This is a genomic window from Nocardia sp. NPDC006982, from assembly GCF_042869435.1.
Lineage (GTDB): Bacteria > Actinomycetota > Actinomycetes > Mycobacteriales > Mycobacteriaceae > Nocardia.
The window spans coordinates 1-55,278 of the sequence record NZ_JBIAFV010000018.1 but is presented as its reverse complement, the minus strand read 5'-3'; the positions used below and the strand labels follow the sequence as shown (position 1 = coordinate 55,278).

The 55,278-nt window shown below is 65.3% G+C and carries 57 protein-coding genes (1 of these 57 only partly in view); 34 read left to right on the top strand and 23 right to left on the bottom strand.

Annotated elements, in window-relative coordinates; translation table 11 throughout:
• Both ACFYOW_RS41110 and ACFYOW_RS41105 read right to left on the bottom strand, forming a co-directional pair.
• Positions 1 to 518, bottom strand: the 5' portion of a protein-coding gene (locus tag ACFYOW_RS41110; protein WP_387296053.1) for a helix-turn-helix domain-containing protein. 211 nt of this gene lie to the left of the window's left edge; 518 of the gene's 729 nt are visible here — the first part of the coding sequence; the start codon lies at positions 516 to 518; the stop codon falls past the left edge of the window.
• A gap of 105 nt (positions 519 to 623) precedes the next feature.
• Positions 624 to 1,595, bottom strand: a complete 972-nt coding sequence (locus tag ACFYOW_RS41105) for a helix-turn-helix transcriptional regulator (protein ID WP_387296051.1) — start codon at positions 1,593 to 1,595, stop codon at positions 624 to 626.
• Between the two features lie 109 nt (positions 1,596 to 1,704).
• On the opposite strand from ACFYOW_RS41105, the gene ACFYOW_RS41100 reads away from it, so the two are divergent.
• On the top strand, positions 1,705 to 2,358 hold the full coding sequence (locus ACFYOW_RS41100; protein WP_387296049.1) for a TIGR03086 family metal-binding protein: 654 nt from the start codon (positions 1,705 to 1,707) through the stop codon (positions 2,356 to 2,358).
• Positions 2,359 to 2,398: 40 nt separating this feature from the next.
• On the opposite strand, the gene ACFYOW_RS41095 is transcribed toward ACFYOW_RS41100, so the two are convergent.
• From ACFYOW_RS41095 to ACFYOW_RS41080, 4 genes are read right to left on the bottom strand one after another with little or no spacing between them, the layout of a single operon-like run.
• Entirely contained in the window at positions 2,399 to 3,364 is a 966-nt protein-coding gene (locus tag ACFYOW_RS41095; protein WP_387296047.1) for a glycine betaine ABC transporter substrate-binding protein, read from the bottom strand.
• Complete coding sequence (locus ACFYOW_RS41090; protein ID WP_387296045.1) at positions 3,361 to 4,140, bottom strand: ABC transporter permease; 780 nt, start codon at positions 4,138 to 4,140, stop codon at positions 3,361 to 3,363. The genes ACFYOW_RS41095 and ACFYOW_RS41090 overlap by 4 nt, the downstream gene beginning before the upstream one ends.
• A complete protein-coding gene (locus ACFYOW_RS41085; RefSeq protein WP_387296043.1) occupies positions 4,137 to 5,330 on the bottom strand; it encodes an ABC transporter ATP-binding protein in 1,194 nt (397 codons plus the stop codon). Before ACFYOW_RS41085 ends, ACFYOW_RS41090 begins: the two co-directional genes overlap by 4 nt.
• A complete protein-coding gene (locus ACFYOW_RS41080) occupies positions 5,323 to 5,973 on the bottom strand; it encodes an ABC transporter permease (protein ID WP_387296269.1) in 651 nt (216 codons plus the stop codon). Before ACFYOW_RS41080 ends, ACFYOW_RS41085 begins: the two co-directional genes overlap by 8 nt.
• A gap of 376 nt (positions 5,974 to 6,349) precedes the next feature.
• Between ACFYOW_RS41080 and ACFYOW_RS41075 the strand changes: the two genes are divergently transcribed.
• The 3 genes from ACFYOW_RS41075 (at position 6,350) to ACFYOW_RS41065 (ending at position 9,205) form a co-directional block, all read left to right on the top strand.
• Positions 6,350 to 6,955, top strand: coding sequence for a CHAP domain-containing protein (locus ACFYOW_RS41075; RefSeq protein WP_387296041.1), 606 nt, complete (start codon positions 6,350 to 6,352; stop codon positions 6,953 to 6,955).
• 235 nt (positions 6,956 to 7,190) lie between these two features.
• Complete coding sequence (locus ACFYOW_RS41070) at positions 7,191 to 8,318, top strand: hypothetical protein (RefSeq protein ID WP_387296039.1); 1,128 nt, start codon at positions 7,191 to 7,193, stop codon at positions 8,316 to 8,318.
• Positions 8,319 to 8,497: 179 nt separating this feature from the next.
• Positions 8,498 to 9,205, top strand: coding sequence for a DUF1906 domain-containing protein (locus tag ACFYOW_RS41065; protein ID WP_387296037.1), 708 nt, complete (start codon positions 8,498 to 8,500; stop codon positions 9,203 to 9,205).
• 80 nt (positions 9,206 to 9,285) lie between these two features.
• Here ACFYOW_RS41065 and ACFYOW_RS41060 read toward each other — a convergent pair whose 3' ends face one another.
• The gene (locus ACFYOW_RS41060; RefSeq protein ID WP_357470745.1) at positions 9,286 to 9,663 is read right to left on the bottom strand and encodes a hypothetical protein; all 378 of its coding nucleotides are present in this window, start codon (positions 9,661 to 9,663) and stop codon (positions 9,286 to 9,288) included.
• A gap of 117 nt (positions 9,664 to 9,780) precedes the next feature.
• The gene (locus ACFYOW_RS41055; RefSeq protein WP_387296035.1) at positions 9,781 to 10,575 is read right to left on the bottom strand and encodes a hypothetical protein; all 795 of its coding nucleotides are present in this window, start codon (positions 10,573 to 10,575) and stop codon (positions 9,781 to 9,783) included.
• Between the two features lie 338 nt (positions 10,576 to 10,913).
• Here ACFYOW_RS41055 and ACFYOW_RS41050 point away from each other — a divergent pair, with 338 nt between their 5' ends.
• Entirely contained in the window at positions 10,914 to 12,140 is a 1,227-nt protein-coding gene (locus tag ACFYOW_RS41050) for a mannosyltransferase (RefSeq protein ID WP_387296033.1), read from the top strand.
• Here the strand turns inward: ACFYOW_RS41050 and ACFYOW_RS41045 are convergent.
• Complete coding sequence (locus ACFYOW_RS41045; RefSeq protein WP_387296031.1) at positions 12,079 to 12,375, bottom strand: 4a-hydroxytetrahydrobiopterin dehydratase; 297 nt, start codon at positions 12,373 to 12,375, stop codon at positions 12,079 to 12,081. The two genes, ACFYOW_RS41050 and ACFYOW_RS41045, sit on opposite strands and share 62 nt — an antisense overlap.
• Before the next feature lie 134 nt (positions 12,376 to 12,509).
• Entirely contained in the window at positions 12,510 to 12,686 is a 177-nt protein-coding gene (locus tag ACFYOW_RS41040) for a hypothetical protein (protein WP_085998628.1), read from the bottom strand.
• A 154-nt stretch (positions 12,687 to 12,840) separates the two neighbouring features.
• On the opposite strand from ACFYOW_RS41040, the gene typA reads away from it, so the two are divergent.
• The 6 genes from typA (at position 12,841) to ACFYOW_RS41010 (ending at position 19,547) form a co-directional block, all read left to right on the top strand.
• On the top strand, positions 12,841 to 14,739 hold the full coding sequence (typA, locus tag ACFYOW_RS41035) for a translational GTPase TypA (protein ID WP_387296029.1): 1,899 nt from the start codon (positions 12,841 to 12,843) through the stop codon (positions 14,737 to 14,739).
• Between the two features lie 55 nt (positions 14,740 to 14,794).
• Positions 14,795 to 16,519, top strand: a complete 1,725-nt coding sequence (locus ACFYOW_RS41030) for an ABC transporter family substrate-binding protein (RefSeq protein ID WP_387296267.1) — start codon at positions 14,795 to 14,797, stop codon at positions 16,517 to 16,519.
• Positions 16,516 to 17,388 carry an N-acetyl-1-D-myo-inositol-2-amino-2-deoxy-alpha-D-glucopyranoside deacetylase gene (gene mshB / locus ACFYOW_RS41025; protein ID WP_387296027.1) on the top strand — a complete coding sequence of 291 codons (873 nt, stop codon included), beginning with the start codon at positions 16,516 to 16,518 and terminating at the stop codon, positions 17,386 to 17,388. The genes ACFYOW_RS41030 and mshB overlap by 4 nt, the downstream gene beginning before the upstream one ends.
• 97 nt (positions 17,389 to 17,485) lie before the next feature.
• Complete coding sequence (locus ACFYOW_RS41020; RefSeq protein ID WP_387296026.1) at positions 17,486 to 18,952, top strand: amino acid permease; 1,467 nt, start codon at positions 17,486 to 17,488, stop codon at positions 18,950 to 18,952.
• A 20-nt stretch (positions 18,953 to 18,972) separates the two neighbouring features.
• Positions 18,973 to 19,131 (top strand): hypothetical protein, encoded by a 159-nt coding sequence (locus ACFYOW_RS41015; protein WP_169338103.1) that lies wholly within the window; start codon positions 18,973 to 18,975, stop codon positions 19,129 to 19,131.
• Positions 19,128 to 19,547, top strand: a complete 420-nt coding sequence (locus tag ACFYOW_RS41010; protein WP_387296023.1) for a hypothetical protein — start codon at positions 19,128 to 19,130, stop codon at positions 19,545 to 19,547. Before ACFYOW_RS41015 ends, ACFYOW_RS41010 begins: the two co-directional genes overlap by 4 nt.
• A 45-nt stretch (positions 19,548 to 19,592) precedes the next feature.
• Here the strand turns inward: ACFYOW_RS41010 and ACFYOW_RS41005 are convergent, their stop codons facing one another.
• A complete protein-coding gene (locus tag ACFYOW_RS41005; RefSeq protein WP_387296021.1) occupies positions 19,593 to 21,431 on the bottom strand; it encodes an APC family permease in 1,839 nt (612 codons plus the stop codon).
• Positions 21,432 to 21,549: 118 nt separating this feature from the next.
• Here ACFYOW_RS41005 and ACFYOW_RS41000 point away from each other — a divergent pair, with 118 nt between their 5' ends.
• A complete protein-coding gene (locus ACFYOW_RS41000) occupies positions 21,550 to 21,729 on the top strand; it encodes a hypothetical protein (protein ID WP_387296019.1) in 180 nt (59 codons plus the stop codon).
• Positions 21,730 to 21,754: 25 nt separating this feature from the next.
• Here ACFYOW_RS41000 and ACFYOW_RS40995 read toward each other — a convergent pair whose 3' ends face one another.
• Together ACFYOW_RS40995 and ACFYOW_RS40990 are read right to left on the bottom strand one after the other, a co-directional pair.
• The gene (locus tag ACFYOW_RS40995) at positions 21,755 to 23,302 is read right to left on the bottom strand and encodes a PH domain-containing protein (protein WP_387296265.1); all 1,548 of its coding nucleotides are present in this window, start codon (positions 23,300 to 23,302) and stop codon (positions 21,755 to 21,757) included.
• Between the two features lie 62 nt (positions 23,303 to 23,364).
• Positions 23,365 to 23,862, bottom strand: coding sequence for a PH domain-containing protein (locus tag ACFYOW_RS40990; RefSeq protein ID WP_387296017.1), 498 nt, complete (start codon positions 23,860 to 23,862; stop codon positions 23,365 to 23,367).
• 164 nt (positions 23,863 to 24,026) lie between these two features.
• On the opposite strand from ACFYOW_RS40990, the gene ACFYOW_RS40985 reads away from it, so the two are divergent.
• From ACFYOW_RS40985 to ACFYOW_RS40965, 5 genes are all read left to right on the top strand, one after another.
• The gene (locus ACFYOW_RS40985; RefSeq protein ID WP_387296015.1) at positions 24,027 to 26,630 is read left to right on the top strand and encodes a bifunctional FO biosynthesis protein CofGH; all 2,604 of its coding nucleotides are present in this window, start codon (positions 24,027 to 24,029) and stop codon (positions 26,628 to 26,630) included.
• Between the two features lie 190 nt (positions 26,631 to 26,820).
• A complete protein-coding gene (fdxA, locus tag ACFYOW_RS40980) occupies positions 26,821 to 27,144 on the top strand; it encodes a ferredoxin (protein WP_040695137.1) in 324 nt (107 codons plus the stop codon).
• Between the two features lie 24 nt (positions 27,145 to 27,168).
• On the top strand, positions 27,169 to 28,272 hold the full coding sequence (dapC, locus tag ACFYOW_RS40975) for a succinyldiaminopimelate transaminase (RefSeq protein WP_387296263.1): 1,104 nt from the start codon (positions 27,169 to 27,171) through the stop codon (positions 28,270 to 28,272).
• A gap of 51 nt (positions 28,273 to 28,323) precedes the next feature.
• Entirely contained in the window at positions 28,324 to 29,961 is a 1,638-nt protein-coding gene (gene pruA / locus ACFYOW_RS40970; RefSeq protein WP_387296013.1) for an L-glutamate gamma-semialdehyde dehydrogenase, read from the top strand.
• A complete protein-coding gene (locus ACFYOW_RS40965; protein ID WP_387296011.1) occupies positions 29,958 to 30,899 on the top strand; it encodes a proline dehydrogenase family protein in 942 nt (313 codons plus the stop codon). The genes pruA and ACFYOW_RS40965 overlap by 4 nt, the downstream gene beginning before the upstream one ends.
• Before the next feature lie 29 nt (positions 30,900 to 30,928).
• On the opposite strand, the gene ACFYOW_RS40960 is transcribed toward ACFYOW_RS40965, so the two are convergent.
• Positions 30,929 to 31,801 (bottom strand): oxygenase MpaB family protein, encoded by an 873-nt coding sequence (locus tag ACFYOW_RS40960; protein ID WP_387296009.1) that lies wholly within the window; start codon positions 31,799 to 31,801, stop codon positions 30,929 to 30,931.
• 104 nt (positions 31,802 to 31,905) lie between these two features.
• Positions 31,906 to 32,790, bottom strand: coding sequence for an oxygenase MpaB family protein (locus ACFYOW_RS40955; RefSeq protein WP_387296007.1), 885 nt, complete (start codon positions 32,788 to 32,790; stop codon positions 31,906 to 31,908).
• A 189-nt stretch (positions 32,791 to 32,979) separates the two neighbouring features.
• Between ACFYOW_RS40955 and ACFYOW_RS40950 the strand changes: the two genes are divergently transcribed.
• Positions 32,980 to 33,609: a TetR/AcrR family transcriptional regulator gene (locus tag ACFYOW_RS40950; RefSeq protein WP_387296005.1), complete on the top strand. Its 630-nt coding sequence runs from the start codon at positions 32,980 to 32,982 to the stop codon at positions 33,607 to 33,609.
• A 42-nt stretch (positions 33,610 to 33,651) separates the two neighbouring features.
• Here the strand turns inward: ACFYOW_RS40950 and ACFYOW_RS40945 are convergent, their stop codons facing one another.
• A complete protein-coding gene (locus tag ACFYOW_RS40945; RefSeq protein WP_387296003.1) occupies positions 33,652 to 34,503 on the bottom strand; it encodes an oxygenase MpaB family protein in 852 nt (283 codons plus the stop codon).
• Positions 34,504 to 34,633: 130 nt separating this feature from the next.
• On the opposite strand from ACFYOW_RS40945, the gene ACFYOW_RS40940 reads away from it, so the two are divergent.
• Positions 34,634 to 36,061 carry an acyl-CoA synthetase gene (locus ACFYOW_RS40940; RefSeq protein WP_387296001.1) on the top strand — a complete coding sequence of 476 codons (1,428 nt, stop codon included), beginning with the start codon at positions 34,634 to 34,636 and terminating at the stop codon, positions 36,059 to 36,061.
• Between the two features lie 43 nt (positions 36,062 to 36,104).
• Positions 36,105 to 36,494 (top strand): PPOX class F420-dependent oxidoreductase, encoded by a 390-nt coding sequence (locus ACFYOW_RS40935; protein ID WP_387295999.1) that lies wholly within the window; start codon positions 36,105 to 36,107, stop codon positions 36,492 to 36,494.
• 272 nt (positions 36,495 to 36,766) lie between these two features.
• Here the strand turns inward: ACFYOW_RS40935 and ACFYOW_RS40930 are convergent, their stop codons facing one another.
• Complete coding sequence (locus ACFYOW_RS40930; protein WP_387295997.1) at positions 36,767 to 37,318, bottom strand: TetR/AcrR family transcriptional regulator; 552 nt, start codon at positions 37,316 to 37,318, stop codon at positions 36,767 to 36,769.
• 263 nt (positions 37,319 to 37,581) lie between these two features.
• Here ACFYOW_RS40930 and ACFYOW_RS40925 point away from each other — a divergent pair, with 263 nt between their 5' ends.
• The 4 genes from ACFYOW_RS40925 to ACFYOW_RS40910 are packed head-to-tail and all read left to right on the top strand — an operon-like array spanning position 37,582 to position 40,006.
• Positions 37,582 to 38,322, top strand: a complete 741-nt coding sequence (locus ACFYOW_RS40925) for a hypothetical protein (protein ID WP_387295995.1) — start codon at positions 37,582 to 37,584, stop codon at positions 38,320 to 38,322.
• On the top strand, positions 38,319 to 39,092 hold the full coding sequence (locus ACFYOW_RS40920; protein ID WP_387295993.1) for a hypothetical protein: 774 nt from the start codon (positions 38,319 to 38,321) through the stop codon (positions 39,090 to 39,092). The genes ACFYOW_RS40925 and ACFYOW_RS40920 overlap by 4 nt, the downstream gene beginning before the upstream one ends.
• On the top strand, positions 39,089 to 39,694 hold the full coding sequence (locus ACFYOW_RS40915) for a cytochrome c oxidase subunit 3 (protein ID WP_387295991.1): 606 nt from the start codon (positions 39,089 to 39,091) through the stop codon (positions 39,692 to 39,694). The genes ACFYOW_RS40920 and ACFYOW_RS40915 overlap by 4 nt, the downstream gene beginning before the upstream one ends.
• A 3-nt stretch (positions 39,695 to 39,697) precedes the next feature.
• Positions 39,698 to 40,006 carry a cytochrome C oxidase subunit IV family protein gene (locus ACFYOW_RS40910; protein WP_387295989.1) on the top strand — a complete coding sequence of 103 codons (309 nt, stop codon included), beginning with the start codon at positions 39,698 to 39,700 and terminating at the stop codon, positions 40,004 to 40,006.
• 279 nt (positions 40,007 to 40,285) lie between these two features.
• On the opposite strand, the gene dapD is transcribed toward ACFYOW_RS40910, so the two are convergent.
• Positions 40,286 to 41,233, bottom strand: coding sequence for a 2,3,4,5-tetrahydropyridine-2,6-dicarboxylate N-succinyltransferase (gene dapD, locus ACFYOW_RS40905; RefSeq protein WP_387295987.1), 948 nt, complete (start codon positions 41,231 to 41,233; stop codon positions 40,286 to 40,288).
• Positions 41,234 to 41,323: 90 nt separating this feature from the next.
• On the opposite strand from dapD, the gene dapE reads away from it, so the two are divergent.
• The 6 genes from dapE (at position 41,324) to ACFYOW_RS40875 (ending at position 47,616) form a co-directional block, all read left to right on the top strand.
• On the top strand, positions 41,324 to 42,466 hold the full coding sequence (gene dapE, locus ACFYOW_RS40900; protein ID WP_387295985.1) for a succinyl-diaminopimelate desuccinylase: 1,143 nt from the start codon (positions 41,324 to 41,326) through the stop codon (positions 42,464 to 42,466).
• 10 nt (positions 42,467 to 42,476) lie between these two features.
• Positions 42,477 to 43,283, top strand: coding sequence for a TIGR00730 family Rossman fold protein (locus tag ACFYOW_RS40895; RefSeq protein WP_387295983.1), 807 nt, complete (start codon positions 42,477 to 42,479; stop codon positions 43,281 to 43,283).
• Complete coding sequence (locus ACFYOW_RS40890; RefSeq protein ID WP_387295981.1) at positions 43,277 to 43,879, top strand: TIGR00730 family Rossman fold protein; 603 nt, start codon at positions 43,277 to 43,279, stop codon at positions 43,877 to 43,879. Before ACFYOW_RS40895 ends, ACFYOW_RS40890 begins: the two co-directional genes overlap by 7 nt.
• A gap of 4 nt (positions 43,880 to 43,883) precedes the next feature.
• The gene (locus ACFYOW_RS40885; RefSeq protein ID WP_387295979.1) at positions 43,884 to 45,653 is read left to right on the top strand and encodes a long-chain-acyl-CoA synthetase; all 1,770 of its coding nucleotides are present in this window, start codon (positions 43,884 to 43,886) and stop codon (positions 45,651 to 45,653) included.
• Positions 45,654 to 45,793: 140 nt separating this feature from the next.
• Positions 45,794 to 46,678: a dihydropteroate synthase gene (gene folP / locus ACFYOW_RS40880; protein WP_387295977.1), complete on the top strand. Its 885-nt coding sequence runs from the start codon at positions 45,794 to 45,796 to the stop codon at positions 46,676 to 46,678.
• Positions 46,675 to 47,616 carry a glucosyl-3-phosphoglycerate synthase gene (locus ACFYOW_RS40875; RefSeq protein ID WP_387295975.1) on the top strand — a complete coding sequence of 314 codons (942 nt, stop codon included), beginning with the start codon at positions 46,675 to 46,677 and terminating at the stop codon, positions 47,614 to 47,616. Before folP ends, ACFYOW_RS40875 begins: the two co-directional genes overlap by 4 nt.
• A gap of 321 nt (positions 47,617 to 47,937) precedes the next feature.
• On the opposite strand, the gene ACFYOW_RS40870 is transcribed toward ACFYOW_RS40875, so the two are convergent.
• Positions 47,938 to 48,813: an NmrA/HSCARG family protein gene (locus tag ACFYOW_RS40870; RefSeq protein WP_387295973.1), complete on the bottom strand. Its 876-nt coding sequence runs from the start codon at positions 48,811 to 48,813 to the stop codon at positions 47,938 to 47,940.
• A gap of 123 nt (positions 48,814 to 48,936) precedes the next feature.
• Here ACFYOW_RS40870 and ACFYOW_RS40865 point away from each other — a divergent pair, with 123 nt between their 5' ends.
• Positions 48,937 to 49,512 carry a TetR/AcrR family transcriptional regulator gene (locus ACFYOW_RS40865; RefSeq protein WP_387295971.1) on the top strand — a complete coding sequence of 192 codons (576 nt, stop codon included), beginning with the start codon at positions 48,937 to 48,939 and terminating at the stop codon, positions 49,510 to 49,512.
• A gap of 215 nt (positions 49,513 to 49,727) precedes the next feature.
• Here the strand turns inward: ACFYOW_RS40865 and ACFYOW_RS40860 are convergent, their stop codons facing one another.
• Entirely contained in the window at positions 49,728 to 50,639 is a 912-nt protein-coding gene (locus ACFYOW_RS40860) for an alpha/beta hydrolase (protein WP_387295969.1), read from the bottom strand.
• A gap of 41 nt (positions 50,640 to 50,680) precedes the next feature.
• Between ACFYOW_RS40860 and ACFYOW_RS40855 the strand changes: the two genes are divergently transcribed.
• Both ACFYOW_RS40855 and ACFYOW_RS40850 read left to right on the top strand, forming a co-directional pair.
• Positions 50,681 to 51,157 (top strand): MarR family winged helix-turn-helix transcriptional regulator, encoded by a 477-nt coding sequence (locus ACFYOW_RS40855; RefSeq protein WP_387295967.1) that lies wholly within the window; start codon positions 50,681 to 50,683, stop codon positions 51,155 to 51,157.
• A gap of 304 nt (positions 51,158 to 51,461) precedes the next feature.
• Positions 51,462 to 52,265 (top strand): inositol monophosphatase family protein, encoded by an 804-nt coding sequence (locus tag ACFYOW_RS40850; protein ID WP_387296261.1) that lies wholly within the window; start codon positions 51,462 to 51,464, stop codon positions 52,263 to 52,265.
• Between the two features lie 181 nt (positions 52,266 to 52,446).
• Here ACFYOW_RS40850 and ACFYOW_RS40845 read toward each other — a convergent pair whose 3' ends face one another.
• Genes ACFYOW_RS40845 through ACFYOW_RS40835 form a run of 3 tightly spaced genes read right to left on the bottom strand, consistent with a single transcriptional unit; the run spans position 52,447 to position 53,734 of the window.
• Entirely contained in the window at positions 52,447 to 52,659 is a 213-nt protein-coding gene (locus ACFYOW_RS40845) for a DUF397 domain-containing protein (RefSeq protein ID WP_387295965.1), read from the bottom strand.
• Positions 52,656 to 52,862 (bottom strand): DUF397 domain-containing protein, encoded by a 207-nt coding sequence (locus ACFYOW_RS40840; RefSeq protein WP_387295963.1) that lies wholly within the window; start codon positions 52,860 to 52,862, stop codon positions 52,656 to 52,658. The genes ACFYOW_RS40845 and ACFYOW_RS40840 overlap by 4 nt, the downstream gene beginning before the upstream one ends.
• Positions 52,862 to 53,734, bottom strand: coding sequence for a helix-turn-helix domain-containing protein (locus ACFYOW_RS40835; protein WP_387295961.1), 873 nt, complete (start codon positions 53,732 to 53,734; stop codon positions 52,862 to 52,864). The genes ACFYOW_RS40840 and ACFYOW_RS40835 overlap by 1 nt, the downstream gene beginning before the upstream one ends.
• 426 nt (positions 53,735 to 54,160) lie before the next feature.
• On the opposite strand from ACFYOW_RS40835, the gene ACFYOW_RS40830 reads away from it, so the two are divergent.
• Positions 54,161 to 54,493 (top strand): hypothetical protein, encoded by a 333-nt coding sequence (locus ACFYOW_RS40830; protein ID WP_387295959.1) that lies wholly within the window; start codon positions 54,161 to 54,163, stop codon positions 54,491 to 54,493.
• Positions 54,494 to 55,278: the final 785 nt, after the last annotated feature.

Below are 55,278 nucleotides of genomic sequence, written 5' to 3'. Positions count from 1 at the left end.
TCCTGCGGCACCAGGCCCGGCGCCATCATCCGCAGCGCGTAGACCATCAGATGCGCTTCCTTGTGCCACTCGTGCACGGCCTGTTTGGCCGCCGGATTCAGCATCGTCCACTCGAGGATATTGTCGCCGGGCTCGAGCCCGGGAAATAGCCGCAGGTAAGCGGAGTTCGCGGCGACCAGATCGAAGGTGGGCACGATCTGGAACCAGGCTGGCTGGGCAAGGCTGCGCAAAGTGCGCAGATCGGTGGGCAGCGGCACGCTCGGCACCGGGCCGAAGGTCTCCGGAAACTGGCTCGCCTGGGTGAGACTCACGATGTGGTCGCGGAAGAACACCGGTACACCCAGCGCATCGAACAACCGGCCCAGCGTCGCCGAGGTCGGCGCGACCACGCCCTGTTCGAAATCCTCGATCACCCTCTGCGGGAATCCGGTCGCCACGGCCATCGCGGCCTGGGTGAGTCCGGCCGCCTCACGGCGCTCGCGCAGGTAGCGGGCGATCGAAGGGCGGGTCTCCGCCATGGTGATATGCCTCCTGATCCCTCGGGATCAAGAGTTGATCCCCCCGTTCATATACCCACTCCAACCTAACTTCGACCGAAAGCCTTGCCGCGACGTTGGATAACGCTACGGTGCCAGTTCGACGGACTCGGTATAACGCCGCGCGAGGGTGCGCAGATGCGCAACCAGTTCCGGTGGGCCGTCGACCCGGAAGTCCATCATCAGCATGCTCAGGTAAATGGCAATGGTCTCCAGGGCATCCGCGCCGGTCAGCAGGATGCAGGTATCGGCGTCGATGGCCTCGACCACGCCGACGGCCGGGTTGATGCGGGCGATCACCGTCTCGGCGGGCGCCAGGACCGTCACCCGGGCATGCACCTTCCAGCCCGTGCTGGCGATATGGCGCATCACGAAGGCCACCAGGTCGTCGTCGGGCAGTGACCGTGCGGCGAAGCGGCGCGACCCCGCGACGGCGCGCTGTACCTGGGCGACGGGAATCGCACGCCAGGAATGGGTTTCGAGGTCATAGGCGACCAGATACCAGCGGCGCTGCCAGTTGATCAGTCGGTAGGGCTCGATTTCGTTGTTCGCGTCGGGATCCAGTCCGATGTGCACGGTGGCGCCATCGCGAATGGCGCTCGCGACCGTCGTCAGTATCGCGGCCGGGACCGGGGCATCCGGTTCGCGTGAACCGGTGGTCGCCGGTCCGATGGCGGTTGCGTTGCGCAGCGCGGTCACCTTGCGCTGCAAGCGTTTCGGCAGGATCTGTTCGAGCTTCGCCAGTGCGCGTGCGGCGTTCTCGGTGATATCGGCGATGCCGGTGGAACCGTCCTCGGCCAGGCCGATGGCCACTGCCACCGCGACAGTCTCATCGTCGTCGAGCAGCAGCGGCGGCATGGTGCTACCGCGGCCGAGTCGGTAACCGCCGATCGCGCCCCGCTCGGCGTGCACCGGATAGCCGAGTTCGCGCAGTCGCTGGATGTCGTTGCGCAGCGTCCGGTCCGTGATGTCGAGCCGTTCGGCCAGCTCACGGCCGGTATGCGCGCGGTCTTGCAGCAGCGAGAGCAGGCGCAGAACGCGCGTTGTGGTGGCCGCCACCGTCGCCTCCGGAAATCTTTTTGGATGAAGCCGATGTATTAGGAACGAAACTAGCCTAATGGCCTCATAGGCTTGGTGACATCAGCAAGAAGGAAAAGAAAGGCCAGCCATGAACATCACCACCGCCGCCGACGCCACCGCGACCCTGCGACCCGTCTGGCGTGATGTCCTCGCCACCTCCTACCGCGCACTGACCGATGTGGTCGCGGGTATCGGCGACGACCAGTGGCAGCTGGCGACCCCGTGCTCGGAATGGGATGTCACGCAGGTGATTCAGCACGCCGCGGGCGATCAGCTCGCATTCGCCAAGGCGCTCGGTATCGGAATCGGCCCCACCTACAACCCCTTCGGACCGTCCGGCGCCATCGACGGCACGGCCGCCGAGCTGGTCCGCGATGCGGTCGAGCAGACCGCGACCGCCTGGGCCACCGTCACCGACGAGACCGAGACCGTACCCACTCCACTGCCCCACGGCGCGCTGCCGACCCCGGTCGCCGCGGTCATGTGCGCCTTGGACGCGGCCGTGCACGCCTGGGATATCGCGATCGCGACCGGACAGCCGTCCCCGCTGAACGACGAACTCGCCGGTCACCTGCTCACTGCCGCACGGACCATCACCCCGGCGCCCGGCGGCGGTCCAGAGGCGGAAATCGTTGAGCCGCTGCGTCAGTGGGGTGCCTACGCGGCGATCGTCGACGGCGCGGCGGACGACACGGTGGTCGCCGAGTTGCTGCGCTACCTGGGTCGCGATCCGCAAGCCTGATTCGACCGGGTCTGAGCGCGCACAGCGCAGCTCAGACCCGTCAGCGGGCCGTGACGAACCCTTCCGCCACCATCCAATCCCGCGCTACCTCAGCGGGTTCGCGTCCATCCACGTCGACCTGGCGATTCAATTCGGTGATCGCCTCATTGGTCAGCTTCTTCGATATCGGCGCCATGATGTCGGCGACCTGTGGATGCGCGTCGGCGAAGGACTTCCGCATCACCAGTGCCGCATTGTATTTCGGAAAGAAGCCCAGATCATCCTTCAGCAGGACCAGCCCGAGCGCCGGTATCCGGCCGTCGGTGGCGGCGACCGAGCCGAACCGGCACTGCTTGGCATCGGCGGTGGCCTGATAGACCACCGCATCCTGCACGATCTGCTTGTGCACCTTCCCGACATCGATCCCGTACTTGCGCGCCATTCCGGGATAACCGTCTTGGCGCACATTGAATTCGGTGCCGACGCACGTCGCGGCGGCGGCCGGATCGGTGGCGATCAGCCGGGCATAGTCCGACAGTGTGACGACACCCGTCTCCTTCGCGGTGCCGGCGCTCATCACCAGCGCGTAGGTGTTGTTCATGGGGGCCATATCCGTCCACACGATGCCGTGCGCGGCCAGATCCGCGTCGCGCACCGCCTCGAACTGTCCGACCTCATCCGGAACCGGTGTCTCGTTGCCGAGATAGTTGATCCACCCGGTGCCGGTGTATTCGTAGGAGATATCGATCTGACCGTGCAGCTGGGCATCGCGAACACTGTTGGAGCCCTGGATATTCGTCAGATCCCGGACCTGCGCACCCGCTGCGGACAGGGCGAATTCGATGAGATATCCCAGGATGTTCTGCTCGGTGAAGTCCTTGGAACCCACCGTAATCGAGACACCGTCGAGCTCGGGCACGGGACGTATACTGCCGGGGCCCACCCGCAGCGGCACCGCGCTCCCGGACTGTAATCCGCAGGCGCTCAATACGAATACGGCCGCAAGGCCCAGCACCCACGCCCTCACTTCAACCCCCTCGGCCCCAGGTACTGTTCGGCCAACGCACCGAGCCAGTCGACGAGCAGCGCCAGCGCGACCGCGAGGACGGCTCCGACCACCAGCGTGACGTTATCGCGCAACTTGTACCCGGTATCGATCAGGATGCCGAGACCACCCGCGCTCACCAGGAACGACAGTGTCGCGGTGCCGACGGCCAGCACCAGCGAGGTACGCAGCCCGGCAAGGATATACGGGATGGCGAGCGGAAATTCGATGCGGCGCAATACCGTCAGCGCCGACATGCCCTGGCCGCGTCCGGCATCGATGACCGCGGGATCCACCTGCTGGTAGCCCAGGATCGTATTGCGCAGCACCGGAAGCAGCGAATAGAAGGCGATCGGCGCGACGCCGATCCAGAACCCGGTGGTGCGGGTGGCGAGGTAGAACAGCACGATCAGGCCGATCGCGGGTGCGGCGGCGCCGATATTGGCGATACCGACGAAAAGCGGTGCCAGACGGCGATATCCGGGGCGCGTAAGCAATGTGCCCAGCGGTACCGCCACCGCGACGACGATCACCACGACCGTCGCGGTGATCAGCACATGCTGCCAGGTGACGGTCGCGATATTGGAAACGCTGATACTGGCCTGCTGGGTGACGGTGAGATCGCGCCGGAATGCCCACACCAGCACACCCGCGGCGAGCACCAGCACGAGCGCCGGTTGGACCAGCAGCCGAATGCGTTCGGCCCGACGCAGTGTCGTCGGCGATGCCGTGGCCGGTGCGGTGGTCGCCGTGGTCATGTCGTCGCATCCGTCTCCGCGCCCGCATGCGTGGCGCGCATGGCCGACAGATGGCCGACGAGCGTATCGATCGTGATCAATCCGGCGTATTCACCGCGCCGACCGGTGACGACCGCGGTGGCGGTCTGCTCGGCGAGCAAGGCCTCCAACGCATCCTGCAGCGTCGATTGCAGTGACAGCTGCTCACCGACCGAAGAGCCGACATCACGCAACGAATTCGCCTGTGCCAGTTGCTCACTCGACACCCACCGCAATGGCCGCTGCTGCGCGTCGAGAATCAGCGCCCATGGCCAATCCAGTCCGGCCAGCGCGGCGCGGAGGCTGTCGACTGAATCGGACTCCGGGGCCGTCGGGCAGCTGCCGAGCTCGACATCGCGGACCCGGGTGAGGGTGAGCTGCTTGAGCGAGGCATCCGCGCCGACGAAACCGGCCACCGTCTCATCCGCGGGATCGGCCAGGATCGCCGCCGGGGTGTCGTACTGCAGAATCCGGGATTGATTGCCCAGCACCGCGATTCGATCGCCCAGCTTCACCGCCTCGTTGAAATCGTGGGTGACGAACACGATGGTTTTACCCAGTTCGGATTGCAGCCGCAGCAACTCGTCCTGCAGCAGGCCGCGGGTGATCGGATCGACCGCGCCGAACGGCTCGTCCATCAGCAGTACCGGCGGATCGGCCGCCAATGCGCGGGCGACTCCGACGCGCTGCTGCTGGCCGCCCGAGAGCTGCCTGGGATAGCGATGGCGGTAGGTATCGGGATCGAGGCCGACCAGCTCGAGCATTTCGTCGGTCCGTGCGGCGACCTTCTTGCGGTCCCAGCCGATCAGACCCGGCACTGTCGCAACGTTTTTCGCGACCGTTAGATGCGGGAACAACCCGGCCTGCTGGATGGAATAGCCGATGCCCCTGCGCAATTGGTCCGGGTTCACGCCGGTGACATCGCGTCCGCCGATCGTGATGGTGCCCGAGGTCGGCTCGATGAGGCGGTTGATCATCCGCATGGTGGTGGTCTTACCGCAGCCGGACGGCCCGACGAGGACGACGATTTCGCCCGCCGGGATGGTCAGCGAAACTCGATCGACGGCCGGATCACGTTGGCCCGGATAGTGTTTGGTGACCTCGTCGAGCACGATCTCGACGCCGGATACCGCCGATGCCGTACTGTCGCCGCGGATTTCGGTATCAGTCACGTAGTCCCCTCGAGGTGGTGAGTCGCCCGACGATGACGAAGATCCCATCGAGGATCAGCGCGAGTACGACGATCAGGATCGTCCCGACCAGCGCCTGCGGCACCGCATTCGGACTACCGAGCCGAGCCAGGCCGGAGAAGATCAGATTGCCGAGTCCGGGTCCCTTGGCATAGGCGGCAATGGCCAGAATGCCCATGATCATCTGGGTGCTGACCCGCATCCCGGTCAGGATCGACGGCCAGGCCAGCGGCAATTCGATGCGCGCGAGTACGCGGAGCCGGTCCATGCCGACCCCGCGTGCGGCGTCCACGATCGCCGGGTCCACCGAGGCCAAACCGATGATGGTGTTGCGCAGAATCGGCAGCAGGGCGTAGAGCACCAGCGCCGTAATGGTCGGTCCGACACCGAGTCCGAGGAACGGAATCAGCAGCCCGAGCAGCGCGAACGACGGAACGGTGAGTATGGCGCTTGCCAGCGCCGTCGCCACCGAGGATCCGAACGGGCTGCGGTAGACCAGGATGCCGATCAGCACGGCCACGATTGTCGCGAGCAGCATCGACTGCACTACCGCCGAGACATGCAAATACGAATCGGTGACCAGCTGTGCGCGCCGATGCACCACGAACGTCCACAGTGTGTCCAGGGCCTTACCTCCGTTCGTGAAACGTGTCAGAATGCGTGGCACGCTTGCACGACCTGACGAATTACTCCACCAGGGTTGGCCTGCAACCGAAGTCGCAGGTCTGCTCGTGGCAGTACCGCCGCCCGGCAACGCCGGGTCTTACATGGTTTCCAGCGAGCTTTTAACGTCCGACGCAACTCGCCTAGACGACCTACAAAACGACTTGCCGACATACGGTTTGGTTTTCGCCGCATCCCAAGACCACCGCAGGCTATCACTGAATGTCATGCGCTGACAGGAGATTCGGAACAGTCGCTAACCTCGTCCACATTCGCGGGAACCACGGGGCGGGTCCGTTCGTCCTAATGATCAGGAGTTGAACGCTTGGAGGGGGAGTATGTCGGAGCACGACGTGGCCCAGCGGCAAAGGTATTGGTGGCCGGTGCTCGGCCTGGTCGTGGTTGCACTGGTCGCGGCGGGGGTGGTCGGGGTGCGCTGGTGGCAGGATCGCGCACAACCGGCAATCGCTGGAGACCGCGTGACCATATTTCCCGCGATCGACAGGTCTGGGCTGGACCCCACGCAGGGACGGATCGTCGCGGTTCTCGAACGCGAATTCAAGGCGCAGGGCGGCGGTCCGAAGTACGCCGAAGGTTCCGACGAACCGTGGTGCGCCGACTTCGTCAGCTGGGTGCTGCGCGAGGCGGGGGCACCGCTGGCCAATCCGAATTCCGGATCGTGGCGGATTCCCGGTGTGTACACGCTGCAGGAGTACTACCAGGGTGCGGACCGCTTCGCCCCGACCGGTTCGAGATATCAGCCGCGCACCGGTGACGTGCTGCTCTATGCCGAGGGGAGCCCCTTCAACCAGCACACGAATTTCGTGCTCACGGCCGCGAACGGGACCGTGACGACCATCGGCGGCAACGAATTCGGCGAGGTCGCGATCCATCGTTTCGCACTGGTGGAGGTGCCGGGGGTGGTGGGATTCGGTCGTTTGTGAATAGTGTTGTAACTCAGCCGGTCTTTCCAGTGGCTATGCATTGTCGGCGGGTCCTCCGCTAGCACTTACCATTGACTAGGCGGCGCCCGGCAGCGCCGTCTTTCGGTCCCTGTCCTGCTACCCCCTCATCAGCAGGACAGGGACCTCTGGGTGGGGATGTCGGCCCGACCTCGCCGAATCTGCGTCGCGTACCGTGTCGGTTGTCCGTTGAGAGGTGAGGGTTTCGGAAACTCTGATGCTGCCAATCGAGGAACAGACCGACGATCCCGTGTGGATCGACTACGCCGAGTTCGGGGAACGATTCGTCACCCACGCGGTGACGGCCGAACGGATCGACGCCGCCGTCTCCGCGATGACCGATCACGGCATCGCAATCGGCCCGTTCTCCCTCGGACCAGTGGGTTTGGCCGGATTCATGGCCGAGGGCAAGGTAGGCAAGCCGGTCATTCTGCGCAACGGCCCGCACGTCACCTTCGAGGTGACCGTACCGCTGACGATGTCGGTGAAGGTGCTGCTCGGCGGTCGGAAAATGCGGCTGGAGGCGGTCGCCGAAATCGATCTCACGCTGCATGCGCGCACCGCGGATCCGCTGCTCATCGTCATCGATATCCCGCCGATCGCCTCGCGTGATGTCAGCTTCGTGCTGCGCGCCCAGGCCATCGATTCGGCCTGGGAGTGGTTGCTCGATCCGATCGCCGGGGTGGTGCAGCGCGAGGTCGCCAATCGGGTGAATGCGATGCTGGCCGAACCGCAGGCGCGGCGCAGCCGGGTCTTCGACGTCGAGGCCATCATCAACGGCGTCCGTTCCGAGCACGTCGACCAAGCCGAATTCGACTGGATCGGCTACGACGAATTCGGGCAGCAGTTCTTCTCCCGCATCGTGACCCGGGATCGGGTCTTCGAATTCGTCGAGCGGATGGCGGGCCGTCCCATCGAGGTCGGGCCGCTGCGCGCCGGACCGCGTGACTCCGCCACCGTCACGGTGCAGGGCAATGTTCTGACGCCGCAGCTGACGGATCGCTCGGACGAGCCGGTCTCCTTCGATCTGACACTGCCGGTGAGCCTGGACATCACCGTCGATGTGCTCAAGGCCAACCAGTATCGCGCCGACGTCGAGATTCCACTGGTGCTGACCGCGCGGGCGGCCGATCCGCTGCTCATCGTCGTCGATGTGCCGCCGCCCGCGGCCGATGACCTGCGGCTGGAGTTCAAGGCGCGCGGTATGCGGGCGGCGACGCTCGGTGTGTTGGCCGGTATCAAGAAGCAGGTCGTCGCGCAGGTTGCCGGGGTGGTGCGTGACGAACTCAGCGACAGTTCGGGCCGCACCATCGATGTCGCGGCGCGCCTGGACAGCATCGCCTAGAACCAGCCGTTGACCAGTGTGGCAAGTGTGAATTCGTGTTTCCAGTGGGTCTGGCGGTTCCAATGTGAATATGGTGAAATGAGTGCACGTTCGAGGCTCCCGGCGCGCGAGTGAACCTTGGGGAAGGTGCGCCGGGCACGCTACCTGTCCATGTCGGGTTTGCGCGAAGGAGTCCTGCGATGCGTTCCATCTCTGTGTCTCGCCGCCAGTTGTTCGCCTACACCGCCGCGGCCGCCGCCGTCGGAGTCGCCGCGCCCCGCGCTTCGGCGGCCGGTGTGCTCGGCACCCTCGTCGACTACGCGGGCGGTGTTCCCTCCGCCGGCGCAATCCTGGATGACGGTCACCTCGGCGTCATCCGTTACGTCTCAGATCGCCGTCCGGGCGCCGAATGGATGGAGGGGAAACCATTGCGCGCCAAGGAGGTCGATCAACTGCACGCCGCCGGGCTGACGATCGTGTCGAACTACCAGTTCGGCAAGGGCGCGACCGCCGACTGGCGCGGTGGCATGGAGGCGGGCAAGAAGCATGCCGATCGCGGCCTGGAACTGCATCTGGCCGCGGGCGGTCCGGAGAACCGGCCGATCTACGCCTCCATCGACGACAACCCGACACCGGCCGATTTCGCGACCATGATCGCGCCGTACATCCTCGGCTGGGAGTCGGTGCTCGGCAAACAGAACGTCGGTATCTACGCCAATGCGCCGACCATCGAACTGGCACGCGCCGCGGGCCTGGGTTCCTGGTACTGGCAGCACAATTGGGGCACGCCCAAGGGGTTCGTACACCCGTCCGCGCATCTGCACCAGATCGAGATCGACAAACGCGCCATCGACGGCATCGGCGTCGACGTCAACAACATCCTCGCCGCCGAATACGGCCAATGGTGACTAAGGGATCAAGATCAGGTGGCACTGGTGGCGGGTGCTTCTCGGCCGATGCCGCCATGGATTCCACCTGATCTGATCCGTCAGGTTTGGCAGTGGCAGGTGGGGGCCAAGCGGAGTTCGGGTTCGTCGTCGGGGACGACGCGGAGCGTGGGTCGGTTGTCGGGTGCTTCGTGGTCGCCGCGCCAAGAGAACAGGGACCAGCGAGAGATGCCGGAGAAGGCGGAGCCGAGGCTGCCGATGGAGAAGGACGAGATCACCGAGCCGAAGGATCCGACGGCCCCGATGGACAGCACCGAGCCCACGCTGCCGATCGAGAGGATCGAGTAGGCCGAGCCGATGGACAGAATCGAGCCTTCCGAGCGGAAGGACAGGATCGATCGACGCGAACGCCTGCTCCGGATCGAATGACCCGGATGGATCGAGGGACCGGACCGAAGCGAATCATCGACAGTCGCCATGACTTCGGTCTACCACAGTCCCTTCATGACGGCGCGCTATCGCGGCGATTCGCACCATGTGTGTCGAAAAGACGAAGCCCGGTCCCCCTCAGGGGCACCGGGCTTCGAAAGCATCAGCTAGGCGACGGTGAAGAAGCCGAGCGTCGGCAGGAACGAGCAGGTCCGCGGGTCGGCGTCATCGGCCTTGGTGGTCAGCGAACCGCCGACGACCGCGACGACCCGGCCCGAGCCGGTGTTGACGATCGCCGAAAGCGTGGCCGGGCCGTCCGGGTTGATATGCGCCTCGTCGGTCAACGGCTGGACGCCGGACTGACGGGTGTCGAGATTCAGCCACTGGACCGTCATCGGCGGATTCTGCTCCGGCGTCGGCGACTTGGTGCCGAGTGCGGTGAATACGAATCCGGTCTGACCGGCCTGCGGTCCCGGCGGCGGCAGCTCGGCCGGGCCGGGGACAGCCAGTGCGGTGCCGATCGAATCGGCACCGGGGCCGATGCAGCCCTTGCCGATGGTCGGGTAGAGGAACTGGGCGATGGCCGGGCCACCCTGCGGGACTTCCGGGCCGCCGCCGCCGCTGCCGTCCAGGAAGGTGATGATCCGTTCCAGCGTGGACTTGATCTGCGGCGGCAGGTTCAGCGCATTGAGCAGCGCCCGGACCTGGTCGAGGATGGCGTTCTTCGGGGCATCCGCGATGGGCTTGGCATCGGCAGGTCCGGCGATGGCGCCGACGATGGCCGGGGCCAGCGAGGCGAGCGTATCGATCGGGACGCCCTCGGGAACCATCGGAATGGTGTTCCTCGGTGCAACGGGCGCGGGGGCCGGTGCCGCGACTGCCGTCGACGGCGCAACGAGCGACGCGCTCGCTGCGATGGCGAGCGCGGACAAGGCGATCCGCGATCCTCGGGTGCGAAGCACTGGTCTAGCCGTCCTTAACCTCGGGTACATCACAGGAGCGATGCAAAAAGCCATCGTTTCGGGGTCACTCTAGGGACATGACCGCCGTGTTGTACAGCCGCCGTGCCCCTACTTCTGTTGTGGACGATCAGTGTTATCAGACGCTAGCGCTTTTTCCCTGTTACCAGAGTTAAAGGTGATGCAAATGTTATCAGTGATAATCGTCGGTTGCGGTACGCAAGTTACCGTCTCCGGGCTCGATCCGCACGCCGGGGTCGGTCCAGGGGATTGATGGGATCTGTCACGGCGCCGGTTAGGCTAGTCGCAGCCTTCCCGGAACCGACTCGAAAGCCTGCGAATTGAACCGAAGTCTCCGATTGGCTGTGCCGGTGCTCGGTCTGTCCGTGTTGGCCAGGCTGCTGTGGATGCTGCTGACGAAGAACGGGATGAATCTCGTCGATCTGCACGTCTATGTCGATGGTTCGGCGGCCCTGCTCACCGACGGTCTCTACGACTTCACCTACGCCGAGAAGACCCCGGACTTCCCGCTGCCGTTCACCTATCCGCCGTTCGCGGCGCTGGTCTTCTTCCCGCTGCACTATTTTCCGTTCACCGTGATCGCGGTGCTCTGGCTGCTGGCCATTGTCGCCGCGCTGTATGTGGTGGTGTGGATCGCCTTCGAATTGATCCTCGGCGCGGAGCGGATGCGCGAGTCGCGGTGGCGCACCGCCGCGGTCTGGTGGACCGCGATCGGCATCTGGATGGAGCCGGTGCGGACCACCATCGACTACGGCCAGGTCAATGTGTTCCTGGTACTCGGGGCCATGCTCGCGGTGCGCAGTTCGCGATGGTGGCTGTCCGGCGGCCTGATCGGTGTGATCGCGGGAATCAAACTGACACCGGCGATTTCGGGCCTGTACTTCGTGGCGCGGCGGCGGTGGGGGACCGCGGTGTGGTCGGCGGTGGTTTTCGGTGCGACGGTCGGGGTCAGCTTCCTGATCAACCACAAAGAGGCCAAGCGCTACTTCGGCACGCTGCTCGGTGACGCGGATCGGATCGGTCCGGTGGGCTCGGTCTGGAATCAGTCCCTACGCGGTGCGCTGAGTCGTCTGCTCGGCCATGACGTCCAATCCGGGCCGTGGTGGCTGGCGGCTGTTGTAGTTGTCGCCGTCCTGGCCTTCTTCGCTTGGCGCGCACTGGTTCCCGACGATCGGTTGGGCACCCTGATCATCGTGCAACTTTTCGGGCTGATGGTTTCGCCCATCTCGTGGTCGCATCACTTCGTGTGGCTGCTGCCCACGGTGATGTGGTTGGTGTACGGACCGCTGCGACAGGCGCCCGGCGCTCGGATGCTCGCCGGATATTGGTTGGTTACCACCCTCGTGGGCGTGCCGTGGGTGCTTTCGTTCGCCCAGCCGTCGATCTGGACCATCTCGCGGCCGGGGGTGCTGTCCTGGCTCGGCGCCGTGGACGTGCTCGGTGTGCTGGTGCTCTACGGCTGGGTGATCTGGTCCGGGCGCATGGTCAATCGGATTGCGCCGCAAGCCGATCTATCTCGCGAGCCAGCGACACGTCCAGCGCGGTGAGTCCGCCCGAGTCGTGAGTCGAGAGGGCGAAGGTCACCCGGCGCCAGCGGATATCGATATCCGGATGATGGTTCGCTTTCTCGGCGACTTCGGCGACCTGACCCACGAGTTCGATGCCCGCCGGAAAGCTCGCGGCCTCGATCGTGCGGGTGATGGTGTCGCCGGACCGGGTCCAGTCCGACAGTTCGGTCAAAGCTTCGGTGAGTTCTGCCTCAGTTAGTTTCGGAGCGCTCATGCCTGCACCTCGCCGGCGCTCGGCTCCGGCATGACCGCTCGGGCGGCTGTGTTGTCTGTTCGCTCACTGCGTTCGCTCATATCCGAGTTGTACCCCGATGGCCGCGAAGGCATCAGCGAATCCGAATTCGTCGCTCAGGCGGCGCGGGCCTTCTTGAGGCCCTTCTTCAGTTCCTTACCGCAGCAACCGGCCGCTTCCAGGCGTTTCATCCGCATGATGACAACCGGGCACTTCAAGCAACGCGTCTTCTTGCGACAGCACTTCTTCTTCGGTTTGAGGCTAGAAACCTTCTTCGCCTTGACCTTGCCCATGATTGGTTAGCATACCCTTAGCGGAGTGCGCGGTCTGCGAGCCGCTCGGATGCCGGTACTGTGTAACTGGCCGCAATGCCCTGGTGAGTTTCGATTCTCCACCTGTTTGCAAGGGGTCGGCCGGCATCTATACCAACAGCAGGAGGATTGAGGCGTGTCGTCTGCACGCGATTTTCGCAACGTCGCCATCGTGGCCCACGTCGACCACGGTAAGACGACGCTGGTCGACGCCATGCTGCGCCAGTCCGGCGCCTTCGCCGAACGCGCCGAGCTCGTCGATCGTGTGATGGACTCCGGTGACCTGGAGCGCGAGAAGGGCATCACCATTCTCGCCAAGAACACCGCGGTGCACCGGCACCACCAGGACGGTTCGGTCACCGTGATCAACGTTATCGACACCCCCGGCCACGCCGACTTCGGTGGTGAGGTCGAGCGCGGTCTGTCCATGGTCGACGGTGTCGTGCTACTGGTCGACGCATCCGAGGGACCGCTGCCGCAGACCCGCTTCGTGCTGCGCAAGGCGCTGGCCGCGAAGTTGCCGGTCATCTTGGTGGTGAACAAGACCGACCGCCCCGACGCCCGCATCGAAGAGGTCGTCGAGGAGAGCCACGATCTGCTGCTCGACCTGGCCTCCGATCTGGACGACGAGGCCGCCGAGGCCGCCGAACTCGCGCTGGACCTGCCGGTCCTCTACGCCTCCGGGCGTGAGGGCAAGGCCTCCAAGGAACGTCCCGAGAACGGCAGCGCGCCGGCCGCGGAGAACCTCGACGCGCTGTTCGACGTGCTGCTGGAGAACATCCCGGCGCCCAAGGGCGATTCGACCGCGCCGCTGCAGGCGCACGTCACCAACCTCGACGCCTCGGCCTTCCTCGGTCGCCTCGCGCTGGTCCGCATCTACAGCGGTGAGCTGCGCAAGGGGCAGAATGTCGCGTGGATGCACGCCGACGGCATCAAGCAGGTCAAGATCACCGAGTTGCTGCAGACCATCGGTGTCGAGCGGCAGGCCGGTGAGGTCGCGGTGGCCGGTGACATCGTCGCCATCGCGGGCATCCCGGAGATCATGATCGGCGACACCCTCGCCGATATCGACAATCCCGTTGCGCTGCCGCGCATCACGGTCGACGAGCCCGCCATCTCGGTCACCATCGGCACCAATACATCGCCGCTGGTCGGCCGGGTGCAGGGCCACAAGCTGACCGCCCGCATGGTGAAGTCGCGCCTGGACTCCGAACTGGTCGGCAATGTCTCGCTGCGCGTGCTCGATATCGGCCGCCCGGATGCCTGGGAGGTGCAGGGCCGCGGTGAGCTGGCGCTGGCCATCCTGGTCGAGCAGATGCGCCGCGAGGGCTTCGAGTTGACCGTCGGCAAGCCGCAGGTGGTCACCAAGCAGGTCGACGGCAAGGTGCACGAGCCCTACGAAGAGCTGACCATCGACTGCCCCGACGAGTACCTCGGCGCGATCACCCAGCTGCTGGCCGCCCGCAAGGGCAAGATGGTCCAGATGAACAACCACGCCGCCGGTTGGGTGCGGATGGAGTTCATCGTTCCCTCGCGCGGCCTGATCGGCTTCCGCACCGACTTCCTCACCGAAACCCGTGGCACCGGTATCGCCAACGCGGTCTCGCACGGCTACGCACCGTGGGCCGGTGAGATTCGCGCCCGCCACACCGGTTCGCTGGTCTCCGACCGCGCGGGTTCGGTGACCCCGTTCGCCATGATCCAGCTGGCCGATCGCGGTCAGTTCTTCGTGGAGCCGGGTGCGGACACCTACGAGGGACATGTCGTCGGCATCAACCCGCGCGCCGAGGATCTCGATATCAATGTCACCCGCGAGAAGAAGCTGACCAATATGCGCAGCTCGACCGCCGATGTGATGGAGACGCTCGCCAAGCCGCTGCAGCTCGACCTGGAGGCGGCGATGGAGTTCTGTGCCGCCGACGAATGTGTCGAGGTCACGCCGGAGATCGTGCGGGTGCGCAAGGTCATCCTCGGTGCCACCGAACGCGGGCGCGAACTGTCGCGACGGAAGGCTCGGGACCGGGCTGCGCTGTAGGGCAAGTAGAGTGCGGCACGTGAGCTCGGGGGCTATACGACGCGCGTTGCTGATCATGATGGCGGCCTCCTCCATGGTGCTCGCCGGCTGCACCGCGAATCCGCCACCACCGATCGAGAGCACCGACAGCCCGAAGACGACACCGGCCAAGCCCGGCAAGAACACCGTCGTGGTGGCCATCGACGACATCGGCATCGGGTTCAATCCGCACCTGCGTTCCGATCAGTCACCGGCTACCGCCGCGGTGAGTTCTATGGTGTTGCCGAGCCCTTTTCGGCCGGTACCGCATCCCGGTGTGCCCGGGGCCACCGAATGGGTGCCGGATACCGCGCTGGTGGTCTCGGCCGAGGTGACCGCGCAGGAGCCGTTCACCATCACCTATACGCTGCGCAACCAGGCGAACTGGTCCGATGGCGCGCCGATCGCGGCGGAGGACTTCCGGTTCCTGTGGCAGCAGATGATCACCCAGCCGGGTGTCGTCGATCCGGCGGGTTATCGGCACATTGCCGATATCAGCTCCTCCGGCGGCGGCAAGACGGTCACCGTCACGATGACCGAGCCGTATCCGGCCTGGCGTGAGCTGTTCACGAATCTGCTGCCCTCGCATCTGATCAAAGACCAGCCCGGCGGTTTCGCCACCGGTCTGGTCGAGGGAGTTCAGGTGTCGGGCGGCAACTTCCGGATCAAATCGACCGACCGCGGACGCGACGAGATCCTGCTCGAACGCAACGATCGGTACTGGGGTACGCCCGCGGCTCCGGATCAGATTCTGTTGCGCCGCGGCGGAACTCCCGCGCAGCTGGCCGATTCGCTGCGCACCGGTGACGCGCAGATGGCGCTGGTGCACGGCGGTGTCGCGACCCAGGCGCAGCTGGCGGCGATCCCATCGGTGCGCACCGTGATCATGCCGCAGTCGCGTGAGCTGCAGTTCGTAATCAATGGGCGCAGTGGCGATCTCAGCGATCCGCGGGTGCGGCGCGGGGTGACCGCGCTGATCGATCCGACGCTGCTGGCCACCGTCGCCGGGCAGACCGGCGGCTGGGTCGAGCCGGTGCGCGCGCAGATCCTGACACCGTCGGATCCCGGATATGCACCGACCGCGCCGCCGCGACCGCCCGCCGAGGAGGCGTTCGCACTGCTGGCTGAGGCCGGTTACGGTCGGGCGCCGGAGACGCCGCCGGTGCAGTCGCCGACCTCACCCGCACCGCAGCCCCGTTCGGTCGCGAAAAACGGTAAGGCACTTGCGATTCGGATCGGCGCGGTAACCGGTGACGCCACCGCGCTCGCCGTCGCCAATACCGCAGCGGACCAATTGCGCAGTGCCGGAATCGATGCCAGCGTGCGCAGTCTCGCGGCCGATACCCTCTACGGCAAGGAACTCACCGAGAGCGGCGTGGACGCCATCGTCGGCTGGGAGGTCGCCGGTTCGGATCCGGCCACCGTGCTCGCATCGCGTTACGGCTGCCCGCCGGTGGATACCGGTGCCGCCAACGGGGATTCGCAGACCGCCATCGAGGCGGCCAAGAAGGCGCCGAGCAACCTGTCCGGCATCTGCGATCCCGGACTTCAGCCCTCCATTGACGAATCGTTGCGCGGTGTCGAGGTCGGCCGGGCGCTGGCCGATGCCGAGCCGCGGCTGTGGGCATTGGCGACGGTGCTGCCGATCGTGCAGGACAATGTGGTCGCCGCATCCGGCCCGCGCGTGGACGGTGCGTCGTTGAACGGTGCCATTCAGGTCGGCATCTTCGGTGATGCGGCGATGTGGCGCAGGATCCCATGACCGGTGGACTGCTGCTGGTGCACGCCCATCCGGACGACGAGTCCATCACCACCGGGGGCACCATCGCGCACTACCGCAGCCGCGGCGTACCGGTGACGGTGGTGACCTGCACCCTCGGTGAAGAGGGTGAGGTGATCGGCGACGAATGGGCACAGCTGGCCGCCGAGCACGCCGATCAGTTGGGCGGCTACCGGATCGCGGAGCTCACCAAGGCGCTGACCGCGCTGAAGGCCGGACCGCCGCGGTTCCTCGGCGGTGCGGGCTGCTGGCGCGACTCCGGTATGGCGGGCACTGCGGCGGCTGAGAATCCCCGGGCCTTCGTGCATTCCGGTGCCGCTGCGGTGGAGGCGCTGACCGCGATCGTGCTGGAACTGCGGCCCGAGGTGGTGATCGGCTATGACCCGCGCGGCGGTTACGGGCATCCGGACCATATTCGGGCGCACTGGGTCACCTCGGCGGCGGTGACCGCGGCGGCCGAGCAGGGCTGGGACACCCCGAAGTTCTATTGGACGGTCACCGACGCCGATATGTTGCGCCTGCACACCGAGGCGCTGGCGCGGCGGACCGTGGAGGGGCTGCCCGGCGCACTACCGCGCGACTGGCGGTTGCCCGCCGCGGGAGAACTCGCGAGCGTGCCGAGTCATACGGTGACGACCACCATCGATGTATCCGATTCGCTGGCCGCCAAGCGGGCGGCATTGCGGGCGCATGCCACGCAGGTGACGGTCGCGCCGTCGGGGCGTGAGTTCGCGCTGTCCAATAATGTTGCGCAGCCGATACTTCCGGAGGAGCACTTCATCTTGGTCCGCGGTACACGGGGTCCGGTCGGGGCCGACGGGCGTGAGCACGACTTGTTCGCGGGCCGGTAATTTCTGATCGTTGCCTGAGGGTTGCTGTCGTTGCCGTTTTTGGCGGCGGGTACCGTCTTTGTGATTTCGGACATCAATGTGGAGGGCACAGCGGTTCATGACAGCGGTCGGCGACAAAGCTCACCTCAGCATCGAGGATCACGGTTATCACAAGAGCCTCAAACCGCGTCAGCTGCAGATGATCGCCATGGGCGGCGCGATCGGCACCGGTCTGTTCCTCGGTGCGGGCGGTCGGCTCGAGAGTGCGGGACCAGGGCTTTTCGTGGTCTACGCGGTCTGCGGGGTATTCGTATTCTTCATTCTGCGCGCGCTCGGTGAGCTGGTGCTGCACCGGCCGTCGTCCGGTTCGTTCGTTTCCTATGCCCGCGAATTCTTCGGTGAGAAGGCCGCATTCATCGCCGGATGGATGTACTTCCTGAACTGGTCGATGACCGGTATCGCCGACACCACCGCGATTGCCCAATATTTTCACTACTGGGCCGGCTTCACTCATGTTCCGCAGTGGATGCTCGCGCTCATAGCGCTGGTGCTCGTGCTCGGGGTCAATCTGGTATCGGTGAAGTGGTTCGGTGAGATGGAATTCTGGGCCGCGCTGGTCAAGGTGGCCGCGCTCAGCGCGTTCCTGATCATCGGCACGGTATTCCTGATCGGCCGATTCACCGTCAAGGGTGCGGCGACCGGCCCGAGTGTCGTCGCCGATCACGGCGGACTGTTCCCGACCGGGATTCTGCCGCTGGTCGTGGTCACCTCGGGTGTCGTATTCGCTTATGCCGCCGTGGAATTGGTGGGCACCGCGGCGGGGGAGACGGAGAATCCGGCGAAGATCATGCCGCGCGCGATCAATTCGGTGATCTTGCGGATCGCGGTCTTCTACGTCGGTTCGCTCGTGCTGCTGGGTCTGCTGCTGCCCTACACCAGCTACAAGTCCGGCGAGAGCCCGTTCGTCACCTTCTTCACCATGCTCGGAGTGCCCGGCATCGGCAGCATCATGAATGTCGTCGTGCTGACGGCCGCCTTCTCCAGTCTGAATGCGGGTCTGTATTCCACCGGGCGCATTCTGCGGTCGATGTCGATGAACGGCAGCGCGCCCAAGTTCACCGGGGTGATGGGCGGCAACGGTGTGCCCTACGGCGGCATCATGCTCACCAGCCTGATCGCGCTCTGCGGTATCGCGCTCAATGGCATCGTGCCCGAGCGCGCGTTCGAGATCGTGCTGAATATGGCCTCGCTCGGCATTATCGCGTCCTGGGCCACCATCGTGCTGTGCCAGTTGCAGCTGTGGCGCTGGTGGAAGCAGGGCAAACTCCAGCGGCCGCAGTTCCGCATGTGGGGTGCGCCGTGGACCGGCCTGATCACGCTGGTATTCCTGTTCTTCGTGGTGGTGCTCACCGGCGTCGACTATCCGGTCGGCACCTGGACCGTCGCCTCGCTCGTGCTGCTCATTCCAGCGCTGATCATCGGCTGGTTCGCCGCCCGCAAACGGGTGCTCGCGATCGCCCAGAAGCGCAACGGCTATACCGGAGAATTCCCGGTCGTCGCGAACATCCCCATTGAAGGCGAGTGATTTCGGCTTAGACTCCGATCATGTACAACTGGGATCTGCAGAACGCCATCGCTGCCTTCGTGGACAGCCTGCGCCCTGGCGCGCAGCAACAGCACGACCTCTACATGTCGGTGCTGTACGCGTTCGTCGATATGCAGAGCCACCTGCTCACCCTCCTCGGTTTCCCGCCGGTCGCGTGAGGGTCACTTTCGACAAGGCTCCGGACCGCACCTACGGCGCCCATGACACTCTGCCCTTGGGGCCGGTGATCATCGCCGTTTTGGTCCTGGACGCTCTGATCACCCTCGCCCTCGAGGTGCTCTACCTCCCCACCTATATCAACACCGTCGCCTTCCCTCTGTCCGCAGTGCTGGCTGGTGTGGTGAACGTCCTCCTGGTGATGGGAGTCCGCTCCGTAACCCACCGCGTGGGCGCAATGTTCCTCCCCGTAGCCGCCTGGACCCTCGGCTTTCTGACCTGCTCCGTAACCGGCCCCGGTGGCGACATCATGCTGGGCAGCGACTGGCGGACCCTGTTGCTGCTTTTCTGCGGATTGGTTCCGCCGCTGCTCTACATCTACATCCGATCAAACGCGGGGTTGTTCAGCACCCGCTGAGTCCTGTTGTCGCTATGGGGATCGGCCTCAGGGCGCAACGTGGGCTCAGTCGAGGCGAACGGCCAGGCTGGCGATAACGGCGTCGGTGCGGGCGCGGAGGGTGGCGGCCAGGACGGGGCCGCGGGGGTTGTGCAGCGGACGGTGGTACCAGTGGACGGCTTCTACCTGGGCCAGGAGAACGGTGACTTGGCGGCCGGTTCGGGTTTGGGCGCGGACGTAGCCGACGAGCGTGGTGATGAGACTGCGGTGCGGGCTCGGGAGGACGGTGAGGGGGACACCCGGATCCCACTGTTTCCACTGGGCGCTCAGTCGCCGAGTAGCGGCGTGGTCGATTTCGGCTGCGACGGCGACGATTTCGCCGTCGAAGGCCTGGGCCGTACGCAGGGCACGGGCGGTGACCTCGCTGACCGCGACAACTGGAACCACGATTAGCATTGGTTGTTGATCCGGGGATTGAGGTGGGAGGAAGGGGATTCGGCCGAGGCTGAGTTGGTCGGCGACGCTGCGGTAGTAGTTTTCGGTGCGGGCGAACAGGGTCATCAACGCGGGCACGATGATCAGCAGTAGCCATGCGCCTTCTTTGAACTTCTCGATGAGCAGAACCACGGCGGCGACGGCGGTGAGCAGCGCGCCGAAGCCGTTGAGGATGGCGCGCGGAATCCAACCGGCTCCGCGTTGCTCGCGCCAGTGCCGTACCAGCCCGGTCTGGCTGATGGTGAAACCGATGAAGACGCCCACGGCGTAAACCGGTAGCACGCGGTGGGTTTCGGCATGCACGACCAGCAACACGGTGGCGGCCAGAATGGCAAGGGCCGCAACGCCATAGCGAAACACCGGGCGTTCGGAGCGCAGCGCGAACAAGTGGGCGACCCGATGATCCTTCGCCAGCAGCGACAGCAACACCGGCAGTCCGCCGAAACTGGTGTTCGCGGCCAGGCACAGCGCCAGCGTGACGGCCAGACTGGTCATGTAGAACGGCCACCCGGTCCCGAATGCCGCCGCGGATAATTGCGCGAGCAGGGTGACATCGCCGCGCGGCACCGCGTGATGGCGACGGATGAGCAGCGCCAAACCGAGCAGCATCGTGCACAGCAGCACGCCGAGCGCCACCTCGGTGTGCTGGGCCCGTCGCACTGCGGGCGACCGGAACGACGGCACGGCATTGGCGATCGCCTCGACGCCGGTCAGTGCCGAACACCCGGCCGAAAATGCCTTGAGCAGCAACAGAATTCCGACGGTGTCGTACGGAACGAACGGTTCCAGATCGGTACCGATCACCGCGACCGGTGTCGCGCGGAACAGTCCGACCACGATCACGGCGAGGATCGCGACGATGAACAGAAGTGCCGGTCCCATCAGCACTTTCGCCGATTCGGCCACCCCGATCATATTGATCACGGTGAGCAGCGCCAGTCCGCTCAGCGTGATCAGCAGCAGATGATCGGCCAGCATCGGAAACGCGCTGGCCAAACTGGCCGCACCGGCCGCGAGACTCACCGCGACGGTCAGCACATAGTCCACCACCAGACTCGCCGCGGCGAGCAGACTGGCACCGCGCCCGAGATCCTTCTTCGCCACCGCATAGGATCCGCCGCCATCCGGGTGCACGGCGATAACCTGCCGATACGACAGCACCAATACCAGCAACAGTGCCGCGATCGCCAGCGACACCGGCAATGTCCACGACACCGCCGCCGCGCCCGCCGCGACAAGAACCAGCACGATCGCCTCGGGACCGTATGCCACGCTGGACAGTGCATCCAGCGATAACGCCGACAAACCACCGATCGCGGTCAGTCGATATTTGTCGCCCCGCTGCATCCGCCGCACGCGGCGATCGGCGATGGGCAACTCCCGCGTCGGTGATATCGGGGTCTCGACCACGCTCACCATTGAACTCGGCGCTGCGTCAGCAATCGGTCAGCGACACCGCGCGAGTCGGATCGGTGCGGTCGCGCTCTATTCTCGGAGCGAACGGTCTCAGACACTTAGGCGCGGAGCGATGATGGAACGGCGCATGATCGGGGAACTCGTCCAGGTTCCCGCCGGGGCGATCCATGTCCGGCAGGACGGACCCGCCGACGGCAAACCCATCATATTGCGCGAAACACCAGACCAGGTGGCCACCGCACTGCGCGACTTCCTCACCGACCCGAGCCGATCCCGCCCGGCGGCAAGCTGATCCGATCCCGCATGCGTGAACTCGATCAGCGGGTGCCTAGGCGGCCGGGGGTTGCCGATTCGATGAGGTCCCAGGCCTGGTCGAGGGGGATGTCGACGACGAGGTAGCGCTTCTTTCCGGCTGCGGTGGCGGCCACCACGGTGGCGATGCCGGAGCGGCGCTGCCAAAAGGATTGGCGGACAGTCCAACCGATGATGCCGGGGGCCTCGAGACAGTCGCGGTCGCGGTCGAGCGAGCCGGATCGGGTGATGAGCCAGGCCGGACTGGTGTCGGTGGCGGGCAGCACCGCGTGGCCGAGGCCGCGGTAACGGTCGGCGGCCAGCGCGGCGGCGATCACGGCCGGGAGTGCGGGCAGCAGCCACCACCATGGTGAAAAGTGCTCTCCGGCAAGGGAAATGTACAGCATCGCGACCGCGAGGAGCGCGATCGGGCTCAGCGCACGGGTATACCGGCGGCGGCGCGCGACGGGGCCGTGCGCGATCAGCGGTGCGGTGCTCACCGTCGCGCGCGGCGGGCCGGTCGGCTCCGGTTGCGGTGCTGGGCCCACCGGATCTCCGGCCGGTGCGATTTCATTCGTGGCACCGTGACCTCGGGCGCCTCGGGGTACGAGCAATTCCGCGAGGGTCCGTTCGATGGCGGAGCGCGGCGCCTGGGGCAGGATTTTCTGGCGCGGGCTCTGGCCGGTCATGATGGCTTCGAGCTCGGCGGCACCGGCCATGCGGAGCAGCAGCGGCTCGTTGACGGTCGCGCCGCGGAAACGAGCCAGATCCAGGGTGATCTGCCTGGTCGTGAACAGCCCGTGGCGCAGCTGCAATGTGCGGTCGTCATCGAGCACCCAGAGCCCGAAATATGTTGTCAGATAACGTGCGCAGGCCGCGAGGCTGACGATGACCACGATCGCGACGACCAGCAGTGCGATGGCGACGGCGATGAGCGCCGCGCTACCGTCCTCGATGCTGTGCACCGCGTCCGAACTGACCACGATCTGGTCGAACCCGTACTGAATCGCCAAACCGACAATCGGTGCGATGATCGCGAAACCGGTCAGCGACAGCGGCGCATAACGCACCCAGCTCGCTCGCCAATGACCGATCTCGCGGGCGTTCCCGGACACCGGCCGGTCTTTCCTTAGGTCGGGAACCTGTTGTCCGGCAGTAGATTCCGGCGAACCGGCGGTATGGGCGAGCAGCGCCGTCCGCAAGTCCGGCACCACATCCGCATCCAACGCGTCGAGCTTGAATGTCTCACCCGAATCCGCGTGCTGCCCGGTGCCTATCGCCAACACCGCCAGGCCCAGCACCCGATGCAATATGTCGGCCTCGATATCGACCGACCGGATCCGCGACCGCGGTACCGACAGCTTCTTGCGCTGAATCAACCCGGTCCGCAACTCGACGTCTGTCGCCCCGACCCGATACGTGGTGGTGAACCAGCGCGTCAGCGCGAAGCCGATGATCACCGCCAATGCGACGAGTCCCCAGACAGGATTGCCGGTATTGGTGCCGAGGATCACCGACCCGATCAGCACCGGAATGAACCGCACGACCTCGTTGACGGGGTGTACCAACAACATTCGCTTATCCAGCCGCAACCATGGCTGCTCGGTCTCCGGCGCGAGATCGGTCTCGTACGAACTCACGTCGCATCCCCGCGGTGCAATGCGGCGATCTCGGTCAACCGCGTGACGGTCTGTTCAGCGACCGGCAGGTCGAGCGCGGAGATCCGCACCGCACCGGCCGAGGACGCCGTCGTGACGGTCACCGTCGCCAGTCCGAGGAATCGCTCCAGCGGTCCACGCTCGGTATCGACGGTCTGCACCCGGGAGATGGGCGCCACCCGGCTCTCCACCGTCAACCACCCGACCCGGGTGTACACCGCCTCATCGGTCACCTCCCACCGATGCACCGCGAACCGCCACAGCGGCACCACTGCGATGCTCACCGCCGCGAGTACGAGCGCCACCGCGAACACCATCAACTGCGCACCGCGGCGCTCGGCGTCGACGACAACCCACAAGATCAGCGCCACGACGGGAATCACCCAGCCGAGCGCGGCCTGAATCGTCCACAAGAGCTTGGCCTTGGTGCTTGGACGCCAGGCCGGATCGGCCATGATCGTGCGCGGCTGCGACATGCCTGCCATGGTTCCACGTCACGGCGCGGGCGTCTCCTTCGTCCGCTCCGACCCACCTACCTGCACGGGAATAATTCGCCCGGACGTACCGGAATACTGCGTGAGACCGCACAGTTATCACCCCTCACAAGCACTGGAGGGAGACAGCCCAGGATGTGTAGCGCATGATCGAGGGCGTGACCGAGCCAGCGACCCCGAGCGTCCCGCCCGCACCGCCAACGCCGTCGGCTATGCGCCGTGCGCTGCGGCGGGCCCGTGACGGTGTGACACTGAATGTCGACGAGGCGGCCGTGCTGCTGCACGCACGCGGTGCCGACCTCGTCGATCTGTGTCGCAGCGCCGCCCGGGTGCGCGATGCCGGACTGGAATCGGCGGGGCGGCCGAAGACCATCAGCTATTCCCGCAATGTCTTCATCCCGCTGACCAAGCTCTGCCGCGACAAATGCCACTACTGCACCTTCGTCACGGTGCCGGGCAAGTTGCGCGCCGAGGGCAAGGGCATGTTCCTGGAGCCCGACGAGGTGCTGGAAATCGCGCGTCGCGGTGCCGAACTCGGCTGTAAAGAGGCCCTGTTCACCCTCGGTGACCGGCCCGAGGACCGCTGGCCGGAGGCCGCGCAGTGGCTCGACGAACGCGGCTACGACTCCACGCTGGACTACCTGCGCGCCGTCTCGATCATGGTGCTCGAGGAGACCGGTCTGCTGCCGCATCTGAATCCGGGCGTCATGAGCTGGGAGGAAATCTCGCGGCTCAAACCGGTGGCGCAGTCCATGGGCATGATGCTCGAGACCACCGCCACCCGCCTGTTCACCGAAAAGGGCAACTGCCACTACGGAAGTCCGGATAAGGATCCGGCAGTGCGGTTGCGCGCCATCACCGACGCCGGCCGGCTTTCGGTGCCATACACCACCGGCATTCTGGTCGGCATCGGCGAAACGCTGACCGAGCGCGCCGAGTCGATCATGGCGATTCGCAAGCAGCACAAGGCATTCGGGCATATCCAGGAAGTGATCATCCAGAACTTCCGCGCCAAGGACGACACCGCCATGCGCGATGTCCCCGACGCCGGTATGGAGGAGTTCCGGGCCACCATCGCGGTCACCCGGCTGCTGCTCGGCCCCGACGTTCCGGTGCAGGCGCCGCCGAACCTGGTATCGCACGAGGAATGCCAGGCACTGATCGATGCCGGCATCGATGACTGGGGCGGCGTCTCGCCGGTCACCCCCGACCACGTGAATCCGGAACGGCCCTGGCCGAACCTCGATACGCTGCGCGAAATCACCGAGGCCGCGGGCTACCAACTCGTCGAACGCACCTCGGCGCACCCGAAATACGTGCGCGCGGGCAACCCGTGGGTCGATCCGCGCATCGGCGCACATGTCGCCGCACTCACCGATCCGAAGACCGGTCTGGCGAATCCGGATGCGCTCCCGGTCGGCCTGCCCTGGCAGGAACCGGACGAGTCGTGGGAATCCGCGGGCCGTGTCGACCTCAATACCTCGATCGATACCGAAGGCCGAAATACCGAGAGCCGCAGCGATTCCGCACTCGGCCAGGATGTCGTCGGGGCCTTCGGCGACTGGGACACCATTCGCGAACAGGCTCGTGACCTCGCCGTCGCGGCACCCGAGCGACTCGATTCCGATGTGCTCGCCGCGCTGCGCGCCGCCGAAAACGATCCGGCCGGGCTCACCGACGCCGAGTACCTGGCGCTGGCAACGGCCGAGGGACCAGCGCTGGATGCGGTGGCCGCACTCGCCGACCAGCTGCGCCGCGACGTCAACGGCGACGATGTCACCTACGTGGTGAACCGGAATATCAACTTCACCAATATCTGCTACACCGGCTGCCGCTTCTGCGCATTCGCCCAGCGCAAGGGTGATGCCGACGCCTTCACCCTGAGCATGGACGAGGTCGCCGACCGCGCCTGGGAGGCGCATGTCGACGGCGCGACCGAAATCTGCATGCAGGGCGGCATCGATCCGGACCTCCCGGTCACCGGCTACGCCGATCTGGTGCGCGCGATCAAACAGCGGGTGCCATCGATGCATGTGCACGCGTTCAGCCCGATGGAGATCGTGAACGGCGCGTCCCGTGGCGGGCAGAGCATTCGCGACTGGCTGGCCGCGCTGAAGGAAGCCGGGCTGGACACGATTCCCGGTACGGCCGCGGAAATCCTCGACGACGAGGTGCGCTGGGTGCTCACCAAGGGCAAACTGCCGACCTCTGCATGGGTCGAGGTGATCACCACCGCACATCAGGTCGGCGTGCGTTCGAGTTCCACGATGATGTACGGCCACGTCGACAATCCGAAGCACTGGGTCGGACATCTGCGGGTGCTGCGCGGAATCCAGGACGAGACAGGCGGTTTCACCGAATTCGTCTTGCTGCCGTTCGTGCACCAGAGCGCACCGCTGTACCTCGCGGGTGCGGCGCGACCGGGCCCGACGATTCGGGACAACCGTGCGGCGCACGCCCTCGCGCGGATCATGTTGCACGGCCGCATCGACAACATTCAGACCAGCTGGGTGAAACTCGGCACGGCGGGCACCCGCATGATGCTCAACGGCGGTGCCAACGATCTGGGCGGTACCTTGATGGAGGAGACCATCTCCCGCATGGCCGGATCGCAACACGGTTCCGCCAAGACCGTCGCGGAACTCGCCGAGATCGCCGAGGGTATCGGCCGTCCGGTGCGCGAACGGACCACCACTTATGGGGTGCCACCACGGAAGATCTCCGCGGCGCTGCCACTGACGGTGGGCTAGTCGCTACCAGGTTCCCGGTCGTCGTGCTCGGAGTATTCGCAAAGGCGCGGATGCCAGGGGTGTTTCATATCCAACGAGTGGCAGGCGGGACGAAGTTGGTTAGGGCAGGCCGCCCCGGAGTAACGTGGGCTGCCGGGATAGTGTGACGCTGGGCGGAGTATCCCTGTGAGGACAGACTAGGAGAGCGGCAGTGCCGTACATCATCGCTGAACCGTGCGTTGACGTGAAGGACAAGGCATGCATCGAAGAATGCCCCGTGGACTGCATCTACGAGGGTGGTCGCATGCTGTACATCCATCCCGACGAGTGCGTGGACTGTGGTGCATGTGAGCCGGTGTGCCCGGTGGAGGCGATCTTCTACGAAGACGACACCCCGGACCAGTGGAGCGGCTACGTCAACGCCAATGTCGACTTCTTCGACGAGCTGGGTTCGCCCGGCGGTGCGACGAAGGTCGGCAAGGTGGATTACGACCCGCCGTTCATCAAAGAGCTGCCGCCGATGGCGACTGAATGAGTAATTAGGTACCGAGTGAGTTCTGTGTCACCGCGTCGCCGGGTCAGCGCTCTGCTGCCCGATTTTCCATGGGACACCATCGCGTCGGTGAAGGCCGAGGCCGCCGCGCATCCGGACGGGATCGTCGACCTTTCGGTCGGCACCCCGGTCGATCCGGTGGACCCGCTGATCCGTGCGGCATTGAGTTCGGTCGCTGACGTGCCCGGATATCCGACTACGCACGGCACGCCCGAACTGCGGGCCGCGGCGGTCGATGCATTGAAGCGGCGCTACGGGATCACCGGACTCGACCCGGCCGCGGTGCTGCCGGTGATCGGCACCAAGGAGCTGATCGCCGGACTGCCGCGGCTGCTCGGGCTCGGTGCGGACGATCTGGTCGTCATCCCGGAGGTCGCCTACCCGACTTACGAGGTGGGTGCGCTGCTGGCCGGTACCACAGTGGTGCGAGCGGATGGCCTGACCCAGTTGGGTCCGCAATCGCCCGCCCTTATCTATGTGAACTCCCCATCGAACCCGACGGGCAAGGTGCTCGGTGTCGAGCATCTGCGCAAGGTGGTGCAGTTCGCGCGTGAGCGCGGCGCGGTCGTGGCCTCCGACGAGTGCTATTTGGGCTTGGCATGGGAGGGTCGCGCCGTCTCGATCCTCGATCCGCAGGTGTGCGACGGCGACCACACCGGCCTGCTCGCGGTGCACTCGCTGTCGAAGACCTCCAACCTGGCCAGCTACCGCGCCGGATTCGTGGTGGGCGATGCGGAACTCGTCGCCGAATTGCTCGAGGTGCGCAAGCACTCCGGCATGATGGTGCCGTTCCCGATCCAGGCGGCGATGACCGCCGCACTCGGTGACGACACCCACGAGGCAGTGCAACGTGAGCGCTACCGTGCGCGTCGCGAGGTGCTGCGAAAGGCCTTGCAGGCAGCCGGTTTCCGCATCGATCACTCCGAAGCGGGCCTCTACCTGTGGTCTACCAGGGGTGAACCGTGCCGCACCACCCTGGCCTGGCTGGCCGAGCGCGGCATCCTCGCCGCACCGGGTGACTTCTACGGACCCGGCGCGGGGGAGTACGTGCGCATAGCGCTGACCGCTTCCGACGAACGGATCGAGGCGGCGGCGCAACGCCTGGCCTGACACGTCCCGCAGTCGGGCCCGATGACCCGGGAACGGCGATAGCCTTGGGGTATGGACGCTGTCACGGTAGTCCCTGTCCCCAGCAACGAGCCGGTGCATTCCTACGCGCCGGGCAGCCCTGAGCGGGAACTGCTGATCACCAAGCTCAATGAGATCGCCGCCGAATCCATCGACATTCCGCTGGTGATCGGCGGCAAACACCGGCCGGGCATCGGGGCTCGGCACGATATCGTCGCCCCGCACCGGCATCGACAGGTGCTCGGCACCTACACCGACACCACGCATTCGGAAGCCCATGGCGCCATCGAGGCCGCGATTGCGGCGGCGCCCGGCTGGCGCAGCACGACCTTCGACGAGCGGGCTGCCGTCTTCCTGCGCGCGGCGGATCTGCTGGCCGGGCCGTGGCGGGAGACGGCCGCCGCCGCGACCATGCTCGGTCAATCCAAGACGGTCCAGCAGGCCGAAATCGATGCGCCGTGCGAATTGGTCGACTTCTGGCGGTTCAATGTGGCCTTCGCGTGCCAGATTCTGCAGCAGCAGCCGCAGTCGAGCGCGGGGGTGTGGAACCAGATGGACTACCGCCCGCTGGAGGGGTTCGTCTACGCGATCACGCCCTTCAACTTCACCGCGATCGCGGGCAATCTGCCGACCGCGCCCGCGTTGATGGGCAATACCGTGGTGTGGAAGCCCTCGCCGACGCAGACGCTCGCGGCCTTCTACACGATGCGGCTGCTCGAGGCGGCGGGACTGCCGCCGGGTGTCATCAACATGGTGACCGGCGATGGTGTCGAACTGTCGGAGGTCGCGCTCGTCGATCCGCGGCTGGCGGGTATCCATTTCACCGGCTCCACCAAGACATTTCAGTTCCTGTGGTCCGAGGTCGGGGCGAATATCGGCCGTTACCATTCGTATCCACGTTTAGTGGGTGAGACCGGCGGTAAGGACTTCATCGTCGCGCACCCGTCCGCCGATCCGGATGCCTTGCGTACCGCGCTGATTCGCGGTGCCTACGAATATCAGGGCCAGAAATGCTCGGCGGCTTCGCGCGCGTATATCGCTCGCTCGGTGTGGCGCACGATCGGTGACGACTTCCTGCAACTGACCCGCGAAATCAGCTACGGCGATGTCGCCGATTTGACGAATTTCGGTGGGGCACTGATCGATCGGCGCGCCTACGACAAGAATGTCGCCGCCATCGAACGTGCCAGGTCGGCGGGTATCGCCATCCCGGCGGGCGGCGAATACGACGACAGCGAGGGCTGGTTCGTCCGGCCCACGGTGCTGGTGGTGGACGATCCGCACGACGACGCCTTCGCCACCGAATATTTCGGTCCCATCCTCGCGGTGCACGTCTACGACGATGCCGAACCCGGCTCCTACGCGGCGGTATTGGCCGAGGTGGAGTCGGCGGCACCCTACGCGCTGACCGGCGCGATCTTCGCGCAGGACCGCAAGGCCGTCGAACAGGCCTCGGCCGCACTGCGATTCGCCGCGGGCAACTTCTATATCAATGACAAGCCGACCGGCGCGGTCGTCGGTCAGCAGCCCTTCGGCGGTGCGCGCGCCTCGGGCACCGACGACAAGGCGGGTTCGCCGCTGAACCTGCTGCGCTGGGTCGCGCCACGCACGATCAAGGAGACCTTCGTGCCGCCGGGTGATTACCGGTATCCGCACATGGGGTCGGAATGAATCCACTGCGGCCGGTCATTCTGGCGGCCTCCGCATCCCCGCGGATGAAACGCATCGTCACCGGGACGCCGGTCACCGCGGAGATCGTCCGGCGCTTCGTGGCAGGTGCGGGCCGTGACGAGTTGATTCCGGCGGTGCGGGAGCTGCTCGCGAGCCATCGGCTGATCAGCGTCGACTTCCTCGGGGAGAACACCACCGACCGGGCACAGGCCGATGCCACGGTGGCGGAATATCTTTCGCTGATCAACGATCTGGCGGCAATGAACGGCTTCCGAGATGTCACGGCGCGCACCGAGGTGTCGGTGAAACTATCCGCGCTCGGGCAGGCGTTGCCCGCCGACGGCCCGGCCATTGCCACCGAGAATCTGCGCATTCTGTGCACCAAAGCGGCCCAGGCCGGAGTATGGGTCACCGTAGACGCGGAGGACCACACCACCACCGAGGCAACGCTGACCACGGTTCGTGAAGTGCGTGCCGAATTCCCTTGGCTCGGTGCGGTATTGCAGGCCTATCTGCATCGCACCGAGGAGGACTGTCGCGAGCTGTCCGGATCGCGAATCCGCTTGTGTAAGGGCGCATATCGGGAACCGCATACCGTCGCCTACCAGCGCTCCGCCGAAGTGACAGATTCCTACCTGTGCTGTCTGGAGATCCTGATGGGCGCTGCGGGCTACCCGATGGTGGCCACCCACGATCCGGTGCTCATCCTCGCCGCCGAACAGCTGGCCGCCGAAACCGGCCGTGGCCCGGACCGATTCGAGTACCAGATGCTCTACGGCATCCGCGATCCCGAGCAGTTGCGGCTGGCCGCCGCGGGCAATGCCGTGCGAGTGTATGTGCCGTACGGCAGCCAGTGGTACGGCTACCTGACCCGCCGCCTCGCCGAACGTCCGGCCAACCTCACATTTTTTCTGCGCGCATTGGTCAGTAAGTCCTAGAGGGATGGCAGCCGGCGGGGTGGGTGAGCTCAGACGAGCGGCTTGCCGAGGCGATGCCGCCTGCGCATATCCCACAGGCAGAGATTCATCGGAAAGAGCCTGGCGGGTTTGGGAAGTATGCGGTGCACGGCGCCGATCGCACGCAGCAGTTTGTTCGCGAAGCGCTCTTGGCGTTCGGTCCAATCCATACGCATCTCGGCGCGCAGGTGCGGCGGCAGCAGACTGGTCACCAAGAACCGCTGCAGCCGGGCGAATAGTATGCGCAACGGCCAGGCGACCATCTTCAGATCGATGAGATCGTTGAAGTACGCGCGGGTGCGGGCATCGACGGTCTTGGTCGCGAGAGTGGTATTCCAATACTCCTGGAAGGCTTTTCGGTCGCGGGGCCACATTTCCGGTCGCATCTGCAGGGTGGTGCCGAGCCGGGCGGCGTACTGGTAGAGCACATCCGCGGTGTCCTCGTCCATCGGCCCGTGCAGCCGCTCCTCCAGATCGACCAGGCCCCAATACAAACAGGCGGCGACCCACAGTTGCAGCTTCGGGTCGAAGGCGTTGTATTTGACCGCGGCCCCCGGCTTGGAATGCACCGCGCGATGTGAGCCGTTGACGGCCTCGCGATAGTTCGCACGGTCCTCTTCGGTGCCCATCAGTGCCACTGCGAGGTAGGTCAGCGTAGTGCGCGTCCGCTTCCACGGGTGCACATCGATCCGGCCGGATTCGACCGTGCTCTCCATCACGCCGTACGCGACCGGCCGCAGGCTGAGCTGCATGATGACATTCGCCGTTCCGCCGAGGAAGGCCGCGACGCCGCTCCAGAATTCGTCCATCGCGAAGTTCTCGACGGTGCCGTAGCGGCAGGTCGGTCCGGGATCTGGCGGCTCCACGGGTAGCGGCAAGGTCATCGTTGGCCTCGTCTTTCAGGGGGTTGATCAACGGCAATCGAAGAGTGATGAGAAGAATTGGTACTAACCTTCTCATCACCTCGATAGCGTGTCAAACGGTCCCCTTATACGAGCGGTTTACCCAGTCGTATGCGGCGGCGAACGTCGAACATATAGGCGTTCAGCGGGAACATTCGAACCTGCTTCGGCAGCCGGGTGTGCACCGCCGAAATCTTCCGCAGCAGCCGATCGAAGCGGCGCTGATCGCGCTGGGACCAGGTCATTCGCATCTCATTGCGCAAATGCTGTGGCAGCAGACCGGTTACGACGAACCGCTGGAGTCGGGCGAAGGTGAATTGGACGGGGCGCGGCATCATCTTCAGATCGATGAGGTCGTCGAAGTAATCGCGCAGGGCGGGTTCGATACCCCGCTTCGGCAGGTTCTCGTCCCAATACCGTTGGAATTCCGCACGATTGGCTGGCCACATCTCCGGTCGCATCTGCAGGGTGGTGCCGAGCCGAGCGCAGTAGTGGTAAAAGTCCTCGGCCACATCGGGATTCATCGGACCGTGCATGCGGGTGTAGAGGTCATCGATGCCCCAATAGAGGCAGGCGGCCACCCAGAGTTGCAGTGTGGGATCGAAGGCGTTGTATTTCACCGGACTCGCCGAGGTCGAGCGGACCGGTCGATGCGATGCGTTGACCGCCTCTCGATACCGCGCGCGCTCTTCGTCGGAGCCCATCAGTGCGACCGCGAGGTAGCTCAGGGTGGTGCGCAGCCGTTTGATCGGGTGCAGTGTGACCTTGCCGCTGTCGACCGTGCTCTCCAGTACGCCGCGCCCGACCGGCCGCAGACTCAGCTGCATGATCACATTGGCGGCGCCGCCCAGGAAGGCCGCGACTCCGTCGACGTACTCCTCGACGGTTTCCGGGGTGATGGGCTCGACGGCGGCGGGGCCGACGTGGTCGGGAATCGGCAGGTAATCGGCACTGCGGAGGGGTTCGGTCATCCTTGACCTCGCCTTTCTGTGGCCATCCGAGATCAAGGCGGATGGATGAGAAGATTCTATATAAACCTTCTCATTGCCTCGCAAAGGTGTCAATCACGCTTTCCGGGGCGTTCGTGGGGGGCGCTGTATGACGGCATGCGATGCTAGCGGTGTCATCGTGTCATCGGAGCGGAATAGGGGTGGAAAGTTATGGCGACGCTGACCAGACTGCTGGCGCTGGTGCGCAGCACTGGCCCGGAGGACCGTAACCAGACGCGGGTGCTGGATGCCGCTCTGCTGGCGTTCCTGGACTTCGGTATCAAGCGGACCAGCATGGTGGAAGTCGCGCGACGGTGTGGGCTTTCGCTGGCCACCCTCTACCGGCGCTTCGCGAGCAAATCCGATCTGATCCAGGCCGTCGGGATGCGGCAGGCGCGGCAATTCGTCGAGGAGGTGGATGCGGCACAGCAGCGGCAGGTCGATCGCGATGCCGGCGCCGAGGATCAGATCGTGGAGCTGTTCGTCGCCTTCCTGAGCGGACTGCGCGGCAACAAGCTGCTCGACCGATTGTTGAAGACCGAGCCGGAGATCGTGCTGCCGTATCTCACGGTCAAGGGTGCGCCGGTGCTCGAGCTCGGCCGCGACTATGTGGCCGAATTCATCACCCGGCTGCAGGGGGAGGGCAAGTTGCCCGAATACGACCCGGAGCCGGTCGCCGAGATGATCGCGCGGACGGCGCTGTCCTTGGCGCTGACGCCGCAAACGGTTCTTCCGCTCGACGACGACGCCGCGATCCGCAAGTTCGCGCGCGACCATGTCGTCGTTTCGTTCAAGCTGTAGCTGACCCACCCCGTCGGCTCCGCCGACTGCCGTCCCCCTGAATCACACCAGCCGCAGGCCGAACCGCCTGCGGATGCGCATATCCCACAGGTATGCGTTGATCGGAAACATTCTGACCTGCTTCGGCATTCGGGCGGTGATCGAGCCGGCGGTGTGCATGATTCTGGCGAGTTTCCGATCGTCGTCGGCGGTCCAGGTCATGCCCATCTGGTCGCGCAGATGCTCGGGCAGCAGGCCGGTGACCACGAAGCGCTGGAACCGGGCGAATGGTAAGCGGGCCGGGCGCGGGAGCATCTTCAGATCGATCAGATCGTTGAAGTAGTCGCGGATCGGGGGATCGATGGTGGTCTTCGCGAGATGTTCGGTCCAGTACTCGTCGAAGGCGGCACGGTCGGCGGGCCACATTTCCGGACGCATTTGCAGCGTGGTGCCGAGGCGAGACCCGTAGCGGTAGAAGGCTTCCGCGTCGGCCTCGTGCATCGGTCCGTGCATGCGCTCGTAGAGGTCGCGCGCGCCCCAATAGAGGCAGGCGGCCACCCAGAGCTGCAGTGCGGGATCGAAGGCGTTGTACTTCACCGGACTCGCCGCGGTCGACTTGACCGAATGATGCGACAGGTTCACGGCCTCGCGATAGAGGTCGCGTTCGTCATCGGTGCCGAGCATGGCGACCGCGAGATAGGTGAGGGTGGTGCGCAACCGCTTGATCGGATGCAGCATGACCTTGCCGCTGTCGACGGTGCTCTCCAGCACGCCGTAGCCGACCGGAAGGGTGCTGAGCTGCATGATGACATTCGCCGTTCCGCCGAAGAACGCGGCGACACCATCGAGGTATCGCTCGATATCGAAGGCGTCCTCGGCGGGTGTGGACGCGGGTTTGCGAAACGGGCTGGTCATGTCGACCCCGTTCTCATCGTTGAGAAGGAATTGCCTAGACGTTCTCACCGTCTCATGGGTGTGTCAACCGCCACGTTCACGTCGAGGGGGAGCTTGATGGTGCGGTGTCGTGTCGAAGTAGCGTGAGCGAATGTCGTTCGGTCCGCCGCTGCTGCTTCGTTCGCTCAATCCGCTCGCTGTCGCCGGGGGAGCGGATATCCCGGATGCCCTCACCATCGACGGGGTGACATTGTCGCGCAGTGATCTGCTCGGTGCGGCAACGTCGGTGGCCGAGCGCATCACCCGCGCCGATCGGGTGGCGGTACTGGCGCGACCGACCGTGACCACGGTGCTCGCGGTGGTCGGCTGTCTCATCGCCGGGGTGACGGTGGTGCCGGTGCCACCGGATTCGGGGACCGCCGAACTGGCGCATATCCTCGCCGACTCCGGTGCGCAGGCGTGGTTGGGCGAGGCGCCGGAGGGGACGGATCTGCCGGTGGTTCCGGTGCGCGTACACGCGCGCTCGTGGCATACATATCCCGAACCCGATGCCGCCACACCGGCATTCGTGCTGTACACCTCGGGGACCACCGGTCTGCCCAAGGGAGTCGTGCTCAATCGCGGTGCCATTGCCGCCGGGCTCGATGCGCTCGCCGACGCGTGGGCCTGGACGCCGAACGATGTTCTGGTGCACGGTCTTCCACTGTTCCACGTGCACGGGTTGATCCTCGGTGTGCTCGGGCCGCTGCGGGTGGGCAGCCCGCTGATCCACACCGGGAAGCCGACGCCGCAGGCATATGCGGACGCGCGTGGCACGCTGTATTTCGGGGTGCCCACCGTATGGTCGCGAGTTGTCGAAGATCCCGATGCGGCAAGGAGATTGGCCGGAGCACGGCTGCTCGTCTCGGGAAGTGCGCCGCTGCCGGTGCCGGTATTCGAGCGGTTGCGCGAACTCACCGGTCACGCGCCGATCGAGCGGTACGGGATGAGCGAAACGATGATCACGCTATCGACTCGGTTCGATGGGGAGCGCCGTCCCGGATGGGTCGGCACGCCCGTCGCGGGTGTCGAGACCCGGCTGCGGGACGAGGCCGGTGCGGATGTCGCGCATGACGGTGAGAGCATCGGTGGCCTGCAGGTTCGCGGTCCGATGCTGTTCGACGGTTACCGCAACCGGGCCGAGGCGACCGCCGAATGCTGGACCGAGGACGGCTGGTTCAAGACCGGTGATGTCGCGGCCATCGATGCCGATGGTTTCCACCGCATCGTGGGCCGGGAATCGGTCGATCTCATCAAGTCCGGTGGCTATCGCATCGGCGCGGGCGAAGTCGAGACCGTACTGCTCGGACATCCGGATGTGGCCGAGGTTGCGGTAGTGGGCCTCCCCGACGCCGATCTGGGGCAGCGGATCGTCGCGTACGTCGTATTGCGCGGTGCCGCACCGGATTCCATCGAGAAGGCTCTCATCGAGCATGTGGCCGAACAGCTTTCGGTACACAAACGCCCGCGCGAGGTGCGCGTGGTGGATTCGCTGCCGCGCAATGCGATGGGGAAGGTGCAGAAGAAGCTGCTCGGCTGAACAACTTGACCTCTACTTCGGTTCAGGTTCTACGGTCGCCGGTATGAGCGCAGCACTGACACCCGAACAGATCGACTACCTGGCCACCCAGCGCCTGGGCCGGCTCGCGACCGTACGCCCCGACGGCTCACCCCAGAACAGCCCGGTCGGCTTCCGCTACAACGCCGAACTCGGCACCATTGATATCGCGGGCTGGAATATGGGCAAATCCTGGAAATTCCGCAATATCGCCAGCAACAACCGCATCGCCTTCGTCGTCGACGACGTCGCCTCCGTCCAACCCTGGCGCGTCCGCTGCCTCGAAATCCGCGGCACCGCAGAACAATTGACCGACGTGGAGCCTTACATCTCCGGTGTCTCCCGAGAAATGATCCGCATCTATCCGACCCGAGTGATCGCCTTCGGCTTGGAAGCAGGCGTCACGCACGGGTAGGGCCTTACGCAGGCCCGGATCAACGAGACGACTACTGGCAATGGGATCTGGAGTCGGGCCGGTGCAGGATGTCCAAAGCACGAGCTGCGGTCGCGCAAGGGAGGTGTCCCCACCAACAATGCCTTTGCCGCCCTCGCCAACCCGACGTCGTCGACTCCACGCATTTCGCCGACAGCCTGAATTCGTAGCGTCCCGCGCCGCCGACGTCGGTGGCGGGTGGCGCGGTGAGCGAGTCTTTGGTCGTGGGATGCCGACGGTTGGCGTGCGCGGGTTCACGCTCCGGCGCCGAGAATGAGGGCGGTGATCTCTTCGGCAAGTGTATGAGCCAGCGGCGCGCCGCGGAATTCATTTGCGGCCCAAGTCCGGACGGCGTCGGCGACTAGAATCTGGGCAATGCGGGCGGCGCGCGCCACATCGGTTCTCGCGGCGAATTTTCCGTCCCGCTGGGCTTGGCGGAAAGGTTCGAGAAACAGGAAGGTGAGTTGGTCGGGGTCGGCGTCGTCGGCCAGAGCACGGCGTTCGAGCCGGTAGGTCTCCATCACGGCTTCGAAGATGAGTTCCGCGGGGTAGTGCCGCAGCCGGCTTTCGAGGGTCTCGATGACCGCGGCGATGACGTCGACCAATTCGTACGGGCGCGAGACCACTGCCTGGGCCGCCTGGTGCGCGTCGCGCATGGTGAACACTTCGACCGCGAGCAGGACGTCCTCGCGCCGGGCGAAGTAAACGTAGAACAGTGCCTTGGACACGCCCGCGGCTTTGCAGATGTCGGTGACGGTGGTGTCGGCGAACCCCTTGGTGCGCCACAGGGCCATCGCGGCTTGCATGATCGCGCTGCGGCTGGCTTGGGCTCGCGCCCGCACCGGAACCGCCCTTGATTGACGGTGGTCATCCTTCTCATCCGAGGGAACTGTCGACATACCGGGCATTCTAACTGCTCTCATATTACTGACTATCGTCAGAAAATTATTGACTATGGTCAGAAATGATGGGACGCTTCCGGTCACGGACGCTCGGTGTCGGGTGTGTGGACGCCCAGCCGGTCCGGGGCGGCGAGGCGATCGACCCGCCCGTAGGAAAAGGGACAGGTATGCAAATCCTCCTCGAAGATCGGGCGCTGTCGGAGGCGTCCAATCTGCGGGCCCAGCAGGTGGTGCTGTGGTCGACGCCGGTGGTCGCGGCCGTGCTGCTTGTGCTGTTCGCGTCGTTTCCCGGCTTCTTTCCGCCGATGTCGCCGAACATGAGCGCGGACCAGGTGGCGTGGTTCTACCGCGAACACACGACGATGATCCGGTTCAGCATGGTCGGGTTCAACCTGTGCGGGATCATGATCGTCCCGTTCTTCGTGCTGATCATGGCGCAGATGCAGCGGATGAGACGCCAAAGCCACATCTTCGCGTTCTCCTACCTGGCCGCGGTGGTGGCGGGGTCTACGCTGTTCGCCTTGTCGGACATCTTCTTCGCGGTGGCGGCGTACCGACCCGACCGGGCCGCGGACCTCATCCAAGTCCTCAACGACCTGGCGTGGATTATTTTCATCGCGCCGATCGGGATGTTGGTGGTCCAGTTCTTGCTGCTGGCGTTGGCGGTGTACTTCGACGACCGCCACGATCCGGTGTTCCCGCGGTGGGTGGGCCACTATTCGGTGGCAACCGCGATCGCGATGGCGCCGTCGGCGGGCGCGGCGGTATTCCACGACGGGCCGCTGGCGTGGAACGGGCTGGTGTCGTTCTGGCTGCGCAACGTCGCGTTCGCGCTGTTCATGATCGTCATGTTCTTCGTGCTGCGGTCCTGCTACCGCCGCCAGGCGCGTGAGTTGGTGGCGGCATGACCGCGGTGACCCCGGTCGAACCCGGTGGCGAGTCCGGGGTCACGGCGCCGCCGCGGCCCAAGCGCGACGTGGTGTTGGTCTACTGGACCTTCGCCGCGTTCTACACCGTGTTTTCCGCGGCTGTGGTGCTGCTGGGCCGCGCCACGCCGCCGCCGCGGCCGGACGTGAGCGATCTGCAGGCCCGCCACTGGTTCGACCAGCATCACACCGGCATCCAGGTCGGGTTCCTGGTGCTGCTGATCATCGCGGGCGGCGCGGCTATCTCCAACGGCATCATCGGCTACTACATGAAACGGATGTCGTCGGGTCCGGTGCTGGCGTACGCGTTCATCGCGAGCATGGGGGTGGGCGCGATCCCCGGATTCCACCTGCTGCTGGTGTGCTGGCTGACCGCGGTTTTCCGGCCCGAGCGCGACCCGCGGGTCCTGCATCTGCTGTACGAGACCGGCGCGTTGTCCTACAACGGGTCGCTGGGGTGTTTCACCGCCGCCTACGCCATGATCGCGATCGCGATCCTCTACGACCGAAACCGCGTCTTTCCCAAATGGTTTGCCTACGTGTCGATCTGGCAGATCGTGACGGAGGTGCTGGCGACCCAGATGTGGGTGTTCCACTCCGGGGCGTTCGCCTGGAACGGCATGATCACCTTCTACATCGCCGTGGCGATCTTCGGCATATGGGTGGCTTGTCTGCTGCCGATCATGTGGAACGCAGGCAAAGCCGAATCCCCCACCACCCCCGCCCTCTATTTCGCCGAGGAACCCCGATGACCGTCTCCGAACCGGACGCGCCCACCGCGGCGCGCGACACACCACGCGACACCGACGCCCGGCACCTGCCCGGCGATCTGGACATGTGGGTGATGGTGCTCGGCGATCTGTTCTTCTTCGGCTGCTATTTCGTCACCTACATGGTGTTCCGGAACCGGTCGCTGCACCAGTTCGAAAGCGCCCAAGCCCATCTGAACATGGCCATCGGCGTCACCAACACCGTGGTGCTGCTCACCAGTTCCATGTTCATCGCCTCGGCGGTCAACGCGGTCCGGCGCGGCGCGGTGAAAACCGCCGAGCGGCTGGTGCTGGCTGCGGGCGGCTGCGGACTGGTGTTCATCGCGCTCAAAGCCGTGGAATGGCACCAGGAAATCGCTCACGGGTTCACCATGAGCAACGAATTCTTCAGCTTCTACTTCGTGCTCACCGGCATCCACCTCGCACACCTGGTCCTCGGGCTGCTGATCCTCGGAATCGTCGTGCGCGAACTCAGAGACTCCGCCAAACAGCGACCCGGCATGGTCGAACAGGGCGCCACCTACTGGCACATGATCGACCTGTTGTGGATCGTCATCTTCGCCATCCTCTACCTCATGAGGTGACACATGAACACCCACCCCGAACCCGCCGCGGGCAGGCTCGCGCCGGGAATCCGGACCATCGTGGCGGTCTGGCTGGTGCTGATCGCCATCACCATCATCCTCTGGTGCCTGACACCCGATCACCACGACACCGGGAACCTGTCCGACGAAATCCTCGTGACCGCCATCGTCGCGCTCGGAATGGTCAAGTCCCGCCTGATCATCCGCTACTTCATGGAAGTGCGATCCGCCCCGCGGTGGCTGCAAATCGCCACCGACGCCTGGATCGTCGCGCTGTGGCTGACACTGCTGGCGGTCCCCCTCTACCGATAGTGGCCGTCCCGCGCCTCCCGTCCGCGGCCGATAGCGCCAAATTCGGGTTCCGCTGGGCGCCCGGTGCGCCGATATCGCGATTACCAGCGACAACGGCGATCTTCGGCCGGGAGGCGAACCATCCGATGACCCTGATCGGCCCTGCAACCGCAAACGTCACGGCGGATCGGGCGGGCCCGGATTGGTTTTAGAGGGCATCTGAGACCTCTACCGCCGCTCGCCAATTTCATTGTTGTTGCGACTGAGTCTGGCGCCTAAAGGTTCGGGGAGGCGGGGAGCCTAGTCGTTGGCGTGCAGGTCGGCGTTGAGTTCGATGCCGGTGCCCTTGCGGTGGACGACCTCGACGGCGCCGGTGGTGGAGTTGCGGCGGAAGAGCAGGTTGTTCTGTCCGCTGAGCTCGGCGGCTTTGACCACGGTGCCGTCGGGGGTGGTGACCTTGGTGCCCGCGGTGAGGTAGAGACCGGCCTCCAGGACACAGTCGTCGCCGAAGGGGATGCCGAGTCCGGAGTTGGCGCCGAGCAGGGAGCGCTCGCCGATGGAGATGATGGTGGTGCCGCCGCCGGACAGCGTGCCCATGGTGGAGGCACCGCCGCCGATATCGGAGCCGTCGCCGACCACGACGCCCGCGGAGATCCGGCCCTCGACCATCGAGGCGCCGAGCGTGCCCGCGTTGAAGTTCACGAAGCCCTCGTGCATGACGGTCGTACCGGAGGCCAGATGCGCGCCGAGACGGACGCGGTCGGCGTCACCGATGCGCACACCCGACGGCACGACGTAGTCGACCATCCGCGGGAACTTGTCGATGCTGTACACGGTGACCGGGCCACGCGCACGCAGCTTGGCGCGCGTCGCCTCGAAGCCATCCACCGCGGCCGGACCGTGGTTGGTCCACACCACATTGCTGAGCAGTCCGAACTGCCCGTCCAGGCTCACCTCGTGCGGCTTGACCAGCCGATGCGAGAGCAGATGCAGCCGCAGGTACACGTCGTGCGCGTCCACGGGAGCGGCCGACAGATCGGCGATCGTGGTCTGCACCGCGATCACATCGACCCCGCGCGCCTCGTCGAATCCGAGCAGCGCCGCGTACTCCGCGGGCGCCTCGTCCAGGCGCTTCGTGCCGGTGTCACCGAACGTGCCCAACTCCGGATTCGGGTACCAGGTATCCAATACGGTCCCGTCCGCGGTCACATTGGCGATACCGACTGCTGCTGCTCCCTGAATGCTCACGTCATCAGAGGTTACCCACCCATCCGCACTCGTGGTGAGCCACGTCGACCGCGATGGCCCGAGGCGCGGACCGACCACCGCATCGCCGCAATGGCGACGGACCCGATCGCAGTGGAACATCGCGGTCGTAGGCTGGCAGCCGTGACCCTCGACTTGCGCGCCGACCCCATCACACTGACCGCGGCTCTCGTCGACATCCCGAGCGTCTCGCGCGACGAGGCGGTCATCGCCGACCTGGTCGAGCGGGCGCTGCGTGAGCAGACAACGGGATTCGAGGTGCTGCGGCACGGGAACGTGGTGCTCGCGCGTACCGATATGGGGCGGCCGACGCGGGTCATCCTCGCCGGTCATTTGGATACCGTGCCCATCGCCGACAACGTGCCGAGCACCTTCGTGGACGAGGCGGGGGAGCGCCAGCTCTACGGCTGCGGCACCGTCGATATGAAATCCGGTGACGCGGTCTTCCTGCATCTGGCCGCGACCGTCGCCGAGCCGGTGCACGATCTGACGCTGATCTTCTACGACTGCGAGGAGATCTCCGCGAAGTACAACGGCCTCAACCACATCGAGCGCGACCTCCCCGATTGGCTCGTCGGCGATCTGGCCATCCTCGGCGAACCGTCCGGCGGTGTCATCGAGGCGGGCTGCCAGGGCACCCTGCGCGTCCGGCTGACGACCAAGGGCGTGCGGGCCCACTCGGCGCGGTCGTGGAAGGGCGACAATGCGATTCACCGCATGGCCCCGGTGCTGCAGCGCCTCGCCGACTACAAGGCCCGCGAGGTCGATATCGACGGCTGCGTCTATCGCGAAGGTCTGTCCGCGGTCCGCATCGGCGGTGGCGTCGCGGGCAATGTCATTCCGGACGAGGCCGAGGTCGATGTGAACTTCCGCTTCGCCCCGGACCGCACCGTCACCCAGGCCACCGAGCATGTGCGTGAGGTATTCGACGGACTCGAGCTCGATTTCGAACTCACCGACGCTGCGGCGGGCGCACTGCCCGGCCTGTCCGCACCCGCCGCCAAGGACCTGATCACCGTGGTCGGCGCCGACAGCGTGCGCGCCAAATACGGCTGGACCGATGTCGCGCGCTTCGCCGCCCGCGGTATCCCGGCGGTGAACTTCGGTCCCGGCGACCCCAATCTCGCCCATAAGCGCGACGAACACGTCCCGGTCGCCCAGATCAGCTCGGTCGCCGAGGTGCTACGCGGCTACCTCACCGGCGTATCCCGGTAGCGTGGGCGCCATGTCCGCCGAAGCCGCCGATAACGAGATCGCAAGCACGCCGAAGTCGACACCCAAGTTCCGCGGACCGATCATGTTCCGCCGCGATCGCAAACCGGGCGGCACCGCCGACCAGAACCTATTGGACCGGCACGGACCAAGCGATTGGGTGCATACCGATCCGTGGCGGGTGCTGCGGATCCAGGCCGAATTCGTCGAGGGCTTCGGCGCGCTCGCCGAAGTGCCGCGCGCGGTCACCGTGTTCGGTTCGGCGCGCACGCCGGCGGGGCATCCGGAGTATCACGCCGCCATGGCCATCGGCGGCGCGCTGGCACAGGCCGGATTCGCGGTGATCACCGGCGGCGGACCCGGCGTGATGGAGGCCGCGAACCGGGGCGCATCGGAGGCGGGCGGGTACTCGATCGGACTCGGCATCGAGTTGCCGTTCGAGCAGAGCCTCAACGAATGGGTCGACCTCGGCATCAACTTCCGCTACTTCTTCGCGCGCAAGACCATGTTCGTGAAGTACTCGCAGGCATTCATCTGCCTGCCCGGCGGATTCGGCACCCTGGACGAGCTGTTCGAGGCGCTCACCCTGGTGCAGACCCACAAGATCACCCGCTTCCCGATCATCCTGTTCGGCAGCAAGTACTGGGCCGGACTCGTCGACTGGCTGCGCGATTCGCTCGGCGGCTCCAGCAAGATCTCGCCCGGTGACCTCGGCCTGCTGCATGTGACCGATAGCGTCGAGGAGGTCGTGCAGATCATCCTGGCCACCGCGGACGGGGCCACTGACACCGATGCCCTCGGGACGGAGGATCAGTGGTGAGTGAAGCCGGATACGCGGTCTGCGTCTACTGTTCGGCCAGCACCGCCGACCCGGCCATGCTCGCCCTCGCCGCCCGGGTCGGCACCGAGATCGCAAGGCGCGGTTGGCAATTGGTTTCCGGCGGCGGTCACGTCTCGATGATGGGTGCGGTCGCGACCGGCGCTCGCGCGGGCGGTGCGCACACCGTCGGGGTGATCCCGAAACACCTGGTGCACCAGGAAGTAGCCGATGTCGATGCCGACGAGCTGATCGTCACCGACACCATGCGCCAGCGCAAACAGGTCATGGAGGACCGCGCCGACGCCTTTCTCACCCTGCCCGGCGGCATCGGCACGCTGGAGGAATTTTTCGAAACCTGGACCGGCGGTTATCTGGGCCAACACGATAAGCCGGTGGTTGTGCTCGATCCCAATGGCTTCTATCGGGGTCTGTTCGACTGGCTGGACCAACTCTACGATCGGAAGTTCGTGTCCCAGCCGGCCATGGCCAGGATCACCGTGGTCGACAATCTGCCCGCGGCCTTCGCCGCGCTGAAACCGGTGCAGGCATCCGAGGTGACGCAGGAGCCGGGAATCACTCTCGACGAGGAGAACTGACGCATTGAGCACTGCCGCCCGCCAGAAGGTCAGCCTATTCGATATCGCGAAGCGGTTGCCGCTCATGGCATTCGACGCACCGTCCATGCTGCGCGGCGCGCGCGGCATGATGGTGCGGCCGGATGACAAATCCTCGGTCGGGCTGTATTTCCAGCGCAACGCGCACCGGCATCCGGATCGGCCGTTCCTGAAATACGAGGGCGAGACCTTCAGCTACGGCGCGGCCAACGCGCAGGTGAACCGGTACGCGCGGGTGCTGGCCGACCGCGGCGTGCAGCGCGGTGACGTGGTCGGCGTGCTAATGACCAACCGTCCGGAAACCCTGTTCGTGGTGCTGGCCACCGTGAAACTGGGTGCGACGGTAGGCCTGCTGAATCACCACCAGCGCGACCAGGTGCTCGCCCACAGCTTCGGACTGCTCGACAGCGTGCTCAATGTGGTCGGCGAGGAATGCCAGGCGGCACTGGACTCGCTCGCCGAACCCCTTGCCAACGTGCTCTTTTCGCAGGATCTGCACCAGGCGGCCGAGGATGCGGACCCGGCCGATCCACCGAGTTGCGCGCAGGTCGCCGCGAAGGAACGCGCCTTCCTGATCTTCACCTCCGGCACCACCGGCCTGCCCAAGGCCAGCGTGATGACACATCTGCGCTGGACCAAGAGCATGTCCGGTCTCGGTGGACTCGGAATTCGCCTGCGCGGCAACGACACCCTGTACTGCTGCCTGCCGCTCTATCACAACAACGCGCTGACCGTCGCGCTGTCGTCGGTGCTCGCCGCGGGCGGCGCCTTCGCACTCGGCAGGCAGTTCTCCGCCTCCCGGTTCTGGGGCGAAATCATCCGGGAGCAGGCGACCGCATTCATCTACATCGGTGAACTCTGCCGCTACCTGGTCAATCAGCCGGTCAAGCCGACCGATCGCCAGCACCGGGTGCGGCTCGCCGTCGGCAACGGTCTGCGACCGGAGCTGTGGGACGAGTTCAAGAGCCGTTTCGGCATCGGCCGGATTGTCGAGTTCTACGGCGCCAGCGAGGTGAATATCGCCTTCGTCAATGCCTTCGGGGTGGATCGCACCGCGGGCTTCGGGCCGTTGCCCTATGCCATCGTCGAATACGACGATGCGACCGGAAAGGCCAAGCGTGACAAGGACGGTCGGCTGCGCCGGGTGCCGGGCGGCGGGGTCGGTCTGCTGCTGGCCAAGGTCACCGATCGTTCGCCCGCCGACGGCTATACCGATAAGGCCGCCTCGGAGGCGAAGCTGGTCCGCGACGGCTTCGAGAACGGCGACGTGTGGTTCGACACCGGCGATCTGGTCCGCGATCAGGGCTGGCACCACATCGCCTTCGTGGACCGGCTCGGCGATACCTTCCGTTGGAAGGGTGAGAATGTCGCCACCACCGAGGTCGAGGGTGTGCTCACCGAATCGGACACGATCTCGCAGGCGGTCGTCTTCGGCGTGGATATCCCGGGCACGGACGGCAAGGCGGGCATGGCGGCGGTGACGCTGCACCCGGACGCCGATTTCGACGGTCGCGCGCTCGCCGAACTGGCCTACTCCCGGTTGCCCGGCTATGCGGTCCCGCTGTTCATCCGGGTCGTCGCCGAACTCGAGCAGACCTCCACCTTCAAGAGCCGCAAGGTCGAACTTCGCAAGCAGGGCTACGCAACCGACGCCGACAGTGAGCTGTACGTGCTCGCCGGTCGGACCGACGGCTACGTCCCGGCGTACGACGAATACGCCGCCGACGTCGCCGCGGCTCGCGCGCCGAAGAACTAGCGCCGATCGCACGGCGGCGCTTTGGGCGCGCTCGACAAGTTACCCAGGTGCTGGCGAAATCCGTTGTTGCCCGTCCCAAGAATGCACCGTCCACAACCCGTTCCCTGGGGCCGTGTTACAGGACTAGGTACAGTCGGGGCATGTTCAGCCCCACCGTAGCGCCGCTCCCTACCTTGTGCGGCAAGCCGGTGGCGACGGATCGGGCGCTGGTCATGGCCATCGTCAACCGCACCCCCGACTCCTTCTACGACAAGGGCGCCACCTTCACCGACGCGGCCGCCATGGACGCGGTCGCGCGCGCGGTCGACGAGGGCACCGATCTGGTCGATATCGGCGGGGTGAAGGCCGGTCCGGGCACCGTTGTCGATGCGGCGGAAGAGGCTCGCCGGGTGGTCCCGTTCGTCGCGGCGATCCGGGAGAAGTACCCGGAGCTACTGATCAGCATCGATACTTGGCGCGCGGAGGTGGCCGAGGCCGCTGTCACCGCAGGCGCGGACCTGATCAATGACACCTGGGCGGGCGCCGATCCGGAACTGGTGCACGTGGCCGCCGATCGCGGGGTCGGCATCGTGTGCAGCCACACCGGCGGGGCGGTCCCGCGTACCCGTCCGCATCGGGTGCGTTATGCCGATGTGGTGGCAGAAGTAACGCAAACCGTGCAGCGCGCCGCAGAAGATGCGGCCGCGGCCGGGGTTCGCAAGGATTCGATTCTGATCGATCCGACCCATGATTTCGGCAAAAACACTTACCACGGGCTCGAGTTGTTGCGGGGAATAGACGTTCTTGTAAATACCGGATGGCCAGTCTTGATGGCGCTGAGCAACAAGGATTTTATCGGGGAGACTTTAGGTGTCGGTCTATCCGAACGGTTGGAGGGCACATTGGCAGCAACAGCATGGTCGGCGGCCGCCGGCGCCCGAGTCTTCCGAGTGCACGAGGTTGCCGAAACCCGGCGCGTCGTGGACATGATCGCCGCGATACAGGGCATCCGGCCCCCCGCACGAACCCTGCGAGGTCTGGCATGAATTTCCATCACCACGACAGCCCGCTCTGGGCGACGACGAATACCTGGGACACCCCGGACTGGACGGTCGAGGAACTGATCGCCGCCAAACGTGGACGCACCGTTTCCGTGGTGCTGCCCGCACTGAACGAAGAGAACACCGTCGCCGATGTGGTGGCCAGCATTCGACCGCTGCTCGGCACCCTGGTCGACGAGTTGATCGTGCTCGATTCCGGATCGACCGATGCCACCGCCGAACGCGCGCTCGCCGCGGGCGCCGAGGTGATCAGTCGGGAACAGGCTGTCCCCGAACTCGATCCGCTGCCCGGCAAGGGCGAGGTGCTGTGGCGCTCGCTGGCGGTGACCAGCGGCGATGTCATCGCCTTCGTAGACTCCGATCTCATCGACCCGGATCCGGCCTTCGTGCCGAAGCTGCTCGGCCCGCTGCTGGTGGTCGACGATATGCATCTGGTGAAGGCCTACTACCGCAGGCCGCTGCGGCAGGCCGGTGCCGTCGACGCACACGGCGGCGGTCGCGTCACCGAACTCGTGGCCCGTCCGCTGCTCGCCGCATTGCGTCCGGAACTGTCGCAGGTGCTGCAGCCGCTCGGCGGCGAATACGCGGGCACCCGCGAACTACTGACCTCGGTGCCGTTCGCCCCCGGCTACGGCGTGGAGATCGGCCTCCTCCTCGACACCTACGACCGCCTCGGCCTGTCCGCGATCGGTCAGGTGAATCTCGGTGTGCGCACCCACCGCAACCGCCCGCTCGCCGACCTCGGCGTGATGAGCCGCCAAATCCTCGGCACCGTGCTCGGCCGCAGCGGCGTCGAGGATTCGGGTGCGGCACTGACCCAGTTCCCGCTGATCGGCGATGCCTTCACCGCGCACAGCACGGAAGTTTCACTCGCCGACCGCCCGCCGATGAATACGCTGCGCCCGGCCTGGGCCGCGGCCTGAGATAACCACGACGAACCCTGGGTGCTCTGCGCGCCCGGGGTTCGTCCGTTATAGCCAGGGCTGCGAATGAAGTGGGCTTGATCTGGAGCTGCCGCGTTCGGTGTGCACCGGCCCCGCCGAACAGCGGCCGCGCCCCGGCACCGACTGTTGTTTCTCGCATCGCCCGAGGTTCTTCTCGCCGTTCGACTTTCAGGTGCTGCTCGATATCGAGTTGGACGAGCGCGGCAGTCGGGCACTCGGCGCCGATCGACGCACCGGATTCCGCGGCGGCCACACCTTCGAACTGGCGGAACTCGTACTCGCCGACCAGGTTCGTGGCAGTCAGGGGCGAGGATCCAGCAATGGGCGGATCAATTCCGCTCCCTTGCGGCCGAGCCAGTCCCGAAGACTCATCAATCCCGGGTTCAATGAACGCAATTCGTTGATATCGACATCGGGGACGCTGCCTTCGCCGCTGTTGATCAATTCGTAGCCGCGAGCGAATCGTTCGTCGATCCGGCGCAGTTCCTCGATCGGGCGTTGGATGTAGGGGACCTCTCGCCCGAGGGCGGCGCTGACCTGAGCCGCGACCTCGGGCGGAGTCAGCGCGTCACCGACCAGCTCGAGCGTCCGGCCACGGTAGCCATCTGGGTTCCGCAGCGCGAGTGCGGCGAAGGCGCCGATGTCGTCGAGCGCGATGAACTGCTGGCATACGTGGGGAGCGGCGGCGGTGCGCAACGCGCCGTCACGAATCCCGACCGTGGCCGACTGCGTGATCAGGTTCTCCATGAAGGAACTCGGCCGTAGCACGGTGGCCGAAACGCCCGACGCGGCGATGTATTGCTCGATCTCCCATTTAGTCGGCTGCCCGCCCCGGTCGGCACCCAGACCCGAGCTGTAGACCAGATGCGTCACACCGTATTTCACCGCGGCATCGGTGATGGCCTTGCCGGCCTGCACCTCGTCCTGTTCCGGGGCCAGCGGCCCGGGGTGCACGCTGTAGACACCGTATGCGCCGTCGACGCAGCGATCGATCGTCGCGGGATCCTCCAGCGAGCCCGCGATCACCTGTGCGCCCGCGTCCATCAAGGTCTGAGCCCTGGGGCTGTCCGGATGGCGTGTCAACGCCCGCACCTGCCATCCGTCGGCGAGCAAGCGGTCCGCGACCGCCCCACCCTGCTGTCCGGTCGCACCGGTGACGAAAACAACCTTGTCCACTGTGTCCTCCGTGGTCGTTTCGGGTCGTCGCGGCCGAAGCCGCACTAACCGGAGAGCTTTCTCCGTTTAATCACTATACGGAGAGTGTTCTCCGTTTTCTAGCGCCGAAGCTACGATCGAGCGATGGGTGATGATGCCGGGCCGATCGCCAAGCCGCTGCGCGCAGACGCTCGCCGCAACCGCGATCAGGTGCTGGCTGTCGCTCGGGAGATGCTGTCGGTCGACGGCTCGTCGGTGTCCTTCGACGAGATCGCGCGCCGCGCCGAGGTCGGCGTCGGCACCGTGTACCGGCATTTCCCCACCCGCGCTGCGTTGTTCGAGGCAGTCATCATCGGTCGCATCGAGGAGTTCGTCGAACGAGCACGCATGCTGTCGGCAGCCGACACCCCGCCGGGGGAGGCATTCCGCGGCTACTTCGCCCATCTTGTCGGCGAGGTAGCCCTCAACCAGGCGCTGTGCGAAGCGCTCGACGACGGCACCGCAATCGTCATCCCCGACCAGCTCCGGCGCGACTTCATCCAGTCGTTCGAAACCCTGCTCTCACAGGCGAAAACGGCAGGGGAAGTAAGACCCGATATCGCCGTCGCTGACGTGCAGGACCTCCTCATCGGCGCCGCGGCAGCCGAACGCCGTGCCCGACTGCGCGGAACCCCGAACCAATTGATCGCAGTCGTGCTCGACGGGCTTCGCATCCGGTAATCGATATGAGCACGAGTTCCGAATCAGCCTTGAACGGCCCGCCTGAACAGCGCGGTATGCGGCACTTTGGTGCGTCGCCGTTGAGTTCACGGGAGCTTCGATCAGCCTGGGCATACATGCGATCGACCGCCACTGAGAGCGCGGTGAGCCCGAGCTCGACGGCGGTTGTGAGAAGATGAGAGGATTTGTTGGGCAACAGATTTCAAGTTCCCAGGCTAGTTCTCGATGGCTCGGCCGCGGATGCGCTGGCCGAGGAACAGCGCTGCGCGGTCCAGGGCTTCGTCTGCTTCGTCGAGGACGCCTGTGAAGGACTGGAACACGTGAGGTACGTCTGCGGTGATGTCCAGGATGACGTCCACGTTGGCCGCTCGCGCGCGTGCGGCCAGGCGGGTGGAATCATCCAGGATCATTTCGTTGGTGCCTGCCTGCAGCAGCATCGGGGGAAAGCCGCTGAGGTCGGCGAGTGTTGCCGGGCTGAGCAGAGGTTGGTGCGGGTCCTGACCCGCGAGGTACATGGCACCGGTGTGTTCCAGGCTCTCGCGGGTGAACAACGGGTCGATCCCCGCTCTGGTATCCATGCTTCGGCCCGTGCGGGTCATGTCGAGACCGGGTGAGAACGCCACGATCGCGGCGGGCAGGGGCAAGCCCGCGTCGCGGGCTGCGAGGCAGGTGGTGACGGTCAGACCGCCGCCGGCGGAGTCGCCCGCGAACGCGATGGCCGAGGGCTGTTCACCGCTGTCGAGCAACGCTCGGTAGGCACCCAGCGCGTCGTCGATCGCGGCCGGGAACGGGTGTTCCGGCGCCAGCCGATAGTCCAGCGAGAAGGCGCGGAATCTGGTTCGGGTCACCAGGTTCGCGGTCAGCGACATGGCCGTGTCGGGTGAACCGTAGACGAAGCCGCCTCCGTGGAAATAGAGGATCGTCCCGGCTCGCGCAGTGTTCACCGGTTCGACGAGCACGGCGGGCCGGTCGCCGAGTGTCATGGTTCGGGTGCGTATCCCGGTCGGCACGCTCATCTGAGCCATCAGCGCTCGGAATGCGGCGCGGATCTCCTCGACCGATCCGAGCCCAGCAGGCCGCGGCTGCCGCAGCAGCGCGTCGATCTTCGCACGTTGTTCCCGGCTCATATGCACCTTCCTGAGAAGTATCTTCCTTTACAGTATATGTCATGGAATATAAATCGCGAGGCGATGCCGTCGACCTGCCGGGCTTGTTCACCGATCTCGTCCGGTGTGAGACGCGGCTGTACAACGCGCTCAACGATCGCCTGCGCGAGCGGCACGGGATCGCCACCTCGCAATTCGAATCCCTGCGCTTCCTGCGTGATCACCCTGGGGCCCGAGTGGCGGACCTCGCGAGCGAGTTCGCCGCGGGCGTGGGGGCGATCAGCAAAGGTGTCGACCGCTTGGAGAAACAGGGATGGGTTGTGCGGCAACCGAATCCTTCGGATCGCCGGTCGTCGCTTCTGGCCCTGACCGATGCCGGTGTGCGTGTGGTCGAGGCAGCGGAGGAAACCTTCTCCGAGCGGCTGGTCCAGTTGCTCGGCACCACCCTCGCTGGTTCTTCGTTATCGGCTGTCGCGCAGGCCCTTTCGCAGCTGCGTGGCGTGCTCGAGCGTGACCAAATCGGCCTGCCCGCAGGCTGATCGGCATAGTCACGGGCCTATAATTCGACAGCCGGTTCCTTCCGGGTTGCGCGAGCGGGCAGGCCGCAGCGCCGCGACCAGCGTGACGCCCGCAATCGTGATGCACTCAATTCGGAAAGGGTTTTCGACGAGCAGGGAACAATCCTGAATCGGGCATGGCTTCGATCACACGCTGCCGCAGCATGGCCGGTTCGGACAGCGGCATTTCCGTGCGCTTTCTCGAAGTGCGCCAAGCGATTCATGGGCATAGTCGATCTCGCTCGGGCAGTGGCTTGTCTTCTAAGCTCTGGTGCCTGTGACGCAGATGGATGATCTCGCATTGGTCCACCAGTTGGCCGATGCCGCCGACAACATCTCGATGCGGTACTTCTCGGCCGGAAGCATAGCGACGCAATCCAAGTCCGACGGCAGTCCCGTCACCGCCGCCGATCACGCTGTCGAGCGGGCCATCCGCGCACGACTCGCGCAGGACAGGCCCCAAGATTGCTTGGTAGGAGAAGAGTTCGGCTCCCATGGCAGCGCCGCACGGCGGTGGCTGATCGACCCGATCGACGGCACAGACAACTTCGCCGCCGGACGATTCGAGTGGAGCACCCTGATCGCAGTCGAGGGCGATGGTGAGGTTCTCACCGCTGGGATCTCGGCGCCGGCATTGCGGCGCCGCTGGTGGGGATCACGCACGGCAGGCGCATGGACCGGTACTTGCGCAGCATGGGAATTGGGCCCGGCCCAGGCACTGGCAGTAACGGGGACCGAGACTCTCGGTAAGAGCACCGCGGTGATCTGGCCGGTGGCGGCCGGGGTTCCTCCTCGGCGTCTGGCCATAGCCACCGCCCTTCTCGCCGAATGTGCCGGCGGCGGGCCGCTGTCGGACTGGGCCGGAGCGTGTCAGGGCGCGATGCTGGTGGCCTCGGGCCGGGTGGATATCTTTCTCCACCTGACCGCCGGTCCTTGGGATATTGCCGCCGCCGTGCCGATCGTGGAGGAGGCAGGCGGACCATTCAGTGACTTGCGGGGAGGGCGCAGCATATCGTCCGGCGCTGCCGTATTCACGAACGGCCGCGTGCACGAGGAAGTCCTCGAACTGATTGGACGCGAACCCATCTGAACAATGCAAGCGCCGTTGAATGGTTCGGACTCATCGACACGAGCTCATCGGCATACAGCGCACCTGGAACGAGCCGATCCCGAGGATTGAGCACCATGGAATAGGTCCCCTGCGCCGGTGCGCCGAGAGATATTGCAAGCGGCCCTGTCTCGGACCAGGGTCGCTCGATGTTGGTTGATGGCTAGGCGTCGGGCCGGTTGAATTCACCCTCTTGTACGCCCGCCATGAAGGCGTCCCATTCACCGGGCGTGAAGATGAGAGCCGGACCAGTCGGGTTCTTGGAGTCACGGACACCGACATGCCCGGCTGCAAGCCAAGCGACTTCCACGCATGCTTCCTTGCCGCTACTCGAGCTCGATTTGAACCACTTCGCGCCGGACACGTGGATCGTCACTGGTCGTGTCTCCTTGCTAGTTTCACGACAGCGGTGAAGGCATCCCATTCGCTGGGAGTGAAGGTCAGTGCGGGGCCATTGGGATTCTTCGAATCACGGACTCCGACGTGTCCGCCTGAGAGCCAAGCTATTTCGACGCATTCATTCTGGCCGCCGCTACGCGAAGACTTGAACCACTGTGCGCCGGAAAGGTCGATGGTCACTAACCGTATCTCCTTGCTATCTTCCTGATTCGATCCCGCGATGGTTGTTCGTCCAGCGTGGCGTGTTGGAGGATTTCGTGGAGTGCACGAAAGCGCTTCACGTCTTCGGCGCCATCGAAAGTCATTGAGCCAATGGCAGCTTCGGTGTAGACCACAGATGGCTCGTTGTCCGGAAAGTCGAGAATGATATGTGGCGGTATCACGCTCCCGGTCGGGAGACCGGCTGTGAACGGCAGCACTCGTATCGTAATGTTGTCGCGGGTACTCAGGTCGGCTATGTGTCGCAGCTGAGGACCCATGATCTGGCCCGATCCGACAAGCGCATATAAAACGTTCTCCTGTAACACAAACTCCGCGTGAACCGGCATGTGCTGCCGCGTGAGTATCCTTGTCCGCTGAATACGGAGATCTACCCGGGTATTGATGTCGTCCAGTGAGTCATCTGGCCGATGAAGTCGTTCTAATGTTCGGGCATAGTCCGGCGTTTGAAGCAGACCAGGTATGACGATCGGCTGATAGAACCAGAAGTCCGAGGCGAAGGATTCCAATTCGAGATACGTGCCGAACCCAGGCACGATCAGATGGCGATAGTCCTGGTACCAGACTTTGGCATTGGCTTGGCTGGCAAGAGATTTCAGATACTCGGTCCGGGCGTCCGGCAGGCAGTAGTACCGGGACAGGTAATCGACCTCCATGTCCCTTATTTTCTCGTACTGCCCGAGCTCGATCCGGCTCAGCGTAGCCCTGCTGATCTTCGTTGCAGCCGCCACTTGGTCGAGCGTCAAGCCTTGCGCCTGGCGTGCGTCCCGTAATGCTCGACCCAGTTGGCGTCGCTGAAGTGTTGTGCCGCTGAGGTCTGCCTGTCTCGGCATAGTCGTGCCCCCTGCTTTCTCAACCGGCGCACCCGCTGATTCTCAGGCTGAGAATCAGCGTAGGTGACTTCCAAGAATGATGCTGGGTGTTCTCGCCCCTTGCAGAGACTCCCGTTCAGAGACTCCGTACCCAGCCCGACCTGCGCAACCATATCGCCATGGCCCAGCAAGAACGAAGCCTCTCTGTACCGCAAGCGCGCGTCTTACGGATACTGAGCTGCGGCGGAATGCTCACCGAACAGCAGATCAAGATTTCCGCGAGCCTCACCGCGTGGACGACACGCCAAACCGTGGCCAACCTCGCCAGCCGGAACCTGATCGTAGCCGGAGCCCGCCGAGGTCGGTACGAGATCACACGGTTAGGCCGAAACACGTTGGCGGCAAAGGCATCTGATTGCGGCTCACCGAAGGCCTGACGCGGATCGAATGACGACAGCGGCAACTCCGGTAGTCCAGGGGCCCAGCTCGATCGGCCCGACGTGGGAGGGCGAGATGGACGAGATACATCGGACCGAGATCGACGGCTTACAGGCCACCTGGCGACTGAACCACCTACGACAGGTCGAAATCATGAACGTACACAACACATCTGAGGCCCTGCCGATCGTCACGTTCGGACCGGGCTCGTATCCGGATCTGGTCCAAGCGCGGGACCAGTGGCCGAAGCTGGCGCAGCTGTGGGACGCGGTTCGCCACGAATTATGGATGGAGCTGATTCCCAGGTATCGGCCCTCGGTCACGGCCCGGTACCTGCGGTGACTCCCGGTACGCCGCCAGGCGACAAGCGGCACGCCAGTGAACTGCCCTCGATTCGAGAGTGGTTGCGCGCTATCGAGAATGCCGCTGGCCCGGGCTGTCACGTCGAGCGCGAGCCGAGTCCGCCCTACGGCTGGAACCTTGTCGACGGATCGGGCGCGATAGTGTGCAGCGGACCTCTGGACCGGCTGGACCAGTGGCTCATTCGTCGGAACGCCGAATCAACGACATCGACATATACGGCGAATAACCCTTTGCCGCAACGGGTTCCGGGCGTGTCGGGACACACTCCAACTGGTCGGGCCAGGCTGCTACCGGTCGAAGTGATGACTCGGTTCACCGCCGCGGTGACCGAGTGGGCTGCTGAGCCACCGGATGCCTCATCCGCGTAGCACACATGCGTTTCAGCGTGGGTTCTCCTCCTCCCAGGGATCACGGTCTCCCACGTCGACAGGGGTTCGATATCGAAGTCTTCGTCCGGCATCATCACCGGCTGGCGGATCGGTGTCGTCCCACGTCGTAGACCATCTCCACCGTCCCATGTACGCGAACCATCACCTCTCCGAAGTATGCGCACACGCTTTCGTAGAAGGTCGCGCTTCAGCCGCTGTCAGCTGGGCGGGATCGGAGAACCGCCGCAGCAGCTCGGCCTTGAGCCGTTCCAGCGACGAGCCTGTCCGTGGCCATGAGAAAGTGGCTCTGGCACACTTTCGATGACGGCGTGCTAATCGACCAGGAGCACACGGCGGCGAAGAAGATCGAAGTTGGCTCTGCCAAACATTTGCCGC

What these genes read in the sequence shown, in the direction of transcription:
- ACFYOW_RS41100 (WP_387296049.1), top strand. Translation starts at nt 1,705, where the DNA reads ATGAACATCACCACCGCCGCCGACGCCACCGCGACCCTGCGACCCGTC.
- ACFYOW_RS41090 (WP_387296045.1), bottom strand. Translation starts at nt 4,140, where the DNA reads ATGACCACGGCGACCACCGCACCGGCCACGGCATCGCCGACGACACTG.
- ACFYOW_RS41075 (WP_387296041.1), top strand. Translation starts at nt 6,350, where the DNA reads ATGTCGGAGCACGACGTGGCCCAGCGGCAAAGGTATTGGTGGCCGGTG.
- ACFYOW_RS41070 (WP_387296039.1), top strand. Translation starts at nt 7,191, where the DNA reads ATGCTGCCAATCGAGGAACAGACCGACGATCCCGTGTGGATCGACTAC.
- ACFYOW_RS41065 (WP_387296037.1), top strand. Translation starts at nt 8,498, where the DNA reads ATGCGTTCCATCTCTGTGTCTCGCCGCCAGTTGTTCGCCTACACCGCC.
- ACFYOW_RS41060 (WP_357470745.1), bottom strand. Translation starts at nt 9,663, where the DNA reads ATGGCGACTGTCGATGATTCGCTTCGGTCCGGTCCCTCGATCCATCCG.
- ACFYOW_RS41045 (WP_387296031.1), bottom strand. Translation starts at nt 12,375, where the DNA reads ATGAGCGCTCCGAAACTAACTGAGGCAGAACTCACCGAAGCTTTGACC.
- ACFYOW_RS41040 (WP_085998628.1), bottom strand. Translation starts at nt 12,686, where the DNA reads ATGGGCAAGGTCAAGGCGAAGAAGGTTTCTAGCCTCAAACCGAAGAAG.
- ACFYOW_RS41030 (WP_387296267.1), top strand. Translation starts at nt 14,795, where the DNA reads ATGATGGCGGCCTCCTCCATGGTGCTCGCCGGCTGCACCGCGAATCCG.
- mshB (WP_387296027.1), top strand. Translation starts at nt 16,516, where the DNA reads ATGACCGGTGGACTGCTGCTGGTGCACGCCCATCCGGACGACGAGTCC.
- ACFYOW_RS41020 (WP_387296026.1), top strand. Translation starts at nt 17,486, where the DNA reads ATGACAGCGGTCGGCGACAAAGCTCACCTCAGCATCGAGGATCACGGT.
- ACFYOW_RS41015 (WP_169338103.1), top strand. Translation starts at nt 18,973, where the DNA reads ATGTACAACTGGGATCTGCAGAACGCCATCGCTGCCTTCGTGGACAGC.
- ACFYOW_RS41000 (WP_387296019.1), top strand. Translation starts at nt 21,550, where the DNA reads ATGATGGAACGGCGCATGATCGGGGAACTCGTCCAGGTTCCCGCCGGG.
- ACFYOW_RS40995 (WP_387296265.1), bottom strand. Translation starts at nt 23,302, where the DNA reads ATGTTGTTGGTACACCCCGTCAACGAGGTCGTGCGGTTCATTCCGGTG.
- ACFYOW_RS40990 (WP_387296017.1), bottom strand. Translation starts at nt 23,862, where the DNA reads ATGTCGCAGCCGCGCACGATCATGGCCGATCCGGCCTGGCGTCCAAGC.
- ACFYOW_RS40985 (WP_387296015.1), top strand. Translation starts at nt 24,027, where the DNA reads ATGATCGAGGGCGTGACCGAGCCAGCGACCCCGAGCGTCCCGCCCGCA.
- pruA (WP_387296013.1), top strand. Translation starts at nt 28,324, where the DNA reads ATGGACGCTGTCACGGTAGTCCCTGTCCCCAGCAACGAGCCGGTGCAT.
- ACFYOW_RS40965 (WP_387296011.1), top strand. Translation starts at nt 29,958, where the DNA reads ATGAATCCACTGCGGCCGGTCATTCTGGCGGCCTCCGCATCCCCGCGG.
- ACFYOW_RS40960 (WP_387296009.1), bottom strand. Translation starts at nt 31,801, where the DNA reads ATGACCTTGCCGCTACCCGTGGAGCCGCCAGATCCCGGACCGACCTGC.
- ACFYOW_RS40955 (WP_387296007.1), bottom strand. Translation starts at nt 32,790, where the DNA reads ATGACCGAACCCCTCCGCAGTGCCGATTACCTGCCGATTCCCGACCAC.
- ACFYOW_RS40950 (WP_387296005.1), top strand. Translation starts at nt 32,980, where the DNA reads ATGGCGACGCTGACCAGACTGCTGGCGCTGGTGCGCAGCACTGGCCCG.
- ACFYOW_RS40945 (WP_387296003.1), bottom strand. Translation starts at nt 34,503, where the DNA reads ATGACCAGCCCGTTTCGCAAACCCGCGTCCACACCCGCCGAGGACGCC.
- ACFYOW_RS40940 (WP_387296001.1), top strand. Translation starts at nt 34,634, where the DNA reads ATGTCGTTCGGTCCGCCGCTGCTGCTTCGTTCGCTCAATCCGCTCGCT.
- ACFYOW_RS40935 (WP_387295999.1), top strand. Translation starts at nt 36,105, where the DNA reads ATGAGCGCAGCACTGACACCCGAACAGATCGACTACCTGGCCACCCAG.
- ACFYOW_RS40930 (WP_387295997.1), bottom strand. Translation starts at nt 37,318, where the DNA reads ATGCAAGCCGCGATGGCCCTGTGGCGCACCAAGGGGTTCGCCGACACC.
- ACFYOW_RS40925 (WP_387295995.1), top strand. Translation starts at nt 37,582, where the DNA reads ATGCAAATCCTCCTCGAAGATCGGGCGCTGTCGGAGGCGTCCAATCTG.
- ACFYOW_RS40920 (WP_387295993.1), top strand. Translation starts at nt 38,319, where the DNA reads ATGACCGCGGTGACCCCGGTCGAACCCGGTGGCGAGTCCGGGGTCACG.
- ACFYOW_RS40915 (WP_387295991.1), top strand. Translation starts at nt 39,089, where the DNA reads ATGACCGTCTCCGAACCGGACGCGCCCACCGCGGCGCGCGACACACCA.
- ACFYOW_RS40910 (WP_387295989.1), top strand. Translation starts at nt 39,698, where the DNA reads ATGAACACCCACCCCGAACCCGCCGCGGGCAGGCTCGCGCCGGGAATC.
- dapE (WP_387295985.1), top strand. Translation starts at nt 41,324, where the DNA reads ATGGCGACGGACCCGATCGCAGTGGAACATCGCGGTCGTAGGCTGGCA.
- ACFYOW_RS40895 (WP_387295983.1), top strand. Translation starts at nt 42,477, where the DNA reads ATGTCCGCCGAAGCCGCCGATAACGAGATCGCAAGCACGCCGAAGTCG.
- folP (WP_387295977.1), top strand. Translation starts at nt 45,794, where the DNA reads ATGTTCAGCCCCACCGTAGCGCCGCTCCCTACCTTGTGCGGCAAGCCG.
- ACFYOW_RS40875 (WP_387295975.1), top strand. Translation starts at nt 46,675, where the DNA reads ATGAATTTCCATCACCACGACAGCCCGCTCTGGGCGACGACGAATACC.
- ACFYOW_RS40865 (WP_387295971.1), top strand. Translation starts at nt 48,937, where the DNA reads ATGGGTGATGATGCCGGGCCGATCGCCAAGCCGCTGCGCGCAGACGCT.
- ACFYOW_RS40860 (WP_387295969.1), bottom strand. Translation starts at nt 50,639, where the DNA reads ATGAGCCGGGAACAACGTGCGAAGATCGACGCGCTGCTGCGGCAGCCG.
- ACFYOW_RS40855 (WP_387295967.1), top strand. Translation starts at nt 50,681, where the DNA reads ATGGAATATAAATCGCGAGGCGATGCCGTCGACCTGCCGGGCTTGTTC.
- ACFYOW_RS40850 (WP_387296261.1), top strand. Translation starts at nt 51,462, where the DNA reads ATGGATGATCTCGCATTGGTCCACCAGTTGGCCGATGCCGCCGACAAC.
- ACFYOW_RS40835 (WP_387295961.1), bottom strand. Translation starts at nt 53,734, where the DNA reads ATGCCGAGACAGGCAGACCTCAGCGGCACAACACTTCAGCGACGCCAA.
- ACFYOW_RS40830 (WP_387295959.1), top strand. Translation starts at nt 54,161, where the DNA reads ATGACGACAGCGGCAACTCCGGTAGTCCAGGGGCCCAGCTCGATCGGC.